The organism is Methylobacterium sp. WL19 (assembly GCF_008040005.1).
In the GTDB taxonomy this organism is placed as follows: domain Bacteria; phylum Pseudomonadota; class Alphaproteobacteria; order Rhizobiales; family Beijerinckiaceae; genus Methylobacterium; species Methylobacterium bullatum.
On the sequence record NZ_VRVC01000029.1, the window covers coordinates 1 to 43,067 of the forward strand.

At 67.8% G+C, this 43,067-nt stretch carries 46 protein-coding genes and 1 pseudogene; 31 read left to right on the plus strand and 16 right to left on the minus strand.

The genetic code is table 11. The annotated features are described in order from the left end of the window. The 4 genes from FV220_RS08100 to FV220_RS08115 form a co-directional block, all read left to right on the plus strand. The coding region (locus FV220_RS08100) for a phosphoketolase family protein (protein WP_147830621.1) at nucleotides 1–1,372 on the plus strand (1,372 nt) is incomplete at its 5' end. Between the two features lie 136 nt (nucleotides 1,373–1,508). Further along, complete coding sequence (locus FV220_RS08105) at nucleotides 1,509–1,808, plus strand: cytochrome c (protein ID WP_147830678.1); 300 nt, start codon at nucleotides 1,509–1,511, stop codon at nucleotides 1,806–1,808. A 265-nt stretch (nucleotides 1,809–2,073) separates the two neighbouring features. Next, complete coding sequence (locus FV220_RS08110) at nucleotides 2,074–2,286, plus strand: hypothetical protein (RefSeq protein ID WP_147830623.1); 213 nt, start codon at nucleotides 2,074–2,076, stop codon at nucleotides 2,284–2,286. 183 nt (nucleotides 2,287–2,469) lie between these two features. After that, nucleotides 2,470–2,694, plus strand: a complete 225-nt coding sequence (locus tag FV220_RS08115) for a hypothetical protein (RefSeq protein WP_147830625.1) — start codon at nucleotides 2,470–2,472, stop codon at nucleotides 2,692–2,694. 88 nt (nucleotides 2,695–2,782) lie between these two features. Here FV220_RS08115 and FV220_RS08120 read toward each other — a convergent pair whose 3' ends face one another. After that, entirely contained in the window at nucleotides 2,783–3,313 is a 531-nt protein-coding gene (locus FV220_RS08120) for a DUF1003 domain-containing protein (RefSeq protein ID WP_238253744.1), read from the minus strand. Between the two features lie 113 nt (nucleotides 3,314–3,426). After that, on the minus strand, nucleotides 3,427–4,245 hold the full coding sequence (locus FV220_RS08125) for a universal stress protein (protein WP_147830627.1): 819 nt from the start codon (nucleotides 4,243–4,245) through the stop codon (nucleotides 3,427–3,429). Between the two features lie 239 nt (nucleotides 4,246–4,484). Between FV220_RS08125 and FV220_RS08130 the strand changes: the two genes are divergently transcribed. Both FV220_RS08130 and FV220_RS08135 read left to right on the plus strand, forming a co-directional pair. After that, complete coding sequence (locus tag FV220_RS08130) at nucleotides 4,485–5,303, plus strand: universal stress protein (RefSeq protein ID WP_147830629.1); 819 nt, start codon at nucleotides 4,485–4,487, stop codon at nucleotides 5,301–5,303. A 161-nt stretch (nucleotides 5,304–5,464) separates the two neighbouring features. Beyond that, complete coding sequence (locus tag FV220_RS08135; RefSeq protein ID WP_147830631.1) at nucleotides 5,465–7,033, plus strand: bifunctional aminoglycoside phosphotransferase/ATP-binding protein; 1,569 nt, start codon at nucleotides 5,465–5,467, stop codon at nucleotides 7,031–7,033. Here the strand turns inward: FV220_RS08135 and cysQ are convergent. Further along, entirely contained in the window at nucleotides 6,986–7,804 is an 819-nt protein-coding gene (gene cysQ, locus FV220_RS08140) for a 3'(2'),5'-bisphosphate nucleotidase CysQ (RefSeq protein ID WP_147830633.1), read from the minus strand. The genes FV220_RS08135 and cysQ overlap by 48 nt on opposite strands. A 212-nt stretch (nucleotides 7,805–8,016) precedes the next feature. Beyond that, nucleotides 8,017–8,667: a BON domain-containing protein gene (locus FV220_RS08145; protein ID WP_147830635.1), complete on the minus strand. Its 651-nt coding sequence runs from the start codon at nucleotides 8,665–8,667 to the stop codon at nucleotides 8,017–8,019. Nucleotides 8,668–8,895: 228 nt separating this feature from the next. On the opposite strand from FV220_RS08145, the gene FV220_RS08150 reads away from it, so the two are divergent. Continuing rightward, on the plus strand, nucleotides 8,896–9,303 hold the full coding sequence (locus FV220_RS08150) for a hypothetical protein (RefSeq protein WP_147830637.1): 408 nt from the start codon (nucleotides 8,896–8,898) through the stop codon (nucleotides 9,301–9,303). A 45-nt stretch (nucleotides 9,304–9,348) separates the two neighbouring features. Here FV220_RS08150 and FV220_RS08155 read toward each other — a convergent pair whose 3' ends face one another. Then, on the minus strand, nucleotides 9,349–10,953 hold the full coding sequence (locus FV220_RS08155; protein ID WP_147830639.1) for an oleate hydratase: 1,605 nt from the start codon (nucleotides 10,951–10,953) through the stop codon (nucleotides 9,349–9,351). Between the two features lie 162 nt (nucleotides 10,954–11,115). On the opposite strand from FV220_RS08155, the gene FV220_RS08160 reads away from it, so the two are divergent. From FV220_RS08160 to FV220_RS08185, 6 genes are all read left to right on the plus strand, one after another. After that, a complete protein-coding gene (locus tag FV220_RS08160) occupies nucleotides 11,116–11,475 on the plus strand; it encodes a hypothetical protein (protein ID WP_147830641.1) in 360 nt (119 codons plus the stop codon). A gap of 52 nt (nucleotides 11,476–11,527) precedes the next feature. Next, nucleotides 11,528–11,734 (plus strand): hypothetical protein, encoded by a 207-nt coding sequence (locus tag FV220_RS08165; RefSeq protein WP_147830643.1) that lies wholly within the window; start codon nucleotides 11,528–11,530, stop codon nucleotides 11,732–11,734. Nucleotides 11,735–11,808: 74 nt separating this feature from the next. After that, nucleotides 11,809–13,695: a molecular chaperone DnaK gene (dnaK, locus tag FV220_RS08170; protein ID WP_147830645.1), complete on the plus strand. Its 1,887-nt coding sequence runs from the start codon at nucleotides 11,809–11,811 to the stop codon at nucleotides 13,693–13,695. A 29-nt stretch (nucleotides 13,696–13,724) separates the two neighbouring features. Further along, nucleotides 13,725–14,249 carry a nucleotide exchange factor GrpE gene (locus FV220_RS08175; RefSeq protein WP_238253740.1) on the plus strand — a complete coding sequence of 175 codons (525 nt, stop codon included), beginning with the start codon at nucleotides 13,725–13,727 and terminating at the stop codon, nucleotides 14,247–14,249. A 54-nt stretch (nucleotides 14,250–14,303) separates the two neighbouring features. Next, nucleotides 14,304–15,209, plus strand: coding sequence for a J domain-containing protein (locus FV220_RS08180; protein ID WP_147830649.1), 906 nt, complete (start codon nucleotides 14,304–14,306; stop codon nucleotides 15,207–15,209). A gap of 5 nt (nucleotides 15,210–15,214) precedes the next feature. Next, nucleotides 15,215–15,550: a chaperone modulator CbpM gene (locus FV220_RS08185; protein WP_187273357.1), complete on the plus strand. Its 336-nt coding sequence runs from the start codon at nucleotides 15,215–15,217 to the stop codon at nucleotides 15,548–15,550. 23 nt (nucleotides 15,551–15,573) lie between these two features. Here the strand turns inward: FV220_RS08185 and FV220_RS08190 are convergent, their stop codons facing one another. Further along, a complete protein-coding gene (locus tag FV220_RS08190; protein ID WP_147830652.1) occupies nucleotides 15,574–16,053 on the minus strand; it encodes a hypothetical protein in 480 nt (159 codons plus the stop codon). A 331-nt stretch (nucleotides 16,054–16,384) separates the two neighbouring features. On the opposite strand from FV220_RS08190, the gene FV220_RS08195 reads away from it, so the two are divergent. Genes FV220_RS08195 through FV220_RS08205 form a run of 3 tightly spaced genes read left to right on the plus strand, consistent with a single transcriptional unit; the run spans nucleotide 16,385 to nucleotide 19,210 of the window. After that, the gene (locus FV220_RS08195) at nucleotides 16,385–17,755 is read left to right on the plus strand and encodes an MFS transporter (RefSeq protein ID WP_147830654.1); all 1,371 of its coding nucleotides are present in this window, start codon (nucleotides 16,385–16,387) and stop codon (nucleotides 17,753–17,755) included. Nucleotides 17,756–17,810: 55 nt separating this feature from the next. Further along, nucleotides 17,811–18,797: a 2-hydroxyacid dehydrogenase gene (locus FV220_RS08200; protein WP_147830656.1), complete on the plus strand. Its 987-nt coding sequence runs from the start codon at nucleotides 17,811–17,813 to the stop codon at nucleotides 18,795–18,797. Nucleotides 18,798–18,835: 38 nt separating this feature from the next. Then, nucleotides 18,836–19,210, plus strand: coding sequence for a hypothetical protein (locus tag FV220_RS08205; RefSeq protein WP_147830658.1), 375 nt, complete (start codon nucleotides 18,836–18,838; stop codon nucleotides 19,208–19,210). A 96-nt stretch (nucleotides 19,211–19,306) separates the two neighbouring features. On the opposite strand, the gene FV220_RS08210 is transcribed toward FV220_RS08205, so the two are convergent. Next, complete coding sequence (locus tag FV220_RS08210; protein ID WP_147830659.1) at nucleotides 19,307–20,524, minus strand: MFS transporter; 1,218 nt, start codon at nucleotides 20,522–20,524, stop codon at nucleotides 19,307–19,309. A gap of 98 nt (nucleotides 20,525–20,622) precedes the next feature. Here FV220_RS08210 and FV220_RS08215 point away from each other — a divergent pair, with 98 nt between their 5' ends. Further along, a complete protein-coding gene (locus FV220_RS08215; RefSeq protein WP_147830661.1) occupies nucleotides 20,623–21,087 on the plus strand; it encodes a helix-turn-helix domain-containing protein in 465 nt (154 codons plus the stop codon). 159 nt (nucleotides 21,088–21,246) lie between these two features. On the opposite strand, the gene FV220_RS08220 is transcribed toward FV220_RS08215, so the two are convergent. The 4 genes from FV220_RS08220 to FV220_RS08235 form a co-directional block, all read right to left on the minus strand. Continuing rightward, entirely contained in the window at nucleotides 21,247–21,717 is a 471-nt protein-coding gene (locus FV220_RS08220) for a heme-binding protein (protein ID WP_147830663.1), read from the minus strand. Next, nucleotides 21,717–22,427: a hypothetical protein gene (locus FV220_RS08225; RefSeq protein WP_147830665.1), complete on the minus strand. Its 711-nt coding sequence runs from the start codon at nucleotides 22,425–22,427 to the stop codon at nucleotides 21,717–21,719. The genes FV220_RS08220 and FV220_RS08225 overlap by 1 nt, the downstream gene beginning before the upstream one ends. 73 nt (nucleotides 22,428–22,500) lie before the next feature. Then, the gene (locus FV220_RS08230; RefSeq protein WP_147830667.1) at nucleotides 22,501–23,148 is read right to left on the minus strand and encodes a BON domain-containing protein; all 648 of its coding nucleotides are present in this window, start codon (nucleotides 23,146–23,148) and stop codon (nucleotides 22,501–22,503) included. Nucleotides 23,149–23,192: 44 nt separating this feature from the next. Then, entirely contained in the window at nucleotides 23,193–23,477 is a 285-nt protein-coding gene (locus tag FV220_RS08235) for a hypothetical protein (RefSeq protein ID WP_147830669.1), read from the minus strand. A 436-nt stretch (nucleotides 23,478–23,913) separates the two neighbouring features. Here FV220_RS08235 and ileS point away from each other — a divergent pair, with 436 nt between their 5' ends. From ileS to FV220_RS08260, 5 genes are all read left to right on the plus strand, one after another. After that, nucleotides 23,914–26,898, plus strand: coding sequence for an isoleucine--tRNA ligase (gene ileS / locus FV220_RS08240; protein ID WP_147830670.1), 2,985 nt, complete (start codon nucleotides 23,914–23,916; stop codon nucleotides 26,896–26,898). Between the two features lie 62 nt (nucleotides 26,899–26,960). Next, on the plus strand, nucleotides 26,961–27,461 hold the full coding sequence (gene lspA, locus FV220_RS08245; RefSeq protein WP_056148673.1) for a signal peptidase II: 501 nt from the start codon (nucleotides 26,961–26,963) through the stop codon (nucleotides 27,459–27,461). A gap of 215 nt (nucleotides 27,462–27,676) precedes the next feature. After that, on the plus strand, nucleotides 27,677–28,306 hold the full coding sequence (locus tag FV220_RS08250; RefSeq protein ID WP_018045879.1) for a hypothetical protein: 630 nt from the start codon (nucleotides 27,677–27,679) through the stop codon (nucleotides 28,304–28,306). 216 nt (nucleotides 28,307–28,522) lie between these two features. Further along, nucleotides 28,523–29,908 (plus strand): pitrilysin family protein, encoded by a 1,386-nt coding sequence (locus FV220_RS08255; protein ID WP_018045880.1) that lies wholly within the window; start codon nucleotides 28,523–28,525, stop codon nucleotides 29,906–29,908. A gap of 64 nt (nucleotides 29,909–29,972) precedes the next feature. Then, nucleotides 29,973–31,274, plus strand: coding sequence for a pitrilysin family protein (locus tag FV220_RS08260; RefSeq protein WP_056148857.1), 1,302 nt, complete (start codon nucleotides 29,973–29,975; stop codon nucleotides 31,272–31,274). A gap of 36 nt (nucleotides 31,275–31,310) precedes the next feature. On the opposite strand, the gene FV220_RS08265 is transcribed toward FV220_RS08260, so the two are convergent. Then, a complete protein-coding gene (locus tag FV220_RS08265; protein WP_056148676.1) occupies nucleotides 31,311–31,736 on the minus strand; it encodes a MarR family winged helix-turn-helix transcriptional regulator in 426 nt (141 codons plus the stop codon). Between the two features lie 157 nt (nucleotides 31,737–31,893). Between FV220_RS08265 and FV220_RS08270 the strand changes: the two genes are divergently transcribed. Then, complete coding sequence (locus FV220_RS08270) at nucleotides 31,894–33,216, plus strand: MFS transporter (protein ID WP_147830672.1); 1,323 nt, start codon at nucleotides 31,894–31,896, stop codon at nucleotides 33,214–33,216. Nucleotides 33,217–33,227: 11 nt separating this feature from the next. Here FV220_RS08270 and FV220_RS08275 read toward each other — a convergent pair whose 3' ends face one another. Beyond that, the gene (locus FV220_RS08275) at nucleotides 33,228–33,764 is read right to left on the minus strand and encodes a L,D-transpeptidase family protein (protein WP_056148859.1); all 537 of its coding nucleotides are present in this window, start codon (nucleotides 33,762–33,764) and stop codon (nucleotides 33,228–33,230) included. A 271-nt stretch (nucleotides 33,765–34,035) separates the two neighbouring features. On the opposite strand from FV220_RS08275, the gene FV220_RS08280 reads away from it, so the two are divergent. Beyond that, entirely contained in the window at nucleotides 34,036–34,722 is a 687-nt protein-coding gene (locus tag FV220_RS08280) for a response regulator transcription factor (protein WP_018045885.1), read from the plus strand. A gap of 3 nt (nucleotides 34,723–34,725) precedes the next feature. Here FV220_RS08280 and FV220_RS08285 read toward each other — a convergent pair whose 3' ends face one another. Beyond that, complete coding sequence (locus FV220_RS08285; RefSeq protein ID WP_018045886.1) at nucleotides 34,726–34,947, minus strand: hypothetical protein; 222 nt, start codon at nucleotides 34,945–34,947, stop codon at nucleotides 34,726–34,728. A 176-nt stretch (nucleotides 34,948–35,123) separates the two neighbouring features. Between FV220_RS08285 and FV220_RS08290 the strand changes: the two genes are divergently transcribed. The 5 genes from FV220_RS08290 to FV220_RS08310 all read left to right on the plus strand — a co-directional run bounded on the left by FV220_RS08290 (nucleotide 35,124) and on the right by FV220_RS08310 (nucleotide 38,958). Further along, nucleotides 35,124–35,576, plus strand: a complete 453-nt coding sequence (locus FV220_RS08290) for a cyclic nucleotide-binding domain-containing protein (RefSeq protein WP_056148680.1) — start codon at nucleotides 35,124–35,126, stop codon at nucleotides 35,574–35,576. A 96-nt stretch (nucleotides 35,577–35,672) separates the two neighbouring features. Then, on the plus strand, nucleotides 35,673–35,936 hold the full coding sequence (locus tag FV220_RS08295) for a YARHG domain-containing protein (protein ID WP_018045888.1): 264 nt from the start codon (nucleotides 35,673–35,675) through the stop codon (nucleotides 35,934–35,936). A gap of 88 nt (nucleotides 35,937–36,024) precedes the next feature. Beyond that, nucleotides 36,025–36,867, plus strand: a complete 843-nt coding sequence (dapD, locus tag FV220_RS08300) for a 2,3,4,5-tetrahydropyridine-2,6-dicarboxylate N-succinyltransferase (RefSeq protein ID WP_018045889.1) — start codon at nucleotides 36,025–36,027, stop codon at nucleotides 36,865–36,867. A 173-nt stretch (nucleotides 36,868–37,040) separates the two neighbouring features. Continuing rightward, the gene (locus tag FV220_RS08305) at nucleotides 37,041–37,922 is read left to right on the plus strand and encodes an alpha/beta hydrolase (RefSeq protein ID WP_147830674.1); all 882 of its coding nucleotides are present in this window, start codon (nucleotides 37,041–37,043) and stop codon (nucleotides 37,920–37,922) included. A 145-nt stretch (nucleotides 37,923–38,067) separates the two neighbouring features. Beyond that, nucleotides 38,068–38,958: a phosphatase PAP2 family protein gene (locus FV220_RS08310; RefSeq protein ID WP_018045891.1), complete on the plus strand. Its 891-nt coding sequence runs from the start codon at nucleotides 38,068–38,070 to the stop codon at nucleotides 38,956–38,958. A gap of 175 nt (nucleotides 38,959–39,133) precedes the next feature. On the opposite strand, the gene FV220_RS08315 is transcribed toward FV220_RS08310, so the two are convergent. Next, the gene (locus FV220_RS08315) at nucleotides 39,134–39,877 is read right to left on the minus strand and encodes a TerC family protein (RefSeq protein ID WP_018045892.1); all 744 of its coding nucleotides are present in this window, start codon (nucleotides 39,875–39,877) and stop codon (nucleotides 39,134–39,136) included. Between the two features lie 45 nt (nucleotides 39,878–39,922). Continuing rightward, nucleotides 39,923–40,876 carry a lipid kinase gene (locus tag FV220_RS08320; RefSeq protein WP_246689409.1) on the minus strand — a complete coding sequence of 318 codons (954 nt, stop codon included), beginning with the start codon at nucleotides 40,874–40,876 and terminating at the stop codon, nucleotides 39,923–39,925. A gap of 608 nt (nucleotides 40,877–41,484) precedes the next feature. Here FV220_RS08320 and FV220_RS08325 point away from each other — a divergent pair. Further along, nucleotides 41,485–42,288: a hypothetical protein gene (locus FV220_RS08325; protein ID WP_246689410.1), complete on the plus strand. Its 804-nt coding sequence runs from the start codon at nucleotides 41,485–41,487 to the stop codon at nucleotides 42,286–42,288. A 15-nt stretch (nucleotides 42,289–42,303) separates the two neighbouring features. Next, nucleotides 42,304–43,067 (plus strand): annotated as a pseudogene (locus FV220_RS08330) (hypothetical protein); the annotation flags it as partial.

Below are 43,067 nucleotides of genomic sequence, written 5' to 3' on the forward strand. Positions count from 1 at the left end.
ACGCGATCCGAGGCCGCTGCGCCTGCCCGACCTCGCCGCCTACGCCGTCGCGATGCCGTCCCACGGCACGGCGGTCGCCGAGGCCACCCGCGTTCTCGGCCGCTACCTTCGCGACGTGCTCGCCCTCAACGCGGAGGCCCGCAACTTCCGGGTGATGGGGCCGGACGAGACCCTGTCCAATCGCCTCGACGCCGTGTTCGACGTCACCGACCGGGTCTGGCGCGATGCCATCCTGCCCACCGACGAGCACCTCGCGCGCCAGGGCCGGGTGATGGAGGTGCTGTCGGAGCACCTCTGCGAGGGCTGGCTCGAAGGCTACCTTCTCACCGGCCGCCACGGCGTCTTCGCCTGCTACGAGGCCTTCATCCACATCGTCGATTCGATGGTGAACCAGCATGCGAAGTGGCTGAAGGCCTCCCGGGCACTGGCCTGGCGCAAGCCCGTGCCCTCGCTCAACATCCTGCTGACCTCGCATGTCTGGCGCCAGGACCAGAACGGGTTCAGCCACCAGGATCCGGGCTTCATCGACTTCGTCGCCAACAAGAAGGGCGACACGGCGCGGGTGTACCTACCGCCGGACGCCAACTGCCTGCTCTGGGTGATGGACCATTGCCTGCGCACCCACGACCGCATCAACGTCGTCGTCGCCGGCAAGCAGCCGGCCCTCCAGTGGCTCGGCGCAGACGAGGCGGCCCGACATTGCACGGCCGGCATTGGGGTGTGGGAATGGGCCTCGAACGACGGCCCGGCCGAGCCGGACGTTGTTATGGCCTGCGCTGGCGACGTTCCGACGATGGAGACCCTGGCCGCCGTCGCTTGGCTCCGCACCCGCATTCCGGAGATCCGGATCAGGGTCGTCAACGTCGTCGACCTGATGACGCTGCCGTCGCCCGACATGCACCCGCACGGGCTCGACGACGCCACCTTCGACAGCCTGTTCACACGCGACCGACCGGTGGTGTTCGCCTACCACGGCTACCCGTGGCTGATCCATCGGCTGACCTACCGGCGCACCAACCACGGACACATCCACGTCCACGGCTTCGTCGAGGAGGGGACGACGACGACCCCCTTCGATATGGCGGTGCTGAACGGTCTCGACCGCTACCACCTCGCGCTCGCCGCTTTGAAGTGGTCGTCCGGGTTGGGGCCGGCCGTGCAGCATGCCGAGGAGGAACTGCGCGACCTGCTGGCCCTGCACCGCGAACACGTCTGCCGCACCGGCGAGGACCTGCCACAGGTGCGCGACTGGGTCTGGACGGACCATCCGTCCATGGCCGGCCCGGAAGGGACGACAATCGCCCAGGTCGACCTGCAGCTAACGAACGAGGTCGTGGAATACGAGACCGGCCCCGAGATCCAGATGTCCTAGGCATCGCAGACCCGGTTTCGGTGCTGCGGTGGGTCGGTGGCGCTTGCGTCCCGGCCCATCGTGCCGATGGCCCTCGCCGCATCCCACGATCCACCGAATCTGGAGCCGTCCCGTGTCCCTGCGCCTTGCCTTGTCGATGCTTTTCCTCCCCTGCCTCATGGGAAGCCTGGCGGCCGCCACGGAGGGGCAGGTCCAACGCGGCAAGACTTTCGTTGGGGCGAACTGCGCCAGCTGCCATGCCGTGGGACGGATCGGCGCGAGCCCGCTGGGCATCGCGCCGGCATTCCGGGACCTACATACGAGATACCCGGTCGAGGACCTTGGCGAGGCCCTGGCGGAGGGCATCACTACAGGTCACCCGACCATGCCGCAGTTCCAGCTTGAACCCGACCAGATTACGGATGTGCTGGCCTACCTGAAGTCCCTGGAGCGCTGACCTCGGCTGCAGGTCGAAATCGGCCCGTCGAGAAACCGAGGCGGGACATCGGTTATGAACGCTCAGGTCGAGAGGCTCTCCGATGCCCGTCTCGCATTCCCCATGGAACGGGCATCGTCGACGCTGGTCGCGGCGTCTGCGCAAATTCGGATAGCGGCTCCGCGAAATCACTCAGGCCCATGGCGGTGTCTGGGGGGGAGGGTTGCGGCAGCCAGACCCTACATCCCCGTCACGACGGCATCACGCCAACGGACGGAGACAAGACATGAGACATACCCCAATCACGGCTGCTTTCCTGGCCTGTACGATGCTGGTCGCGACCCCGGCGCTCGCGATCACCGTGACCAACCAGGACAAGGGCGAACACACCCTCATGGTGGACAAGGGCGAGGCCCAGGCGACCCAGAAACTGGCGGCGGGGGCCTCGGCCGAGATCGAGTGCAAGGAAGGCTGCGAGCTTCGCGTCACGGGTTCCTGATACGGCCGCTCAGTGGAAAAGGGCGACAAGCTCGTGATCGCCGGGGGAATGATCCGCTTCACCGACGAGGACATCGTCACCGGGTCCACCAAATCCGCGAAATGACGAGACGGGGCATCAGCTCACCCTCTGCGGGTCGAGGCACCACCGCCTCGACCCGTTGGCGATACCGGAGGATCGACCATGCCGTGCCACCCCTGCATCGACTCTCAGGACCAGTACGTCCGGCCGAAGTCCCTGGTCACGTTCGAGACGGCGGCCGACGGGGTCTGGCTGGTCTCGGCGCACGACGCCTCGGACAACGACATCCTCCCCGAGCTTGAGGACCTTCAGCGCCGAGCGCTCGCAAGCGAGATCCTTGAAGATTACCGGCATGCCCGCGGGTCCGGGCCGCCGACGGGCTCGTGACGACGCATCGGCATCCGCTGAGGATCGTCGGTCCGGTTCCTCTGTCCAACCCACGAGGCACGGCGCCTTCTCGTAGGGATGCGGCCCGTCAGTCCGGGACGGACTTCATCGAGTGGATGCCAACCGCCTTGGCGATGACCTCGATCCGCACCGATTGGGCCTCCAGCATGCCTTCGAGGCTTTCCATGCGGATGCGGTCGAGCTTCTCGTGCAGGGCCATGATCTCGACCTCGGCCTTGAGGTTGATCTCGTAGTCGAGGCCGGCCGCGAGCCGGTCCCGGGCCGCCTGGCGGTTCTGGGACATGAGGATCACCGGGGCCTGGAGCGCAGCGACCATCGACAGGATCAGGTTGAGGAAGATGTACGGATAGGGGTCGAAGCCGTCGGCCCGGCCGAGGATGACGGTGTTCACCACGACCCATGCGCCGAGCATTCCCGTGAAAACGAGGATGAAGCCCCAGGATCCGCCCAACTGGGCGACGCGATCCGCGAGACGCTCGCCGAAAGTCTGATGCTCGACGAGGACGCGGTTCACGTCCCGGGACACGTGGCACCGCTTGGCGATGTGGAGGATCACCCGCCGCTCACGCTCGGACAATCCTTCCAATCCGGCCTCCATCAATTGGCGGGCGAGGTGGGTGACCGCGCCGTCGACGGGTGGCTTCCCGGTGGCGACGGGCATTGCCGGGGCAGATGGGGGGATCGGGCCGGTCGCGGGGGCGCTGTCGCTCATCAGTGGCTCAGGAAGCTGCAGACGGGGGAGTACCGCAGGACATCCCGGGTGACGCCGCCGAGAATCATTTCCCGCACTCGGCCGTGCCCGTAGGCTCCCATGACGATCAGGTCCGACGCGTACTCGGATGCGAGGTCGAGCAGTGTCTCCGCGTCGCTCGCCCCCTCGGTCAGGTACTCAGAAGACGTTGCATCGATGTCGTGCGATGAGAGGTAGGCGGCCACGTCCGCAGCTCCGGTGGCCTGGTCCGTGGGCGTGACCGCCACGACGTCGACCCGGCCCGCCAGGCGCAGGATCGGCAAGGCGTCCATGACCGCGCGACGGGCCTCCCGCGTGTCCTTCCACGCCACCATCGGGCGTCGGAGTTCGAGGTGGTCGATGCCGGGCGGCACGACGAGCACTGGCCGTCCCGCGGCGAGGACGACGGAGGCAGGGTCGAGTGGGCGGATGCACCCGGTCGCCCCGTCCTCGTCTCCCCGTCCGACGACGATGAGGTCGGCCGCCCGGGCCTGGTCCGTCAGGAAGGCCAGGCCGGGCTCGACGGCGGAGCGCCACGAGACCCGGCTCCGGCTTCCGACCGCCACGCGGAACAGGTCCTGCGCTCGGGCGAGCCCTTCGAGGACGGCCCGTTCGGTCAGTCCCGGTAGGAACGCGGAGGCGCCCATCGGTCCGACCTGCGCCGTGACATGGTCCGGCATCTGCGCGGCGACGCCTATCGTGCGGCCATCGAGAGCGTCCGCGAGATGGACCGCGATGGATGTCCGGGCGCCTGCGTCACCGGCGAGGTCGATGGACACCATGATGCTTGCGAAGGTCATGTATGGCGTGCCTCGATTGGATACGGGACGCTTGGAATGCCCGTTCGGGGCGGAGACGTCTTTGACCCAGCGCAAACGCGGTGTCGCCGATCCACTCCCCCGCGAAACGGGAGACACGGTCCGCGTGCGACACCTCGGTGTCGCCGATTCTCGCTACGTTTGGGTACGTGTTTGCGCTGGATCAACGATGGCCCTTCGATGCCCGGGCATGGTCTCCCTTTCGTCGTCGGAGGCCTGCCATGTCGTACGCCAGCATCATCGTCGCCGTTGACCCAGGGGAGCAGGCGGCGCCACGCGTGACGCTCGCGGCGCATCTGGCGCGAAGGCTCGATGCACGTCTCATAGGCGTCGCGGCCTGGGGGCCGGATTACCCGCGGGGGTTCGGCGAGACCTCGGTACCGACCGGATACGGGGTCGAGGAGATCCGCCAAAAGGCCCTCGATGAGCTCAAGTCGGCGGAGGAGGCGTTCCGCCTCGCGGCCGAACCGGCCGAGCAGACCGAGTGGCGTTCCGAACTCATGGAGACCGTCACCTTCCTCGCGGAGCAATCGCGGGCGGCCGACATCGTCGTCGTCGGGCGTCAGGGGACGAACGACCGGCCGCACCTCGTGGCCGCGGTGAGCCCAGGCAACGCGCTGATGGCCGTGGGCAAGCCCGTGCTCGTGGTCCCGCGGGGCGTGGAACGGCTGTCGGCGTCCCGCGTGGTCGTGGCCTGGAAGAACACAATGCAGAGCCGCAGGGCGATCTCGGACGCGATGCCGTTCCTGAAGCTCGCCGAGGCGGTCCAGGTCGTTCAGGTCACGGACGACGGCGACCGGACCGAGTTGGACGACGTGGTGGCCTATCTCGGCTTACACGGAGTGAAGGCCGCGGGAATCCTCAAGGCGTCGAACGGGGGAGGCACGGCCGAAACCCTCCTCGATGCTACCGAGGGCTTCGGGGCGGACCTGATCGTCAGCGGGGCCTTCGGGTACAGCCGCCTACGCGAATGGTTCTTCGGCGGGGTCACGCGCAACCTCCTCGACCACAGCCCGATCTGTTGCCTGATGTCCCATTGACCCGAGCGAGGCCCAGGAATGACGAGGGAGCTTTCAATGGCCTGGATGAGCTGGTTGCGTGACCGCTTCATCGACACGACGGCGAGCAGCCGGTTGCGGACCCCGGTCCGGGGCTCTGGATCGGAGCCGCTCGTGACACCACCGACCGCGGTGGCGCGCCCATGACCGTGGAGGATCAGGCCGAGACCGTCGCTTTCCTGAAAGGCGAGGCCGCCCTCCTGGGGCTTCCGGTCGACACCATCACGACGCACATCTCGACCGTCCTCATGGCCGGCGACCGTGCATTCAAGCTCAAGCGACCCGTTCGCTTTCCCTATCTGGATTTCTCGACCGCCGAGCGCCGGTTGGCCTTCTGCGAGGCCGAACTCGTCCTGAACCGTCGCACCGCGCCCGAACTCTACCTCGGGGTCCGCCGGATCACGCGGGAGGCCGACGGGCGGCTGGCCTTCGACGGCACCGGCCCCCTCGTCGACGCGGTCGTGGAAATGCGCCGTTTCGCGCAGCACGACCTTCTCGACGACATGGCGCAGCGCGATGCGCTCACCCCGGCCCTGATCACCGACCTTGCGCATCGCATCGTGGAGTTCCATCGCGACGCGGCGGTCAGTCTCGATCATGGCGGGGCGGCCGGCATCGCCGCGGTCCTGGACATGAACGACCGCTCGCTACGCGCGGTGGCGCTGGTCTCGGAGGAGGCGGCGGACGCCCTTCGCGCCGCCTTCCGAAGCGCCTTCGAACGGCATGCTCCCATGCTGGAGAATCGGCGTCTGACCGGTAAGGTGCGCCACTGTCACGGCGATCTCATCCTGCGCAACATCTGTCTCGTCGACGACGTACCGACCCTGTTCGACTGCATCGAGTTCGACGACGCCATCGCGACCATCGACGTCCTCTACGACCTCGCCTTCCTGCTTATGGATCTCTGGCACCGCGACAAGGGCGACCTCGCCAATCTTCTGTTCAATCGCTACCTCGACGAGACGGACGAGGCTTCCAGCATCGGAGCGTTGCCCTTCCTCATGGCAATCCGCGCCGCGATCCGTGCCCATGTCACGGCGGCCCAGGCGGGTGGTCAACCTCCAGGCAAAGCCGCGAGAACGCTCGTCGAGGCGCGCGCGTATCACGACTTCGCCCTGTCGCTGCTGGCGGGTTCGGACGCGACGCTGCTCGCGGTCGGGGGCCTCAGCGGATCAGGCAAGTCGACCGTTGCGGCCTGCGTTGCGTCCCATCTCGGTTCGCCGCCCGGCGCCCGTGTCCTCAACAGCGACCGCATCCGCAAGGATGCCTTCGGCGTTTCGGCCGAGACGCGCTTACCTCCGTCCGCCTATCTGCCGGAGGTGTCCGCAACGGTCTACGCCTCCCTCCGGGACGAGGCATGCCAAGCCTTGTCCTCCGGGTGTGCGGTCGTTGCCGATGCTGTGTTCGACCGGCCTTCCGAGCGCGCGTCCATCGAGGCGACGGCCGCGAAATCCGGTGTCGCGTTCCAGGGCGTCTGGCTTGAGGCGCCCACCACCGGACTGCTGGCATCCCGGATCGCCGACAGGCGGGACGACCCGTCGGACGCGACCGCCGAGGTGCTCATGGATCAGGTCCGGCGCGATTGCGGGGACATCGATTGGCAGCATCTCGCCGCGGAGGCAAAACCGACGATGACTAGGGACGCGATCCTGGCGTCCTCTCCCTCACGCGGCAACGGCAGGATCGGAAGCCGGGAGGTTGAACCCGCCTGAGGCGAGGAACCCGGGCAGCCGATAGTCCTTGGTCTGGTCGCCGTAGCGCAGTGGCGCCCCGTCCGGCGCCGTCATGGTCCCGCCGGCCGCCTGCAGGATGGCATGCCCCGCCGCGATGTCCCATTCCCGGATGCCGCCCAACCCGGGATATACGTCCGCCATGCCCTCGGCGATGCGGCAAAACTTGAGGGAAGACCCCATCGGACGGCTCTCAGCCAGCGGCAGGCGCGACAGGTAGGCCTCGGTCATGGGATCCGCGTGCGAGCGGCTTACCAGTGCGACGAGGCCCGCGTCGGGCGGCGCGCGAACCCCGATGCGACGGGCGCCGGTCAGGTCGGCGGCCTCCGAACCGGGCGGGGCCGGGACCGTGTAACTCGATGTCCCGCCGAACCATGCCTGCCCGAGCAGGGGGGCGTAGATGGCACCGGCGATGGGCCTGCCATCCTCGATCATGGCGACGTTGACCGTGAACTCGTTGCGCTGCGCGATGAACTCACGGGTCCCGTCCAGGGGGTCGACGAGGAGGAAGCGCGGGCCGAGCTCGGATCTGTGCCCGGCCGCGACGCTCTCTTCCGCGACCACCGGGATTCCCGGGAACGCCGCGGCGAGCCTTTGCAGGATCAGGCGTTCGGCCGCGAGATCGGCCTCGGTGACAGGGGACCCGTCCGCCTTCCACCACGTGGGGCATCCCTGGGAATAAACGGAGGCCACGGGTCCGCCCGCGGCAATCGCGATATGGACCAGTGATCGGGCCAGCGTGTCGAGCGGCATCGGACCCATCCCCTCGGATACCGGGGTCAGCAACGGAAATCGTATCGGGACCCGCTCCTCACGAAGTGCCCATCGGGGCGCATCGGTTCCCGGGTGCTTCGGCGCCGGTGGAATGGCCGTGCTCGCGATGGCTCTTGGTCACGGTCGGTTTGCCTCTGGTCTTCGGAAAGCCCGGGCCGGGCCTGGAGTGCCAGGCCCGAACGTCGCTTCGTTCACACGACGCCGATGCTGTTCACGACCGCCGTGGTGCCGGGAGACGCCCAGGCCGCGCCCAACGCCTCGCGGCGCTCCTGCATGCTGCGCACGGTCCCTCCAAGATAGACGGTCCCCCCATCGGCGGTGACGGTCACGGTCTTCGGGTCGAACAGCCACGAGCGATCTAGCGCCTCGCTGATCCTGTCGCTGACGGCCGCCACGTCGACCTGGGACCGCACGGTGATGAGGTTATTGACCGCCACCACGCCGCAGAGATGACGCAACTCCCGCTCGGCGGCCTCGAACTGGAAATGGTGGTCGACCTCGCCCGTCAGGGTGATGACACCCTTTGAGACCTTCACGGAGACGCAGTCCGGCGGCACGGCCACGTTCCAGGCGAGGCGCGCGACGGCGGTCGTCGCGATGTCCACGTCGGATCGCTTGAAGGAGAGTGGCACGTCGACCTCGATCTCCATGACGATGGCCTTGACGCCGTAGACGCGACGGGCGGCGGCCTCGGCAGCCATCTTCTCGTCATACGTCTCGACCTGCCCGGACAGGGAAACGATGCCGTCCTTGGCTGTTACACCGATCTCCGAGGAGGTCACCGCCGGGTCCCAGATGAGTTCGGCCGTGACGCGGTGCTGCAGGCTGGTGTCGCTGGACATGGGGATCTCCGTAACGATGCGATGAACCGCTCGGCACCCATGCCCCCGGGGTGGCGATGATCGCCGTCCATGTCCAAGGGGATGTCCCGGCATCCGGCCAACCTAGGGAGCGGCACCGATGTGGTCCTTGATCCAGCGCAAGGATCGTACCGGGCCGGCATCTACGGTGACCGACACGCCTGCACGGTCGACGCCCCGCGTTCGGCCAAAGGCGAAAAGGAACACGAGATGACCTGTCCCCGCGCCGTCGAGGCCCTGATGAAGCAGCAAGACCGTCTCGCCGGTCTGCTCCGCCTGATCGATGACGGGCGCTGGTGGACGGGGGACGGCGCCTGCCTGATCGACGAGGACGAGGTCTGCATGCAAGCCGACAGGATCGGGAGCGCCCTCGACGTGGTCGAGCGTCTCGCTAACGAGATGGCCGCCGAGAACGGCACCGGCACGGGGTCGCAGCTTGCGGTGATGGCCACGCATGGCGTTCCGGTCCTTCGCGCTTCCGAGGACCTCGTGATCCCGGATGACCTCGGCCCGTTCTCCCCCGGTCCGGTCGATCCCCATCCGCCGGAGATCCATGAATCGGGCGGATACGAGCAACGGGCCTGGGGTTTGTCCGACGGCACCTCGAAGCTGGCCTGACGGTTTGGGCGCCCCCGACGGGAGCGCCCAACTTGCCTTCGGACGTCATGCATCCTGCAGGTCGTGCAGCGCCCGGTAAGCCTTGAACAGGACGCGGGGATCGAACTTGCCCTGGTAGACGGCGGGCGGCTCGCGTTCGAGGCCGAGCAGTCCGTAGACGGCGGCCTGGGCGGAGCGGATCGAGTATTCGACCGTGAACACCACGTCGTCGGGCAACTCGCAGAACTGGCCCATGAGGCCGAGGTTCGTCGTGCCCTTCGGGATCACCTGCGGCCGGTCGCCGGGCTCGCGCGGCAGGAACTGGCTCGTGATGAACGGCATCATGCAGGGGATGCAGATGGCCTTGTCGAGGATGCCGGCCGCCTCCGTCTCGATGCGCAGGTGGCCGAGGATCTCGGTCATGATCTCCCGCCCGGTGCAGGCCGACATCGGCTTCCTCACGAAGTTGCCGGGCTCGTCGACGGCGAGGCCATAGCCCCAGAACACCCCGACGTCCTTCGGCTGTCCGATAAAGTGCGGCTGGAACGGGATGACGATGGAGGCCAGCCAGTTCGAGTGCGGGAAGGTGACGAGGCCGCCCTCGCCGGGAACGTTGCCGGTGTAGTCGCGGACCATGCGCAGGAACGTTGGGTCATGCAGGGTGGTGGTGAAGGAGACCCACTTGGACTGGTCGATGTGGTCGGTGAAGACCTCGGGGCGTCCGAACGCGGGGCGGTCCCTTGCGAGGTTCTCCCAGAGCGTCCAGGCACCGCCGTCCGTCTTTCCCTTGAGGGCGGGGACGCTGTCCATGCCGCCCAGCGTCGAGCCCTCGGTCATCGAGCCCAAGGTCACCAATACAATGTCGCCCTCACGGACCCGGATCTCGCCCGCTTTCCCGAAGTGGTCTGTCAGGATGCGCGAGACGCTCTTCCCGCCCTCCTGTCCGACGAGCCCCAGGTCGGTCACCCGGGTGTCGAACGTGAAGACGACGCCGCGCTCGTCGAGCCACTTGCGCAGCGGCAGCACCATGGAATCGTACTGGTTGTACACCGTCCGCATGATGCCGTGCAGGCGGTTGAAGCCCGAGACCATGTGGGCGAACCGGACGAGGTAGCGCCTGAACTCGACCGCCCCGTGCCAAGGCTGGAAAGCGAAGGTCGTGCACCACATGAACCAGAAGTTCGTCTCGAAGAACGACGGGTCGAACTGCTCGGCGATGGTGGATTTCCCAAGCACGGATTCCGGAAGGATGGCGAGGCGCTCGATGGTGAGGATGTGTCCCTCGCTCAAGCCGAACCGAGGCGCCGTCAGCCGTTCCCCGTCGCTGACGAGGCGCGCCTTCGACGAGGTCTTCAGCGTCTCGTTCCAAGCGAAGGTCTCCTGGGTCACCGTCTGGGTACCATCGAGCGTCGGGATCGAGCCGAACAGGTCGAAGGTGCAGAGGTATTTGCTCTCCAGCATACGCCCTCCGCGCAGGACGTAGCCGTCCGTCGGATCGCCCGACCCGTCGAGGCTGCCGCCGAGGACGCCAGTCTCCTCGATCAAGGTGATGTTGCACCCGGGCACGTCGCCGTCGCGGATGAGAAAAGCCGCCGCGGCCAGGGAAGCGATGCCGCCCCCGATGAGGAAGGCTTTCCGGTCAGGGCGGGCGATGGGGTCTGCATGGTCCATGCGGTGTCTTGCCTGTGGGCGTCTACGAAGGGTCCGCCGAGCCTATTCCAAGGGACCATCGCGTCTTTGATCCAAGACAAAGCCACCGCTCGGGATGGGGCGCATAGACGTTCGGCGATGTATTCGAGCCCTGGGCACGACATCGGGCGAAGGAAATCTCCGATGCATCTTTCCGTTCTGCTCCTTTCCGCCGTGTTCGCCTTGGCCATGACCGATGCCGGCTACGCCCAGGCCACCCTCCCGAACGACGACGTGAACATCGCGAACAATCCCGGCACGGTGAAGGACGCCCCGTCGGCCCGGGTCGAGGCCCTGGACTGCACCTGCCGCAATACGGCGCCGGATGCGGCCGATGCGGCAGATCCAAAAGGCGGCGCCGCGCCCGGCGACCTGATCGTCGATTGCAGTTGTCGCCAGACCGTTCCGGACACGACAGGGACCGTGGCCATCCCTGCCGGCCCCGAGGCGACGGCGCCCGGGTCGCCCAAGTCGCCCGGCGGCGGTTCGGCTCCGCCGCGCTGACCGCTGTCGCGGCGGAGCCGAACCGCCCCGCACCATCCCGGAAAGGTCGGTCATGAACCCGAAGCCCGCGCCCACGACGGCCATCGACGAGCTCCAACGCGAGACCTGGGACGACGATGGCGGGGCGGGCCTGACGGGACCCCGCACGACGAGCCGGGTCCCGAAGGCTCCGGCATCCCTGAACGCCCGCCGCGTCCCGCCGGATGGGACGCCTCGACAGCCCGGCCCGGGCTTTCCGTCGACCACCCCTCGAAGCTGACTCATCGCGACCTTCGACGCCGGCGATGCACGCCGACAGCCACGATCCTCACCAACCACATCTCGGAGACCATCATGTCCAAGGCCATCGGCATCGACCTCGGCACCACGAACTCCTGCGTCGCCGTCCTCGACGGGGCGAAGGCGCAGGTCATCGAGAACGCGGAAGGCGCGCGGACCACGCCGTCCATCGTCGCCTTCACGGAGAACGGCGAGGTCCTCGTCGGGCAGCCGGCCAAGCGCCAGAGCATCACCAACCCCGAGAACACCATTTCGGCGATCAAGCGCCTGATCGGCCGTCGCTACGACGATCCGCTGACCGAGAAGGACAAGGCCATGGTCGGCTACAACATCGTGCCCGGCCCCAACGGCGACGCCTGGGTCGAGGTGAAGGGCAAGACCTACAGCCCGAGCCAGATCAGCGCCTACATCCTGACGAAGATGAAGGAGACCGCGGAGGCCTTCCTCGGCGAGAAGGTGACCAAGGCCGTCATCACCGTGCCGGCCTACTTCAACGACGCGCAGCGCCAGGCCACCAAGGACGCCGGCCGCATCGCCGGCCTGGAGGTGCTCCGGATGATCAACGAGCCCACGGCCGCGGCGCTGGCCTGCGGTCTCGACAAGAAGGGCAACGGCAAGGTCGGCGTCTACGACCTCGGCGGCGGCACCTTCGACGTCTCGTTCCTTGAAATCGGCGACGGCGTGTTCGAGGTGAAGTCCACCAACGGCGACACCTTCCTCGGCGGAGAGGACTTCGACAACCGCATCGTCGACTACCTCGTGGAGGAGTTCCGCAAGGAGAGCGGCATCGACCTGCGCAAGGACCGGCTCGCCCTGCAGCGCCTCAAGGACGCTGCCGAGAAGGCCAAGATCGAGCTGTCCTCGGCCTCCCAGACCGAGGTGAACCTGCCCTTCGTCACGGCCGACCAGAACGGGCCGAAGCACCTCGCGATCAAGCTCAGCCGCGCGAAGCTCGAAGCCCTCGTCGCCGACTTGGTCGAGCGGACGACGGCGCCCTGCAAGGCGGCGTTCAAGGACGCGAACCTCGACGTGTCGCAGATCGACGAGGTCGTCCTCGTCGGCGGCCAGACCCGGATGCCGAAGGTGCAGCAGACCGTGCAGGCCCTGTTCGGACGTGAGCCGCACAAGGGCGTGAACCCGGACGAGGTCGTGGCCATCGGTGCCGCGATCCAGGCCGGCGTGCTCCAGGGCGACGTCAGCGACGTGCTGCTCCTCGACGTCACCCCGCTCTCGCTCGGCATCGAGACCCTGGGCGGGGTGCTGACCCGGCTGATCGAGCGCAACACCACGATCCCGACTAAGCGCAGCCAGACCTTCTCCACCGCAGCCGATAGCCAGCCGGCAGTGACGATCCGGGTGTTCCAGGGCGAGCGCGAGATGGCCGCCGACAACAAGATGCTCGGCCAGTTCGACCTCGTCGGCATCCCGCCGGCGCCACGGGGCCAGCCGCAGATCGAGGTGACCTTCGACATCGACGCCAACGGCATCGTCAACGTCTCGGCCAAGGACAAGGCCAGCGGGAAGGAGCAGACAATCCGGATCGAGGCCTCGGGCGGTCTCGACGAAGCGGCGATCCAGCGCCTCGTTCGCGAGGCCGAGACCCATGCGGGCGCCGACAAGGTGCGCAAGGAGCTGGTCGAGGCCGGCAACCATGCAGACGTCGCGATCTACACGACCGAGAAGAGCCTCAAGGAGGCGGGGGGCAACGTTCCCGCCGACGTGAAGGCCGAAGTCGAAACGAGCCTTACAGCGGCGAGGGAGGCGATTCAGGCCGGTGACCTCGCGCGTATCAGGACGGCGACCGAACGCCTGACCCTGGCGGCCTCGCGCCTGGGCGAGACCGGACTGGCTGCCAAGGGCCCGTCCGCCGATCCGGAGATCGTCGATGCCGAGTTCCAGGACGCCCCGGGCGACGACACCCGCCACAGGCCGGCGGCATGAGTGGTCCATTGTCGGGGGAGGACTGTTTGATGACCGAAAGCATGAACGACACCATGCCCCCTGACGGGGAGGTCGCGGATCTCGCCGCCCTCCAGGCCGAGAACGCCTCCCTTCAGGACCGCCTGATGCGGGCGCTCGCCGAAACCGAGAACGTTCGGCGACGCGGCGAGCGCGGCATCGAGGACGCCAGGAAGTTCGCCGTCCAGGATCTGGCGCGCGAGCTCCTGCCCGTCGCCGATAACCTGCACAGGGCCATCGCGGCGGCCACGGGCGCAGGTGCCGGGCCTGCGGCCCATGCGTCCTTGCTCGAAGGCGTCGGGGCGACCGAACGGATGCTGACCTCCGCCCTCGAACGCTTCGGCGTCCGCCGGATACCCGCCCTTGGCACGCGCTTCGATCCGAAGGCGCACGAGGCGATGCAGGAGGTCGAGGATGCCACCCAGGCGCCGGGGACCGTGATCGACGTCATGGAGGAAGGCTTCACCCTCCACGACCGCCTGTTGCGACCGGCGCGCGTGGTTGTCGCCAGGGTACGATCTCGTGTCGGCGCGTAGCGCCGACACCGTCCTTATCGGCCCCGCGACCATCCCGACCCGGAGGAATCCGCATTGAGCGAAGATCCGTACAAGGTTCTCGGCGTGACGCGGGACGTCTCCGAGGCGGACCTGCGCACGGCCTACCGGAAGCTCGCCAAGAAGCTGCATCCCGACCTGAACCCCGGCAACAAAAAGGCCGAGGAAGGCTTCAAGGCGGTGGCGACTGCCTACGACCTGCTGAACGACCCCGCCAAGCGCGCCCAGTTCGACCGTGGCGAGATCGACGCGTCCGGAAGCGAGCGCCCGCGGCAGCCGTACTATCGCGAGCAGGCAGAACGGGACGCGGGTCATCCTTATGGTGGCGAACAAGGGTTCGGGGATTTCGGCGGCGAGGACATCTTCGCGCAGATGTTCGGTCGCGCCGGGCGTGCCGATCCCAACCGGGCCGGTGCGGATGCCCGCTACCGGCTGGAGCTCGACTTCCTGGAGGCGTTCAACGGCGGCAAGCGCACGCTCACCCTCCCGGACAGCCAAGCCCTTGACGTCACGATCCCGCCCGGAACGCGGACGGGGCAAACGCTGCGCCTGCGCGGCAAGGGCGGCTCCGGCATCGGGAAAGGGCTGCCAGGCGACGCCCTGATCGAGGTCGAGGTCCGTCCTCATTCGCTCTTCAAGCTCAAGGGGGACGACATCCACATCGACCTGCCCTTGTCGCTTCGCGATGCAGTCCTCGGCGGCAGGGTCAGCGTTCCGACCCCGTCCGGCCCGGTTTCCATGACCGTTCCGAAGTGGAGCAACGCCGGCGCTGTGCTCCGTCTGAAGGGCAAGGGCATGGTCCGTGGCGGTGCCTCCGGCGACGAGTACGTCACCCTGCGACTGACCCTGCCGTCCGAGCCGGATGCGGAGTTGCAGGACTTCGTATCCCGGTGGGGGACCACGAAGCCTCATGAGACCCGGCAAGCCGAGGAGACGCTATGATGGAGATGCGTGAGTTTCAGGTCCGCGCCAGCGTGGAGACCGATGTCCTGCACGCGTGGATCGACACCGGCTGGGTCATCCCGAACGAGACCGAGGGGCGCATGACCTTTCGCGAGATCGACCTCGGTCGAGCGCAACTCATACAGGATCTCGAAAGGGACTTCGGCGTGAACGAGGAAGGCATCGTCCTCATCCTCGATCTCGTCGACCGGATGAGCGGCATGCGCCGGACGCTCGGTCATCTCGCCGTGGCGATCCGCCGGGAGCCGGACCACGTCCAGGACCGGATCGCCGATGGGGTCCGTGAGGCCTCTCGGAAGATCACCGAGCTTGCTTCCTGAAACGGACGAGGTGTCCGACGGCTCTAATCGCCGCCGATTGGGGAAAAGCGGTCTTGGGTCGGTGCTTCTCGCTGCGCCACTAGGCGGAACGGCGTCACGGAGGCGGTATCCGGGACGACGGGATCGCTTCGATCCTGGGAATTCGTGAGTTGAGATTCTACGACCGTTCGCATGATGTCGAGCCCGGCGGTCACCACAATGGCAAGACCGAGGACGACCAGCATCGAGACGGCCGGCTCTGCCAGCGGCGAGGCGATGACGGCGTCCGGTGGCACAAGGGCGCGTTGCAGGAACCAGGGTGAGACCGCCACCCATGCGCCCAGTATGCCCGATCCCCACCGCGTCCCCGGCGCCGGCTCGGGCCCGTCGAGGAAGGCCAGGCCCATGACGGCGAGACCGCATCCGGTCGCGCTCAGCATGGCGGGGAAGTTCCCCGTGTGGATGAAGAGGAAGGGCGTCAGGACGACGAGCGCCCCCAGTACGGCCGAGATGCCGTCGAGCATGCCCCCGACGTCGTTCCCGGCCCCTGAAGACCTTCGTTGACTCCCGCCCATGTCACCCGCTCCACGTGGGCCGATCACGGTCGCGAGCGAGGTCCGCCCATCGAGGTGCCGGCAAGGAACGAGCTTAGGGTGGGCAGGCGGGCGGTATCCTTGATCCAGCGCAAAGCGTCGTCCCAAGCCCCGATCTAGGGTCTTCCCGTCCCCCCGGTCCCTCGCGGGACGCGTCCCCTCGTCGGGGGCTCCCGGTGTCGCGGATGGACACCGATGACCCTTCGTTCCGTGCGGGCATCACGAAACCGCGGGCCGACCTCGAACGCTGGAAGATCTTGAGATGGTGGATGCGGCAATCGCCACGGGCGATCCAAAAGGCCCACTGGCGGCTCCACCTGCGAGTGGACGATCCGATCCATCGCCGCCGGCAGAGCTCAAGCTCCTGTTCCTCCTTTCCTGGCTGCTGTGCGCGGTCTTCTACTTCTTCCAGTATGCGGTGCGTTCGGCGCCTGGGGTGATGCAGGCGGAACTGACCTCGGCCTGGGGCGCCAACCACATCGGCACGATGATCTCGGCCTACTACGTCGCCTACGCGGTGATGGCCCTGGTCGCGGGTGTCCTGCTGGACCGGTACGGTGCCCACCGAACCATTCCGTACGGGATCGCCGTGGTCGGCCTCGGCTGCCTCGTCTTCGCGCAGGGCAGCGAGGCGGCCGGCATGGCCGGCTTCGTCCTACAGGCGACCGGGGCGATCTTCGCCTTCGTCGGTTCGTCCTACGTTGCGGCCCGCTACCTGCCGACACGCATGCTGGCGCTGTTCATCGGCCTCACGCAATGCCTGGGCATGGCCGGCGCAGCGTTCGGATCCAAGCCCGTCCACATGGCCATCGACCCGGCCGGCGGCTTCAACGTCCCCTGGCAGCACGTGTGGGTCGCCTTCGCCGCGATGGGCTTCGCGCTCGCTCTCGCAACCTGGTTCGTGATGCCCCGCGAGACCGGCGACAGCCCGAGCCACCACGCGGAGCTCTCGCTCTCCGGCCTGCTCCATCCGTTCAAGGTTATCTTCGGTAATCCGCAGAGCTGGCTCGCCGGCATCGTCGGGGGACTTCTGTTCCTGCCCACCACCATCGGCGCCCTGGTATGGGCCACCTCGTTCCTCCACGCCGGCGAGAACCTCTCGATGGCGGACGCCGCGTCGGACGCGGCCATGGTGCCCATCGGCTGGGTCATCGGCTGCCCGCTCCTCGGATACGTGTCTGACAGGCTCGGCCGCCGCAAGCCGGTGCTGCTGGGCGGCGCCCTGCTGATGCTCGCGGCCGGCCTGACTGCCATCTACGTGCCTGTCGGAACGCTGCCGCGCTACTCGGTGGCCCTGGTCCTCGGCATCGCGTCAGGCGCGGCCATGATTCCCTTCTCGATGATGAAGGAGACCAACCCGTCCCAGGTGAAGGGTACGGCGGCCGGGGTGATGAACTTCCTCGTCTTCGTGACGACGGGGATCATGTCGCCCTTCATCTCGCACCTGATGCTGCCACGGCAGAGCGTTCCGTTGACCCTGTCCGACTTCCAGACCGCCTTCCTGCCCCTGGTGGGCGGCGTCGTCCTGGCCCTGATCCTCGCACTGTTCCTTCGGGAGACCGGCACGGCGGAGCAAGGCCCCCTCGCGCAGGACGGCACGAAGCCTTTCGTCCCGACCCTGGCGCCTGCCTGAGCGGCCCGACGCAGGTGCCCTTTCCCGGAACGCCCTCAAGCCCAAGGATGACCCCATGGATGTCGCGGTCTTCAGCACCAAGCCGTACGACCGGCGCTTCCTCGACGCGGCCGTCGCGGGGCGTCACGCCCTGACCTACATCGATGCGCGGCTCGATCCGACCACGGCGATCCTTGCCGGCAAGGCCCAGGTGGTCTGTGCGTTCGTCAACGACGCGGTCGATACCGCCGCCCTCGATGTGTTCGCGCAACTCGGTGTGCGCCTCGTCGTCCTGCGGTCGGCGGGCTTCAACAACGTGGACCTCGCCGCCGCCAAGCGCCAGGGCATCCTCGTTGCCCGGGTTCCGGCCTATTCGCCCGAGGCCGTCTCGGAACACGCGGTGGCGCTGATGCTGTCGCTCGACCGGCACATCCACCGCGCCTACGCCCGGGTGCGAGACGGCAATTTCGCCCTCGACGGTCTGCTCGGGTTCAACCTGCACGGCAGGACGGTGGGAATCGTCGGGACCGGCCGGATCGGCCTCGGCGTCGCCAGGATCATGCTGGGCTTCGGCTGCAAGGTCCTGGGATACGACGTCGAGCCAAGCCCGGCCTGCGAGGCCATGGGCGTTGTCTATCGCCCGCTGCAGGACCTGCTCGCCACCTCGGATATCATATCCCTGCACTGCCCGCTGACGCGCGAGACGCGGCACCTCATCGATGCGGCCGCGATAGGCGTCATGAAGCGCGGCGTGATGCTGATCAACACGAGCCGCGGCGCCATCATCGACACCAAGGCCGTCGCCGCCGGGCTGAAGGAAGGTCGGATCGGGCACCTCGGCCTCGACGTCTACGAGGAGGAGGAAGAGCTTTTCTTCGAGGACAAGTCCGACGCGGTGATCCGCGACGACGTCTTTGAGCGCCTGCTGATGTTCTCAAACGTGCTCGTCACCGGGCACCAGGGCTTTTTCACGGTCGAGGCGATGACGGCCATCGCCGAGACCACCGCGTCCAACATCGACGCGTTCGAACGGACGGGACGACCGGTCCACGAGGTCCTCTGACCCCACGAGGGCGCGTACCCTCGCCAATGGAGAACGCCATGCTTCCCCACGTCACCCTGACCCTCGCCCGCGGCCCGGATTTTCCCGATGGAAGCGTCGACCGCGGCTACGAGATCGACGCACCCCTCGACGCCGACGGACAGCTCGATCCCGCCCTTTGGCTTGAGCAGCGAGTCCATTGTCGCGTCCGACGCTTCTGGCTCGGGGAGCCGAACCGCGACGGGCGCCTGGTCCACCGGCAAGGTGGTTTTGGCGGTGGCACCTGGCTGATCGACTACGACGACAGGACGACCGACGACGACGAGCCGGGCTACCGGCTGGGCAGCCACCGTTTCATCAAGGGCGAGTACGTCTCGATCCGCGACGACGACACCATGCGGACCTTCAGGGTGTCCCACGTTCGTCGGTCGTGACGTACACGGGTCGAACGCCCGTTATGGGTGGGAAACGGACCGGCAGGTCTCCGATTGAGATGCAGAATGCGCTGCCGTTCCGGTTGGGTTACCGACCTAAGTGCGGCACGTCTGCACCGATCTCAGAGTGCACACCCAAACCAGTAGGGCAGCGGCGCTAAACATCGCTCCAAGCACCGAGACGCTGAACCAACCGGCCTGGGCATAGATCGAAGTCGCAGCAAAAGCACCGATGGCGCTGCCCACCGAGTAGAACACCATGTAGCCGCCGATGAGGCGGCTGCTGGCTTCGGGACGCAGGGCAATGATGAGGCTCTGATTGGTGACGTGTACGGCCTGCACGGCGAGATCGAGCAGAAGGACGCCAAGAAGCAAAGCCGGGATTGAGATTGGGAGCAGCGCGATCAGCGCCCATGACCCGAGCAGGAGCATGAGAGACGCTCCCGTCGCCCATTGACCATGGCCCCGGTCCGCCAGTCGGCCAGCCCCCGTCGCAGCCATCGCTCCCGCTAAGCCGACAAGGCCGAACAGTCCTATCCAAGTGTGGGAGTAGGAGAAGGGCGGGACGCTGAGCGGCAGCACCATCGCGGTCCAGAATGTACTGAACGACGCGAATATCAGAAGCGCGAGAACACCGCGAACCAGCAATACCGGTTCGCTGAGGAACAGGATGGGGACGGATCGGAGTGCGGCGGCATAGCCACCCGTGCTGACCGAGATCCGCTGCCGCGGCAGGACGCGCACGAGTAGGCCGAGGAGGGCGAGCGACAAACCGGCGGAGACCAGATAGACCGCTCGCCAACCACCGAGATCGGCCAATATCCCAGCCGCGAAACGCGCCGCGAGGATGCCGATCACGATACCGCTCGTAACCGTACCCACCACCCGACCTCGTTCGGTCGGTGTCGCGAGCGTAGCGGCGAATGCGACCAGGACCTGAACCACCACAGCGAGCAGCCCAACCGCTGCCATGCCTGCGAACAGGATCGCTCCGGTGCTGGCCGTGGCCACCGCTACCAGCGCAAGCACCGACAGAAGCCCCTGGCAAAGGATGAGGCGACGGCGGTCGACGAGATCGCCGAGCGGTACGATGAAGATCAAACCCAGCCCATAGCCGACCTGGGTGAGGGTCACCACGAGCCCAATCGCGGCAGGCGAAATTCCGAACTCCTGCGCCATCGCATCGAGTAGGGGCTGGGCATAGTAGATGTTCGCGACGCTCAAGCCGGCAGCGACGGCGAAAATCAGGATCGTCGTCTTGGGCAATCGTCCCTCCCGTTCGAGGAAGGTCCGTTCTCCTTTTTCAAGCGGCATGGCGCTTCCTTTATAAGATCCGATCTGGTTCCATCTTGAGACCACTTGCGGTTGGCGAATTCTAGTTCTAAATCGAGACCAGGTTGAAGCGGGAATGCATGGTCGTGGCGAAAAGGGTCAGCCTCTGGGACGCCGGATGCCCGGTTGCACGCGCCCTCGATGTCATCGGCGACTGGTGGTCGCTCCTGATCATTCGTGATGCCTTTGACGGCGTGAGGCGTTTTAGTGAGTTCCAAAGTGGTCTGGGGATCGCCAAGGGTATGCTGGCGACCCGCCTTCGCGACCTGACCGAGCGAGGCATTCTGGAGACCGCGCCCGCCTCAGACGGGAGCGCCTACCGGGAATATGTCCTGACGGAGAAGGGGCGTGGCCTCTTCCTCGTCATCGTCGCCCTCCGGCAGTGGGGCGAGGCTCACCTGTATCGGTCGAACGAGCACCGATCTCGCTTGGTGGATCGTGACGTAGGGGCTCCAGTCGCTCAGCTCGCCTTGCGATCCGCCGATGAGCGTCGTCTCGATTGGTGTGACACGCAGGTGCAGAAGTCGGACGTCAACCGACCCTAAGGCGACACGGCGACGTCTAAAGCCGATAATTCAGAACGCAACGCAGCTTTTTCCACTACCGACCAATGTCCGCTCTCAGGGATGGAGGCGCGCTTTCGGCACGGCAACGTTGGGTCGCGAGCAGACCCAGTGGCATCGCTACCGACATCAGAGTTTCCGTCACGCAAAAGCTAAACCCGGTCGCGTACCCGATCCCCGCGCCCCTCTCCATGCGGTGGCTCCGGCGGTCGCGCAGGCGAGGTCCTGTACCAGGGTCGCCTCGCCGTAGACGCCGACTGCGCCGATCAGGATACCATCCCGCCTCAGGGGTATGCCGCCGCGCTCGTGGAACGCCGCGGTACCCTCGCCCTCGACGACGGAACAGTAGAGGTCGTCCCCGGGCGGGGGCATAATCTCGCTCGGCTCGCCCGAGATCGCCGAGGCCACGGCCTTTCCGATGGCCCCGCGCGCGGTCATGCAGCCGGCACCGTCCATCTTCGAGAAGGCAACGAGGCGACCCTGGGGGCCGCACACCGCCACGCTGACGACGACCCCGAGGCGACGGGCCTCCTCGATGGCGTGGCCGACCATCGCGGTCGCCTCGGCCAGGGTCAAGTCGCCATCGGGTAGGGCGGATACGGGAGCGGCCATCACCGGCCGTCCAGGGCCAGCATCTCGCGACCAAGCGCGAGCAACTGACCGTCGGTGGCGGCCGACAGGTCGACGGTCGCGGTAGCAACGACGCGGATCTCGGTTCCCGGATGACGCTCGTGCAGTCGTTCCGAGAGGACGGCCATCGCGCTGGACTTGCCGGTCCCGTGGCCGACGATGGCCACGCGCGGCGCTCGTGCGACGGCCTCGGCGATGCGGTCGTAGTAGCCGAGGTCCTCGGACGCGCGCTGCCCGCGATAGTTGCCGTCCTCCTTGTGGGAGAGATGATGGATGTAGCCCTTGGGGTCGTAGGGGCGCAGAGTGGTCTCGGTCTCGCCGCCAACCGTCTCGGGATCGAGGCGATAGATCCGCGCCTCGTGGTGGTCGACGACGATGAGGGCATCGCTATCGGCCGGGACCGGCGAGGCCTCAAGAATTTCGGTCGAGTAGGGCGACAGCCCGGCATCCTGCATCAGGTGGCGCAGGCGCTCGACCTCGCGCGGGTCCATGTCCTTGTCCCGCGGACGGAGGAAGGTGGCCGTCCGGCCGGCCAGCGTGAAGCCCCACTTGTCGTCGCCCTTCTCCTCGGCGCTCCCGATCCGGCCGACGAAGGCGACCACCTCGCGCCATTCCAGATTGTTGCTGGTCGGGTGATGGAAGATCCGGCCGAGGAGCGTCCGGTCGTGGCCGTGGATCCGGGCATTGATCATCGCAAGGGGTTCCTGACGGACTCCGCACCGGGCGGTCTGCCCGGTGCGGTGGCGTGGGAGGTTCGCAGGTCGCTCAGACGACGCGGATGTCGTTGTCGACCGTCGTCGCGCCGGGGGCGCCCCAGGCCGTCCATCCGGCCATCTGGCGGTCGTACCAGGTGTGAACCGTGCCGCTAAGGTGGACGACGCCGCCGACCGCGCTGACCTCGATGGTCTTCGGGTCGTACCAGCTCCGATGCAGGGCATGCGTGATGTCGGCGCCGATGTCGGTCGCGTTGGGGCGCGGCTTGATGGTGACGTTGTTGGCAATGCCGACGACGCCGAGCATCCCGCGGATGTCATGCTCCGCCGCGGCCTTCTGGAACTGCCACTCGACCTCGCCGGTGAGGGTGACCCAGCCCTTCTCGACCGTCACCTTAACGGTCTCGTCCGGAACCGAGACATTCCAGTCCAGGCGCTGGACCACGGCCGCGGCGATCTCGTCGTCGTTGCGCTTGGCATGGTGGGGCAGCCGGACCTCGATCTCCTCGGCCACGGCCCGAACGCCCTTGACGCGTCCGGCGGCCTTCTCGGCGGCATGCTTTTCCATGTAGTTCTGGACGTGACCGGTCAGGGTCACGACGCCGTCCTTGGCGGTCACGCCGATATGGGCGGCGGTCACGCTCGGCTCCCAGCCGAGCTCGGCGATGACGTTGGTCTGCAAGGTCTTGTCGACGGTCATGATGGTCTCCGGGATCTCAGGGTCGAAGTAAGCGACGCGCACCGTCACCGATGGCGACGGTCGTGGCGGTGCTGGTGATGGCGGTGGTGGTGCCGCGAGCGCAGGCCACTGCGGTAGCCGCGACGGCCCGGGTCGATGCCGAGCGCGCCGTTGACGGTGCCGACGGCGCCACCGACCGCACCGCCGACGATGCCCCCAATGGGGCCGCCGACGCGGTCACCCTCGGCCGCGCCGCGGCGGACGCCACCGGGCAGGCCCTGGGCTTCTGCCGCGCCCGACAGGGCGAAAGCGGACAGGACGAGGGTGGCGGCAAGCAATGCCTTCTTCATGACGGGATTTCCTCTTCGTCTTTTCGAATCCCGGCCGCGGTCTTGCGGCCGGATCGACCTTCAGCGTCCGGATCTGCACCGCTCCCGACCAGGATGGCGCGCCGTCACGCATAGGCTGATAACGGCCGAGCTTCCAAAAGGTGGCATCGAATCCCGATCGGCCCTGGCCGACACGTGACCGGCTGGACGATGCGGGAGGATGATCGCCTCGCGGCTGCTGGTTTCTGCCGTCCGGCACTGCTAGAAGCCGGAAATGCGCGTTCTCGACGTCCCGCGCGGCCTGAGCCGCCTTCGAATTACGAGCCCGGCCTCCGCCTGACGGCCGCTGCGGCGGCCCGAGCGGGAGCCGGGAGGGCGGCCGCGCCGCCACCGTTCGCCGACATCGGCCAGACGCCGACCGTCCTGAAGATCAGCGCACCGTTTCGCAGAAGACCCCATGACCGATTCGACAGCCCCCGACGCCGGCCTGCCCACCCGCGACTATTCGCAGACCCTGTTCCTGCCCAAGACCGAGTTCCCCATGCGGGCCGGCCTGCCGGTGCGCGAGCCCCTCCTCCTGGAGCGCTGGGCCGCCATCGACCTCTACGGCCGTATCAGGATAAAGGCCGCCGGACGCCCGAAATTCGTGCTCCACGATGGTCCGCCCTACGCCAACGGCAACATCCATATCGGCACGGCGCTCAACAAGATCCTGAAGGACGTCATCGTCCGCTCGCAGGGCGCGCTCGGCTACGACGCCAATTACGTGCCGGGCTGGGACTGCCACGGCCTGCCGATCGAGTGGAAGATCGAGGAGCAGTACCGCGCCAAGGGCCGCAACAAGGACGACGTACCGGTCCTCGAATTCCGCCAGGAGTGCAGGGCCTTCGCCGGTCAGTGGCTCGATACGCAGCGGACCGAGTTCAAGCGCCTCGGCGTCACCGGCGACTGGGACCACCCCTACGCGACCATGACCTTCCCGGCGGAGGCCACGATCGCGCGCGAACTCATGACCTTCTCCATGACCGGCCAGCTCTACCGCGGCTCGAAGCCGGTGATGTGGTCGGTGGTGGAGAAGACGGCGCTGGCGGAAGCCGAGGTCGAGTACGAGGACCATGTCAGCGATACGATTTTCGTAGCGTTCCGGGTTGCCGACGGGGCACCGGACGATCTTGCCGCGGCACGTGTCGTGATCTGGACGACCACGCCCTGGACCATGCCCGGCAACCGCGCCGTCGCCTATTCGAAGCGGGTGGCCTACGGCCTGTACCGTGTCACCGCGGCGGCCGAGGATAATTGGGCCAAGACCGGCGACACCTACCTCCTCGCCGACACCCTGGCCGCCGGGGTCTTCGCCTCGGCCCGCGTGGAGGCGTTCGAGCGCGTCCGCGACGTGTCGGCTGCAGAGCTTGCCGGCCTCACCCTCTCGCATCCGCTCGCTGGCCACACCGCCGGCTACGACTTCCAGGTTCCACTTCTCGAAGGCGACCACGTCACCGACGAGGCCGGCACCGGCTTCGTCCATACGGCGCCGGGCCATGGCCGCGAAGACTTCGAGGTGTGGATGGCCAATGGCCGCGCGCTCACCCAGCGCGGCATCGACACCCGCATCCCCTACACCGTCGATGCCGATGGGGCGCTCACCGAGGAGGCCCCCGGTTTCACGGGAAAACTCGTCCTGACGCCGAAGGGCGACAAGGGCGACGCCAACAAGGCGGTGATCGCCGCCCTGACGGAGGCCGGCACCCTGGTGGCGCGCGGCACGCTCAAGCACAGCTACCCGCACTCCTGGCGCTCGAAGAAGCCGGTGATCTTCCGCAACACGCCGCAATGGTTCATCGCGCTGGACAAGCCGGTGGAGTCCCTCGGTGAGAGGACGCTGCGCGAGGTGGCGCTCACATCCATCGACGAGACGCGGTGGGTACCATCACAGGGCAAGAACCGCATCAACGGTATGGTCGCCAATCGGCCCGACTGGGTGGTGTCGCGCCAGCGCGCCTGGGGCGTGCCGATCACCGTCTTCGTGAAGAAGGGCACCAGCGAGATCCTGCGCGACGAGGCCGTGAATGCCCGCATCGCCGAAGCCTTCCTGGCCGAAGGCGCCGACGCCTGGTTCACCGATCGGGACGGCGCCCGCTTCCTCGCGCCGGATCACGACCCGGCGGAGTATGAGAAAGTGACGGACGTCCTCGACGTCTGGTTCGATTCGGGCTCGACCCACGCTTTCGTTCTCGACGACCCGGACCAGTTCCCCGGCCTCTCCGGCGTGGTGCGTAAACGCGACGGCGGCCGGGACACGGTGATGTATCTCGAAGGCTCCGACCAGCATCGCGGCTGGTTCCAGTCGTCGCTTCTGGAATCCGCCGGCACACGGGGACGCGCGCCCTACGACATCGTCCTCACCCACGGGTTCGTCCTCGACCCCAAGGGTCTGAAGATGTCGAAGTCGAAGGGCAACGTCGTCGCGCCGCAGAGCGTCATCAAGGATTCGGGCGCCGACATCCTGCGCCTCTGGGTGGCGGCCTCCGATTACGCCGACGACCTGCGCATCGGCCCGGAGATCATCAAGACCTTCGCCGAGACCTACCGTAAGCTGCGCAATTCGCTGCGCTGGATGCTCGGCTCGCTGGCGCATTTCGAGGCGGGCGAACCCGTGCATCATGCCGACTTGCCCGAGCTGGAGCGGCTGATCCTGCATCGCCTCTGCGAACTCGACGGCGAGATCCGCGAGGCATACGCCACTTTCGACACCAAGCGGGTGGTGGCGCTCCTCAACGGCTTCATGACCGGCGACCTCTCGGCTTTCTATTTCGACGTGAGGAAGGACGCGCTCTACTGCGACCCGATCTCGTCGCAGGTCCGCCGCGCCGCGCTGCAGGTCATCGACGAAACCTTCCGCCGGGTGACGATCTGGCTCGCCCCCGTCCTCGCCTTCACGGCGGAGGAAGCCTGGCTCGACCGTTACCCGTCGGATGTCGACTCCGTCCATCTCGAGACGCTGCCCGAGACTCCCGCCTCCTGGCGGAATGCCGCCCTCACGGAGCGCTGGCAGAAGATCCGCCGGGTGCGCCGCGTGGTCACCGGCGCCCTTGAGATCGAGCGCGCGGCCAAGCGCATCGGCGCCAGCCTCGAGGCGGCACCGACCGTCTTCGTCTCCGATTCCGATCTGCTCTCCGCCCTCGACGGGATCGATTTCTCGGAAGTCTGCATCACCTCCGGCATCACGATCGTCGACGGGGAGGGGCCGGAAGAGGCCTTCCGAATCGATGAGGTGCGCGGCGTGGCCGTGGTCTCCGGACCGGCCAAGGGCCGCAAATGTGCCCGGTCGTGGCGCGTCTCCGAGACGGTCGGCTCCGATCCCGATTACCCGGACGTGACACCCCGCGACGCCCAGGCGCTGCGGGAATGGGACGCGCTGCACGCCGCGTCGGGCGTGGCGTGAACGCTTCGCGATCCGACACGGGCCTTCCCTCCCCCCACTTGGGGGGAGGGGAAGGCGCCGGCATGCCCCCCTTCCGCCTCGGCCTCCTTATCCTTCTCGCCACCCTCGTCCTCGATCAGGCCTCCAAGCTCTGGCTCTATTTCGGCACCGATCTGGTGCTGACGCAGCCCTGGCATCTGACCGGCTTCGCGGATGTCGTCGTCGTCTGGAATCGGGGCATCTCCTACGGCCTGTTCCAGCAGGAGGGCGGCCTAGGCCGCTGGATCCTGGTGGCAGTCTCCGTGGCGGCCTCGATCGGGATGATCGCCTGGATGCGCCGTGCCTCGTCGGCGCTCCTGGCCGCCGCCCTCGGGCTCATCGCGGGCGGGGCGATCGGCAACGCCATCGACCGGGCAGCCTACGGTGCGGTGTTCGACTTCGTCCACCTCCATGCGGGCGCATGGTCCTGGTACGTGTTCAACATCGCCGACGCGGCCATCGTCGCCGGTGTCGTCGGCCTCCTCATCGACAGCCTGATCCCGGTCCGGCACCCTCGGGACGAAGCCCCTCCGGGCGGCCCCTGAAGATTCGTGCGGCTGTGATCCGTAAACCACATTGCGGATCGTTGTGGCCGGGAGGCTGGTGCGCTGCGGTCAAGGCGCCATACGTTCGCCTGAAACCGCCGTCAGGCCACGAGGGCAAGACCGGCATCGACCGACACCGACACGCGCCAGCACGTTCCGGGCAGGCACGCATTCGAGCTGGCGCACTCTGCGGGCCGGCGCAATTTGGGGGCAGCATGATCGGGCATCGCGGGTTCATTCTCGGCTTTACCGGACTTCTCGCGGCGAGCGGCGCCCAGGCGCAGCAGGGCGTGTTCATGCGCGACACCCTGAGCAGCATCGGCCTGATCGAGCCCGAGAAGCCGGCCATCACCTATCGTGAGCGGGCGCCCCTGGTGATGCCGCCCAAGCTCGACGGCAAGGCGCTGCCGCCGCCGCGTGCCGCCACTGCCACGCCGCAATGGCCCAAGGATCCCGAGATCGTCCAGCGCGACCGTGAACTCGCCGACGCGAAGAAGCCGATCTCCCGCGGAGCGCAGGGGCGGATGAACGACAACAACATGACGCTTTCGCTCGACGAGATGCGCGGCGGCCGACGCGCCGATGCCAGCGTGCGCACCGAGCCGGGCCGTCCCGAGAGCGACGGCGCCTCGTCGTCGATCTGGAGCCCCTTCGACATCTTCGGCAAGCGCGAGGACAAGGCCCAGCCCATTCTCGCTGAGCCCGATCGCGATACCCTCACCGACCCGCCGAACGGGTACCGCAAGGCCCCGAAGGCGGTCGCCCGCAACAACAGCGACCCCATCAATAATCCCTCGCGCGAGCGTGAGGAAGCCGATCCGGGTGCCTACATCCGGGGTCGCTAGCCGAGTTCCGCGAGGAGCCCGCGGACGGTCCCATCGCTCGTAGAGGAGATGGCCCCGTCCCGCTGGATCCCGCACCCACCCCCGGCGCCCGAAGGGTATCGGTACGGGATTTGCCCTGACCTCGGCCTGCGGATTCGTGGCATCCGAGGCGTGCGCTAAGGGGCATTGCGTTCATGACGGGCGGTCACGCATGGCCGACGTATCAAGGAAAAGACGATGCATCTGTTGCGGAAGGATACGCCCGGGTTCTCGCTCAACCGCCGCTACGGCCATGCCGGCCGGGCCGAGGCCGCGCCGTTCGGGCGGTCCGAGGCCGGTGGCCCCGAAGTCTCCGCCTTTGCCCTCGATAACGGCCTCGATGTCGTCGTGGTGCCCGATCACCGCGCGCCGGTGGTGACGCACATGGTGTGGTACCGCAACGGTTCGGCCGACGATCCGATCGGGCAGTCCGGCATCGCGCACTTTCTCGAACACCTGATGTTCAAGGGCACGGAGAAGCATCCGGTCGGCGCCTTCTCGCAGGCCGTGTCCGGCCTCGGCGGCCAGGAGAACGCCTTCACCTCCTACGATTACACCGCCTATTTCCAGCGCGTCGCCCGCGACCATCTCAAGACCATGATGGAGTTCGAGGCCGACCGCATGACCGGTCTCGTCCTCGAGGATGCCGTGGTGGCGCCGGAGCGCGACGTGGTGCTGGAAGAGCGCCGCATGCGGGTGGAGACCGACCCGTCGGCCCAGCTCTCCGAGGCCATGGCCGCCTCGCTGTTCGTGCATCACCCCTACGGCACGCCGATCATCGGCTGGATGCACGAAATCGAGGATCTCAACCGCACCCACGCCCTCGACTATTACAACCGCTTCTACACCCCTGAGAACGCCATCCTGGTCGTGGCCGGTGACGTGACGCCCGACGAGGTCCGGCGGCTCGCCGACGACACCTACGGGCTCGTGACGCCGCGCGGCGCCCGGCCGGTGCGGGTGCGCGCCAAGGAGCCCGAGCCCCGCGCGCTCCGCCGGCTCAGCGTCGTCGATCCGAAGGTGGAACAGCCGACCCTGCAGCGGCTCTATCTCACCCCCTCCTGCATGACCGCCCGCGACGGCGAGTGCCACGCCCTGGAACTGCTGGCCGAGGTGATGGGCGGCGGCTCCACGTCCTTCCTCTACCGCAAACTGGTGATGGAGCTCGGCGTCGCCGTGAATGCCGGCGCCTGGTACATGGGCTCGGCCATCGACGACACGCGCTTCTCGGTCTACGCCATCCCCGCCGAGGGCGTGAGCCTGGAGCGCCTGGAGGACGAGGTCGACCGCGTCCTGCGCCGCGTCCCCTCCGAGGCCCTGGGTCCGGAGGCCATCGAACGGGCCAAGACCAGGCTCGTCGCCGAAACGGTCTATTCCTCCGACAGCCAGTCGTCGCTGGCCCGTATCTACGGCTCGGCGCTCGCCATCGGCGAGAGCATCGAGGAGGTCCGCCGCTGGCCCTCCGACATCGAGGGCGTGACGCGGGATCGCCTCGCCGCCGTGGCCGAGCGCTACCTGATCCCCGCCCGCTCCGTCACCGGATACCTGACCAAGACGCGCGATCCCGACGCCGCCGTTGCGTGAGGCGACCCTCACGCACGATCCCGCTGATCCCGGCCCGGGCGCCCAGAAGAAGAATGAGGTTCTCATGAACTCGGTCGAAGCCAATCTGGTCGATACCACCGCCCGCAGCGCGAACGCCCCCACGCTGGCGCTTCCGGTGGCCGCCGCCGCCGGCATCGAGGCCTGGCACGTGGAATCGCCCGTGGTGCCGATGATCGCCCTCGCCTTCACCTTCGAGGGGGGGGCGGCTCAGGATCCCGAAGGCAAGGGCGGCGTGGCGCAGATGCTGGCGCGCCTCCTCGACGAGGGCGCCGGCGACCTCTCCTCCGACGCCTTCCAGGAGCGTCTGGCCGCGCGGGCCATCGAATTGTCGTTCCATGCCGGCGCCGACGCGGTGGGCGGCTCCCTCAAGATGCTGGTCAAGCACGCCGACGAGGCCATCGACCTCCTCGCCCTGGCGCTCGCCAAGCCGCGCTTCGATCCCGACGCCATCGAGCGCGTGCGCGCCCAGACGCTGGCCGGCCTGCGCTACCAGCAGAACGATCCGGGCGTGATGGCCTCACGCCGCTTCTTCGCCGAAGCCTATGCCGGCCATCCCTATGCCCGTCCCTCGTCCGGCACGCCGGAGAGCATCGCGGCCATCACCCGCGACGACCTCGTGGCGATGCACCGGCGGATCATCGGCCGCGGCGGTCTGAAAGTGGCGGCCGTCGGCGCCATCGATGCCGACCGTCTGGCCGATGCCCTCAACCGCGCCTTCGGTGTCCTCGACGAGGCCGGACCGCTGAACGCCGTGCCGCAGACCCAGGTCGGCCAGCTTGGGCGCCGCGTCGTCGTCGATATCGACGTGCCGCAATCGGTCCTGCGCTTCGGCATGGGCGGCGTGCCGTGGAAGGACCCGGATTTCATCCCCGCCTATGTGCTCAACCACATCCTCGGCGGCGGCTCCTTCACCTCGCGCCTGTTCCAGGAAGTGCGCGAGAAGCGTGGGCTGGCCTATTCGGTCGGCACCTCCCTCGTCAGCCACCGCGCCAGCGCCATGACCTGGGGCTACACCGCCACCAAGAACGAGCGCGTCGGCGAAGCCCTGTCGGTGATCGGCGACGAGATCGGCCGGCTCATCAGCGACGGCCCATCCGACGAGGAGCTTCAGAAGGCCAAGGATTACCTCACCGGCTCCTATGCGCTCGGCTTCGACACCTCGACCAAGATCGCGCACCAGCTCGTGCAGATCTCCTTCGAGGGGCTGGGGATGGACTACTTCGCCCGCCGCAACGAGATGGTGACGAACGTGACCCAGGCGGACATCCGCCGCGCCGGTGCCCGCACCTTCGCCGACGGCAAGATGCTGGTGGTGGCCGCGGGGCGCCCCACGGATTTCCTGTAGGATTCGGACGCTCCACGGGGTCCCAGCGACACCCAATCAGACCGATAGGGCGAGCCGCTCGGCCGCCCGGCGCAGGTCGTCCGCCGGCACCGCTCCGTAGCGTTCCTCGAACGTCCGTTGCGCCCGCTCCCAGAAAGGCCGCGCCTCCTCGACACGTTTTTGGCCGGCCTCCGTGAGGGTGAGTGAGCGCGTGCGGCCGTCCCGTCCCGGACCGGCGGCGATGAGACCGTCCCGGGTGAGCGGATGCAGGGCGCGGCCCATCGTAGTGCGGTCCATCACCATGATGTCGGCAAAGCCGTTGATGGAGATCGGCCCGACACGGCCGAGACCGCGCAACAGACCGTACTGGCTGGTGCGCAGGCCGGTCGGCGCGAGATGCTGGTCGTAATGCTGAGTCAGCCGGCGCGACGCCTGGCGAAGGGCGAGGCAGTGGCACGGTGACACCGGTGCCGGACGGTCCATCGCGAAAAGTCCTCGAGGAATGGGTCACGGGGTCTGCGGACGACGCGCTTGTGTAAAGCGTGCATATGCGCCTAAGCAAGGGTCGACCGCGTCGCGGTGCCGGGCATGCCCGCCCGGTGATCCCACCGAACCAGCATGCGGAACCCGAAGAGGCCGTATGACCATCACCGCTCCCTTCGGGTCGTTGTCGAACGCCGTTGCCGTGCCGCTTGCCCGCCGCAACGTCCATTACGGCTGGGTCGTCGCCGGCGTCACCTTCCTCACCATGCTGGTGACGGCCGGCGCCGTTGGCGCACCGGGCGTGCTGATCCTGCCCTTGCAGAAGGAGTTCGGCTGGGACACGGCGACGATCTCCTCGGCGCTGGCCGTGCGCTTCGTCCTGTTCGGATTGATGGGGCCTTTCGCGGCCCAGCTGATGAACCGCTACGGCCCGCGCCGCATCGTGCTCCTGGCGCTTCTGCTCATCGTCGGGGGGCTCCTCACCTCCCTGTTCATGAGCGAGGTCTGGCAGCTGGTCATGCTCTGGGGCGTCGTCGTCGGCATCGGCACGGGGCTCACCGCCCTGGTACTCGGCGCCACCATCGCGACCCGCTGGTTCTCGCGCTCGCGCGGCCTCGTGGTCGGTCTCCTCACCGCCAGTTCGGCCACCGGCCAGCTCATCGTGCTGCCGCTCCTCGCCGCCCTCACCGAACATCTCGGCTGGCGCGCCGCACTCCTGGTGATCTGCGGGCTGCTGCTCACGGCGGGGCTCGCCGTCACGGCGCTGTTGCGGGACCGGCCGGAGGACATGGATCTGGCCCCCTATGGCGAGACCGCAGTTACCGGTACCGCTCCGCCGCCGGTCGTGAGCGGCTCCGCCCTCGGAGCCCTGGCGGAGGCGTCGCGCACGGGTGTGTTCTGGGTGCTCTTCGCCACGTTCTTCATCTGCGGGGCCAGCACCAACGGGCTGATCCAGACCCACTTCATCCCCCTCTGCGCCGATTACGGCATCGGCCCGGTCCAGGGGGCGAGCGTGCTGGCGGCGATGGGCGTGTTCGACTTCATCGGCACGGTGGCGTCGGGCTGGCTCTCCGACCGCTACGACAACCGCTGGCTCCTGTTCTGGTATTACGGCCTGCGCGGCCTCTCGCTGATGTTCCTGCCGTTCTCCGACTTCTCCTTCGTCGGCCTGTCTGTCTTCGCCGCTTTCTATGGGCTCGACTGGATCGCCACGGTGCCGCCCACCGTGCGGCTCACCGCCGCCCGGTTCGGGCGCGAGAAGGCGAACCTCGTCTTCGGCTGGGTGTTCGCGGGTCACCAGCTCGGGGCCGCCACCATCGCCTACGGCGCCGGCCTGTCACGCACCGCCCTGTCGAGCTACCTGCCGGCCTTCTTCGCCGCCGGTGCCCTGTGCATCCTCGCCGCCATCCTCGTCCTGACCCTGTCCCGTCCGGGAGACCGGCCGGACGCATCGCCCGCCGCCCTGCCGGTCCGGGGGTAGGGATGCACGGGTCACAGGATCTGCAGCCGGGTGTGCGGCCCGAGGCGCCGCAGTAGCCGGACGAGGTCGCCTCGCTTCACCGCGACGCAGCCCTCCGTCGGCAGGTATCCCGCCCGTGCCACATGGAGGAAGATCGCCGAGCCGCGCCCCGGCCGGATCGGCTGGCGGTTGTAGTCGAGATCGACGACGAGGTCGTAGAGACCGTCCTCCCGCCACATCCGCTCCGCGCTGACGCCGGGGGCGGGCAGGACGATCGGCCGGTTGTAGCGCCGGTCGCGCGGGTCGTCGCACCAGCCGTCGTTCTGTCGCGTCCGGCGCAGAGCCAGCGCGGTGCGGGGGCGGGCCCCGAAATGGTCCGGGCGATAGGCCCCGGCCCGCAGGCGGAAGACGCCCCGCGGGGACAGGCCGTCTCCTTCGCGCTTGACCTGACCGATGCCGGAGCGGCCGAGCGCGCAGGGAATGACCGCGTTGGCGGCGAGAATCTGCCCGCGAGTGGGATCACTCACCAGCCGGCGGACGCGGATGCGAGAGAGGGTCAAACGGATCATGTCGGCCTTATCGACCGGACAGACCGGCCCGAGCCAGCCCATTCCTGAGGCGGCGATGCGCGACGACGGCACCCATGCGAAACTTTTTCGGGGGTCGAACCGTCACGGACGTGCATACTCCGCCTCCGGCGCGACCTCGTTCAAGGTTCTGACATAAACCCGCCATCACTCTGCTGTGTAGGCTCGCGGCCGACGAAGCGGTCGTCTCTCAAGTTTTCGGGATCGGCCCGTTCGGGCACATCCCTGTTGCGTGTGAAAGTATCCCCGGCCGATGTCGACCACCCATCGCCTTCTCGTCTGCGACGACGACGAGTCCCTGCGCGAAACCTTGATCGAACAACTCGACCTGTACGAGGAGTTCGTCACCGTCAGCGCGGAGGACGGGAAATCCGCCCTCGCCCGCGTGGCCGAGGACCGGATCGATCTCGCGATCATGGATGTCGGCCTGCCGGACATGGACGGGCGCGAAGCGGTGCGGACCATGCGCCGCAACGGTTATCGCGGCCCGGTCATCATGCTGAGCGCGCAGGATTCGGAAGAAGACACGGTGGAGGGCCTGGAAGCGGGCGCCAACGATTATGTCGCCAAGCCGTTCAAGTTCGCGGTGCTCCTCGCGCGCATCCGCGCGCATCTGCGCAGCCACGAGGCCAGCGAGGACGCCGTCTTCCAGATTGGCCCCTACACCTTCCGCCCCGGCGCCAAGCTCCTCATCTGTGAGCGTGGCTCGAAGCTGAAGCTCACCGAGAAGGAGACGGCGATCCTGCGCTTCCTCTACCGCGCCGGCCGCGAGGTGGTGGGCCGCGACACGTTGCTGGCCGAAGTCTGGGGCTACAACGCGCAGGTCACCACGCATACGCTGGAGACCCACATCTACCGCCTGCGCCAGAAGATCGAGCCGAACCCGGCCGTCACCGCCATCCTCGTGACGGAAGGCGGTGGCTACAAGTTGCTGCCCTGAGGATCAGGCGGCCGCATTCGGCGCATCACCGCCGGATGTGTGGAAGGCGGCGATTTCCCGAATCAGGTCGCGTTGCTGCTCGATGACGAGATCGGACAAGATTTCGTCGTCGTTCCCATCGATGACCGACAGCAGGCGGATATCCGGATATCGGCCCTCGAAGAAGACGAGGACCTCGGATTGCGCATAGGGATCGTTCGGATCCAGGCAGAAGTGATTGGACACCGGAATTTCCGTCTTCGTCGCCCTCGGGAGACGCGTCTATCCACCGGTTTCATGACATCCGTTTGATCGACGCTCCGTCCCTGCGCGGGCGCGGCGCCGGATTTCCCCCCTCGCCCGCCTTCGGCTAAGGCTAGCTCCTCCGGAGGGACGCCTCCGTCTTGAGGGAGCGGACGGCATTGGGGCTCGACGACGACATCGCGATCCTGGCGGCCGCGCCCCTGTTCAGCTTCATGGCGCGGGACGCCCTGAGGCTGCTCTCCTTTGCCGCTGAGCGTCGCAGCCTGACGCCGGGGGACGTGCTGTTCGCCCGCAACGAGCGCAGCGATGGCGGATACGTCGTCATGTCCGGAACGGTCGAACTGGCGCCGCGTGGCGCCGGTGCCGAGCCCGTCAGGGTCGGCCGCTCCGCCCTGATCGGGCAGATGGCGCTGTTCCTGCGCGGCGAGCGCCCCACCGATGCCCATGCCGTCACGGCGGCGGAGGTCGTCCGCATCACGCCCACGCTGATGCGCCGGGTGCTCGAGGAATTTCCCGATGCGGCCGAGGCGATCCATGCCGCCCTTCATGACGACCTCGGTACGTTGATCGAGGATCTCGACGGCGTGCGCGCCAGGATCGACGCCATCTGACATCGTATCGTCCTCTCGCCGGACGCACGATCTGGCAAAACCTGCCGGGACGGGCCAAAAGTCTTCCGTCCCTCAACACTCTTCCGGGAAGTGCTCATGCGCGCCGCCGTGGTTCTCTGCCTCGCTCTCCTGCCCGCCGCCCCCGCCCTGGCGGCATCCCCCTGCGAGGAACTCTGGGGCGAGCGCAACGCGGTCTATGCGGAGGCCGGCTACTGCTTCAAGACGCAGCGGGCGATCTCGGCCTTCGGCAACGTCAATTGCCGCTTCTCCGACATCCGCGACGTCCCGCTCTCCGCCCGCGACCGGGCGAAGGTCGGCGAGATCGTGCGGGAAGAAAGCCGTAACGGCTGCCGCGAGTGAGCCCACGCCTCGCCTGACGCGCCGAGGTGACAGGCCGGGCCGCCTTTTGTAAGCACGGCCCTTCCCCCTAACCGACCGGAACGCCACCATGTCCCACGCCGATCTCTCCACCACCATCGAGACCGCCTGGGAGGAGCGTGCCGGCATCGACGTCTCGACCAAGGGTGCCGTGCGCGACGCCGTAGACGAGGCCCTCGATCTCCTCGACTCCGGCAAGGCCCGCGTGGCCGAGAAAGTCGGCGAGGAATGGCAGGTCAACCAGTGGCTCAAGAAGGCGGTGCTGCTGTCCTTCCGCCTCAACGACATGGAGATCATCCATGGCGGACCCGATGGCGCCAATTGGTGGGACAAGGTGCCCTCGAAGTTCGAGGGCTGGAAGAAGAAGCATTTTCGCGAGGCCGGCTTCCGGGCCGTGCCCGGCTGCTTCGTGCGGCGCGGCTCCTACATCGCGCCCGGCGCCGTGCTGATGCCCTCCTTCATCAATCTCGGCGCCCATGTGGGTGAGGGCACGATGGTGGATACCTGGGTGACGATCGGCTCCTGCGCGCAGGTGGGGAAGAACTGCCACATCTCCGGCGGTGCCGGCATCGCCGGAGTGCTCGAGCCGCTTCAGGCCAACCCGGTCATCATCGAGGACAATTGCTTCATCGGCGCCCGCGCCGAGGTGGCCGAGGGCGTGATCGTCGGTGAGGGCAGCGTACTGTCCATGGGCGTCTATATCGGCGCCTCCACGAAGATCATCGACCGGTCCACGGGCGAGGTCATGTACGGCCGCGTGCCGCCCTATTCGGTGGTGGTCTCGGGCACGACGCCCGGCAAGGACCTGCCCGACGGTACGCCCGGCCCCGGCCTCTACTGCGCCGTCATCGTCAAGCGCGTCGATGCCGGCACCCGCTCCAAGACCGCCATCAACGAGCTGCTTCGGACCTGAGACGCGCTCGCATGCGATTCGGATCGGCACTCTCCTCTTTCCCGTCGCGGAAAGAGGAGGGGCGGGCGCTCCTCATCGGCCCTGGCGCGACACAGGGCCGACCTGTGCGGCAGCGACCGGCGCGTTAGATCTTCCGTCCGATACAGACCGTCCCGGATGAGGCGTTGCCAGCGATGATCGAGCCTGCCCACTCCACCCGTGGTTTTCAGCTCGACGTGCTGGAGCGCAAGGTCCCGACTCCCTGCGACATCGTCGGGAGCGGCCCGGCGGCCCTGCTCCTGCCGGCCCTGTCGTCGATCTCGGCCCGCGCGGAGATGCGGCCCCTCGCCAAGATTCTGGGCCACGACTATCGTTGCCTGATTCCCGACTGGCCCGGCTTCGGCAACCATCCGCGGTCCCGCATCGCCATGGAGCCGGAGACCTTCCACGCCTTCATGGATTCCCTGCTCGCGGCATTGCCCGGCCCCTACGCCATCGGCATCGCGGCGGGTCATGCGGGACCCTATCTCGTGGCGGCCGCACGGCGGCATCCAGGTGTGTTCGACCGGCTCGTCCTCATTGCACCCACCTGGCGTGGGCCGCTGCCCACCGCTCTGGGCGACTCGCGCCGCGGCTGGCTCTCGGGCATCCGCAAGGCCATCGAACTTCCGCTGCTGGGCGAGGCGCTCTACCGCATCAACATCAGTCCTCCGATCATCGGCCGGATGATGCGCGCGCATGTCTATGCCGATCCGGACCACGTCACACCCGGCATCATCGCCGACAAACACGCCGTGACACTCCAGCCGGGGGGCCGTTTCGGCACGGCGGCCTTCGTCACCGGAGGGCTCGATCCGTTCAAGGTCCGCAAGGACTTTCTCGCCCTGATCGAGGCGGCCGGACTTCCGCCGATCCTGGTTTTACGTCCGGAGCGTGCGCCCCGCCGGTCCGGCGCCGAGATGGACGCTCTCATCGCCGCCGGCCATGTGGCCAAGGCTTCGGTTCCGGGGGCCTTGAGTCCGCATGAGGAATATCCGGGAGAGGTCGCCGCCGCGATCCTCGCCGGCATCCGATAGGGGTCTCGTGCGCGGACCTGCGGGCAAACCTGTTACGGATCGGCGAAATGTCATGCGCTCAGGGTGCCATACGAGTGTCGTTCAGGAACCCTATGGCTCCCCTATCGCTTGCCATTCCCGACGCATTTCACCCTGAGCCGCCGCCATGTATTCTTTGTTTCCCGCTCTCGCGTCGCTCGCCTTCACGTCCTGCGCCCTGATGGCGGCTCCTGCCTCGGCGCAGGCACCCGCGCCGAACACGGCCGACAGCAAAGCCACGAGCGGAAAGCCTCGTTCGGCGCCGGCCGTCGCCACGACGCCGTTGACGCCGGAGATGCCGGCACGCGCGCCCTATCTGTCCGACGCCACCGCGCCCGATACGGTCGCGATCCTGCCCCCGCCGCCGCGGGGACAATCGGCGGCGGAGACGGCGGACAAGACCATCTTCGCAGGGACCCGCGCCCTGAAGGGCAGCGCGCGCTGGGAACTCGCCACGGCGGATGTGGCGGACGGCCCCTCGGCCATCCTCGATGATTTCGCCTGCGTGCTCGGCCGCAAGATCGATCAGTCCCGCTCCCCGGCACTGATGACCCTGCTCGAACGCACCCGCCTTGATATTGGCCGGGCCACCCGTCCGCTCAAGGAGCATTACCGTCGCCTGCGGCCCTTCGTCGGCAACGAGGCCGAGATCTGCGTGGCGCGCACCCGCGAGCTCGGCGACGCCTTCAGCTTCCCGTCCAGCCACGCGACTCAAGGGTGGGCCTACGCGTCCATCCTCGCCGCACTGGTGCCGGAGAAAGCGACGCAGTTCTTCGTCCGCGGCAAGGCCTACGGCGAGAACCGCATCGTCTGCGGCGTGCATTGGGCCAGCGACGTGGAAGCCGGCCGCACGACGGCCAGCGTCGTCGTCAGCGCGCTCCAGGGTGATCCGGGCTTCCGCGCGGATCTCGAAAAGGCACGGGCGGAGATCGGCAAGAACCTCTCGCAGGAAGGCTCGCCGCCGGACGCGGCGATCTGTGCCCGCGAGACCTCGGCCCTGCGCGAACCCATCCTGTAGACGGCTACGGGGGCGCGGCGGCGGCCGAGGCCCTGAGCGCGGGTCACGCCGGGCGCGCCCCGACACACCCACCAAGCCCCTTCGATCTTGCCAAAACGAAGAAAGGCCCGACCGTTGATCCCGGTCGGGCCTTTCTTCGTTTTCCCGTGAAACGGAAGGGAAGGGGCTTACGCCCTTACCCCGCCGTCGTCTTGTTCCGTCTCCGGCGTCGGGCGAGGAGATTGAGTGCCTCGACGCCGGCCGAGAAGGCCATGGCGGTGTAGATGTAGCCCTTCGGCACGTGGGCGCCGAAACCTTCCGCGATCAGCGTCATGCCGATCATGATGAGGAAGCCGAGCGCCAGCATCACCACGGTGGGGTTGGCATCGATGAAGCGCGCCAGCGGGTCGGCCGCCAGCAGCATGACGGTGACGGCGGTGATGACGGCGATCACCATGATCGGCACGTGATCGGTCATGCCCACCGCCGTGATGATGCTGTCGATGGAAAAGACGAGGTCGAGGACGAGAATCTGCCCGACGGCGGCGGCGAAGCTCAGCACCACCGGGGACGACGCATCCTCGTGGCCGTCATCGGGATCGACGGTCTCGTGGATCTCCTTCGTCGCCTTCCACAAGAGGAACAGGCCGCCGCCGATGAGGATCATGTCCCGCCAGGAGAAGGCCTTGCCGAAGATCTCGAAGACCGGCTGCGTCAGGTGGACGATGTAGGCGACGGTGCCGAGCAGGCCGAGACGCAGGACCAGCGCGAGGCCGATGCCGATGCGGCGGGCCTTGGTCTGCTGATGGGCCGGCAGCTTGTTGGTGAGGATCGAGATGAAGATCAGATTGTCGATGCCGAGCACCACCTCCATCACGATGAGGGTGGCGAGCGCCACCCAGGCGGTCGGGTCTGCGGCGAGTTGAAGAAGGGAATCCACGGGGAGAGAACCTCGAACGTCGTCAGGTCGGAAAGCGGCGGAAGATCAGGACGCGGCGGGGATGATGCCGGGGCGCTCGGCGGGTTCCGGCGCATAGATCCGGATGGCCTTCGGCACGACCTTGAAATGGGCCGGCGTGTAGGTGGAGAGTTCCCCGTCGGTGTTCACCGGCCGAGGCTTCTTCGTCTTCACCACGATCTCGGTGGTGTTGAAGGCGCGCACGTCGGCGGCCTTGCCCTGGGTGCCCCGCCTGAGGGCCGGGAGCAGCGCGATGAGCCGCCACCAATGCGTGACCTCCAGGCTGTAGAAATCGAGCTTGCCGTCATCGACCGTGGCGGTCTCCTCCACGGTCATCCCGCCGCCGTAATGGCGGCCGTTGCCCACCGAGACCTGGATCGTGGTGATGGTCTCGGTCAGCCCGTCATGTTCGAGATAGACCGTGAAAGGACGCACCCGCCGCAGGACGCGCAGGGCGGCGATGGCATAACCGAGCGTGCCCCACTTCTTCTTCGATTCCGCGGTGAGATCACCGGCGAGGTCGGCCGAAAATCCGATGCTCGCCACGTTGAAATAGTAGCGGCCGTTGACCCAGCCGAGGTCCACCGCCTGGGGCTTGGCCGTGCCGATGAGCTCGGCTGCCTCCACCGGGTCGGTGGGCAGGCCGAGGGAACGGGCGAGGTCGTTGGCGGTGCCGAGCGGCAGGATGCCCAGCGGCAGGCCGGTCTCCACCAGGGCCGGCGCGGCCGAGTTCATGGTGCCGTCGCCGCCGCCGAGGATGACGAGATCGCACTCCTTCGCATGGCGCTTGATCACCGCCGTGCAATCGGGATCGCCCGGCGGCTCGAACGGCTCGATGCCGGCGGCACGTAAGGCATCCCGCACGGCGTCGAGGGAGAACGAGCCGTTCCGGGCGTTCGGGTTGACGAGAAGAAGAGCCCGGCGGGCGGAGGCGGCGCTCACGAGGCGGCCTCCGGGAAGGGGCATCTCGAGATGCCGCATGAGATCATCGCAACAACCACGTGTTTCAGAACCCCCCGGTGCGTTCGCGCCGCGTCAGCGCAAAGGCAGAGAAGGAGTCCGACATCGCGGCCGACGCCTCGGCCGCCAGAGGGGCCCGGACCCGTCAAGCTCTCCAGAGGTGGGCGCTTCCAGGCCGATGGCAAGAGGCAATATTCTGGAGGCAGGCCGGTTGCGGTAAGATGGCCACGCGCAACCTCGGCGGACGCCGATCGCAGATGGCTGGGAACAGCGGGCATAGCGCGGGGAACGGTGCCCGATCGAAACCGCCTGACAATGCCGTATGCTAAGCAGGTCTAGCAAAAGTGGTCATCGGTTTTGCGTCCCAGAACCTGCAACACTCCAAAGGCCTAGGCAAGGTGAAGCGTTGGTGTTCCAACGCGAACCCGCACAGGTCTCGTGCGTCGACGCGACCCCGTCGCGAACGGCCCGCCTCGACGCGGGCAACCGAACGCCCGACCTTGACGTTTCCTTCCGGCCGGACGCTGTCATGCGGTCGTGCCCACCCTCCACGTCGCTCGCGACAGCGGTGAGATGCCATGCGCTACGGATTGTTCTCAACTTGCTCGGCGGCCCTCCTCGGGGCTCTGATGTCCACTGGTAGCGCCGGGGCACAGGGCCGTCCGGCCTGGGTCGATCCTCCTGCCAAGGCCGATACGAAGCCCGAACCGAAGGGCGACGCGAAGCCCGCCTCCCCCCAGGCCGTGCAGGAGGCACCCCAGGCGAGCCCGGCCCAGGCGGCGAAACCCGAGACCACGCCGAGTGCCGCCTCCGTCGCGGAGAGGAGCGCGGAGGTACCGCGGCGCTCCCGTCGCGGCAGCCGCCACGCCGAGGCCGGGATCAGGCATTCCCCCCGCCGCCTCTCGCAGGTTCCGCCGAGCGCCCTCCCCCTCACCGTCTCCCCGGGCGCACCGTCCCCGAGCATGGCGATGGCCTCCGAGGACCGCTTTCCCGAATGGGCGCGCAAGGCCCAGAGGCTGAACGAGGAGTATCTCGACGCGATCTCCCAGCCCGGCGACGGCATGGTCGCCGCCGCACCGCGTTTCTATGCCGAGTCCGTGCGCTTCCACGGTCGCACCCTGTCGCTGGCCGCGGTGATGGCGGAGAAGCGCCGCTTCGTCCGACGCTGGCCGGACCGCCGCTACGTGCTGCAGGACGGGTCCCCGCGCACGGCCTGCAGCGTCGGCACGAGCAGTTGCATCGTGCGCTCCACCTTCGATTTCCGGGCGGCGAATCCGAGGAACGGTGCCCGCTCGCAGGGCGTGGCGGAACTGACCTTGGAAATCTCTTTCGCCGGACCGCGCCCGGTGATCGTATCCGAGTCGAGCCGTGTCCTGCGCCGCTTCGCACCGGGACCGCTGAGCGCCGCCGCATCGACACGGCCCGGTGCCTGAGACACAGTCGAACCGATGATCGCGACCGCAGCCAAGACACGCGCGACGAACACGTCACGCGCATCCGACAAGACATCCCCGACGACGGTGTCCGACGAGGCCGAAGCTTCGACCATCGTCGCCGCGCGTGCGGCACGGGAATCGGTCCGGTCGATGATCGAAGCGGAGATCCGCCGCCAGGACGCGTTTCCGGTGGCTCGCCGGACGCTGCAGCTCCTGGCCGAGGCCGTGGTCGAGCCCGCCGCCGAGCCGCCCTTCTACAGGGTCGTCGATCGCACCGGGGCACCGCGAGAGGGTGAGACCGGCCCACTGACCCTGGAGGACCTGTTCGCCGAGTTGCGGGAGCGCCATGGCGCTCTCTTCGTGCCGGTGCCGCCGAAACCCGTGGTGGAGGCGCCGCTCGAGCCCACGGCGTCGGACGACATCAAGGCGGCGACGGCGCGGTTCGTGGAATCGCAGTCGGAACGAGCCCGCTCGGTGATGGCCCGCTCGGTCGCCAGGGGAAGGTCGGCCGCGGCCACCGTCTCGGCGAGTCTGGCGGGCACGCTGAGCACCATCCGTCACTCCCTGGCGGATCGCCCCACCGGCGGGCAGGGCTCGAGCCCGCAACCGAGTTTGCGCGAACGCGGCATGCGCATCGGTGCCTCGTTCGGCGACAGGGCCCGCGAGACGGTCGCCATCGCCCGTGAGCGTCTCTCGGGCCTCGCCGCCGGGGATGGCGCGGCCTCTCCCTCGGCAACGCCGGTCCAGGGAGGGCAACCGGCCCGCTGGCCCGGGCT

Excerpts from the sequence above, each read along its gene's own strand:
- FV220_RS08210 (WP_147830659.1), bottom strand. The coding sequence starts at position 20,524 with ATGCCGCTTGAAAAAGGAGAACGGACCTTCCTCGAACGGGAGGGACGA.
- FV220_RS08150 (WP_147830637.1), top strand. The coding sequence starts at position 8,896 with ATGACCTGTCCCCGCGCCGTCGAGGCCCTGATGAAGCAGCAAGACCGT.
- FV220_RS08320 (WP_246689409.1), bottom strand. The coding sequence starts at position 40,876 with ATGCGGCATCTCGAGATGCCCCTTCCCGGAGGCCGCCTCGTGAGCGCC.
- dapD (WP_018045889.1), top strand. The coding sequence starts at position 36,025 with ATGTCCCACGCCGATCTCTCCACCACCATCGAGACCGCCTGGGAGGAG.
- FV220_RS08165 (WP_147830643.1), top strand. The coding sequence starts at position 11,528 with ATGAACCCGAAGCCCGCGCCCACGACGGCCATCGACGAGCTCCAACGC.
- FV220_RS08275 (WP_056148859.1), bottom strand. The coding sequence starts at position 33,764 with ATGATCCGTTTGACCCTCTCTCGCATCCGCGTCCGCCGGCTGGTGAGT.
- FV220_RS08190 (WP_147830652.1), bottom strand. The coding sequence starts at position 16,053 with ATGCTCGACGGCATCTCGGCCGTACTGGGGGCGCTCGTCGTCCTGACG.
- FV220_RS08215 (WP_147830661.1), top strand. The coding sequence starts at position 20,623 with ATGGTCGTGGCGAAAAGGGTCAGCCTCTGGGACGCCGGATGCCCGGTT.
- cysQ (WP_147830633.1), bottom strand. The coding sequence starts at position 7,804 with ATGCCGCTCGACACGCTGGCCCGATCACTGGTCCATATCGCGATTGCC.
- ileS (WP_147830670.1), top strand. The coding sequence starts at position 23,914 with ATGACCGATTCGACAGCCCCCGACGCCGGCCTGCCCACCCGCGACTAT.
- FV220_RS08270 (WP_147830672.1), top strand. The coding sequence starts at position 31,894 with ATGACCATCACCGCTCCCTTCGGGTCGTTGTCGAACGCCGTTGCCGTG.
- FV220_RS08305 (WP_147830674.1), top strand. The coding sequence starts at position 37,041 with ATGATCGAGCCTGCCCACTCCACCCGTGGTTTTCAGCTCGACGTGCTG.
- FV220_RS08205 (WP_147830658.1), top strand. The coding sequence starts at position 18,836 with ATGCTTCCCCACGTCACCCTGACCCTCGCCCGCGGCCCGGATTTTCCC.
- FV220_RS08155 (WP_147830639.1), bottom strand. The coding sequence starts at position 10,953 with ATGGACCATGCAGACCCCATCGCCCGCCCTGACCGGAAAGCCTTCCTC.
- FV220_RS08195 (WP_147830654.1), top strand. The coding sequence starts at position 16,385 with ATGGTGGATGCGGCAATCGCCACGGGCGATCCAAAAGGCCCACTGGCG.
- FV220_RS08225 (WP_147830665.1), bottom strand. The coding sequence starts at position 22,427 with ATGATCAATGCCCGGATCCACGGCCACGACCGGACGCTCCTCGGCCGG.
- FV220_RS08325 (WP_246689410.1), top strand. The coding sequence starts at position 41,485 with ATGTCCACTGGTAGCGCCGGGGCACAGGGCCGTCCGGCCTGGGTCGAT.
- lspA (WP_056148673.1), top strand. The coding sequence starts at position 26,961 with ATGCCCCCCTTCCGCCTCGGCCTCCTTATCCTTCTCGCCACCCTCGTC.
- FV220_RS08260 (WP_056148857.1), top strand. The coding sequence starts at position 29,973 with ATGAACTCGGTCGAAGCCAATCTGGTCGATACCACCGCCCGCAGCGCG.
- FV220_RS08200 (WP_147830656.1), top strand. The coding sequence starts at position 17,811 with ATGGATGTCGCGGTCTTCAGCACCAAGCCGTACGACCGGCGCTTCCTC.
- FV220_RS08250 (WP_018045879.1), top strand. The coding sequence starts at position 27,677 with ATGATCGGGCATCGCGGGTTCATTCTCGGCTTTACCGGACTTCTCGCG.
- FV220_RS08235 (WP_147830669.1), bottom strand. The coding sequence starts at position 23,477 with ATGAAGAAGGCATTGCTTGCCGCCACCCTCGTCCTGTCCGCTTTCGCC.
- FV220_RS08265 (WP_056148676.1), bottom strand. The coding sequence starts at position 31,736 with ATGGACCGTCCGGCACCGGTGTCACCGTGCCACTGCCTCGCCCTTCGC.
- FV220_RS08115 (WP_147830625.1), top strand. The coding sequence starts at position 2,470 with ATGCCGTGCCACCCCTGCATCGACTCTCAGGACCAGTACGTCCGGCCG.
- FV220_RS08105 (WP_147830678.1), top strand. The coding sequence starts at position 1,509 with ATGCTTTTCCTCCCCTGCCTCATGGGAAGCCTGGCGGCCGCCACGGAG.
- FV220_RS08175 (WP_238253740.1), top strand. The coding sequence starts at position 13,725 with ATGACCGAAAGCATGAACGACACCATGCCCCCTGACGGGGAGGTCGCG.
- FV220_RS08280 (WP_018045885.1), top strand. The coding sequence starts at position 34,036 with ATGTCGACCACCCATCGCCTTCTCGTCTGCGACGACGACGAGTCCCTG.
- FV220_RS08110 (WP_147830623.1), top strand. The coding sequence starts at position 2,074 with ATGAGACATACCCCAATCACGGCTGCTTTCCTGGCCTGTACGATGCTG.
- FV220_RS08255 (WP_018045880.1), top strand. The coding sequence starts at position 28,523 with ATGCATCTGTTGCGGAAGGATACGCCCGGGTTCTCGCTCAACCGCCGC.
- FV220_RS08310 (WP_018045891.1), top strand. The coding sequence starts at position 38,068 with ATGTATTCTTTGTTTCCCGCTCTCGCGTCGCTCGCCTTCACGTCCTGC.
- FV220_RS08295 (WP_018045888.1), top strand. The coding sequence starts at position 35,673 with ATGCGCGCCGCCGTGGTTCTCTGCCTCGCTCTCCTGCCCGCCGCCCCC.
- FV220_RS08125 (WP_147830627.1), bottom strand. The coding sequence starts at position 4,245 with ATGACCTTCGCAAGCATCATGGTGTCCATCGACCTCGCCGGTGACGCA.
- FV220_RS08220 (WP_147830663.1), bottom strand. The coding sequence starts at position 21,717 with ATGGCCGCTCCCGTATCCGCCCTACCCGATGGCGACTTGACCCTGGCC.
- dnaK (WP_147830645.1), top strand. The coding sequence starts at position 11,809 with ATGTCCAAGGCCATCGGCATCGACCTCGGCACCACGAACTCCTGCGTC.
- FV220_RS08185 (WP_187273357.1), top strand. The coding sequence starts at position 15,215 with ATGCGTGAGTTTCAGGTCCGCGCCAGCGTGGAGACCGATGTCCTGCAC.
- FV220_RS08160 (WP_147830641.1), top strand. The coding sequence starts at position 11,116 with ATGCATCTTTCCGTTCTGCTCCTTTCCGCCGTGTTCGCCTTGGCCATG.
- FV220_RS08130 (WP_147830629.1), top strand. The coding sequence starts at position 4,485 with ATGTCGTACGCCAGCATCATCGTCGCCGTTGACCCAGGGGAGCAGGCG.
- FV220_RS08135 (WP_147830631.1), top strand. The coding sequence starts at position 5,465 with ATGACCGTGGAGGATCAGGCCGAGACCGTCGCTTTCCTGAAAGGCGAG.
- FV220_RS08145 (WP_147830635.1), bottom strand. The coding sequence starts at position 8,667 with ATGTCCAGCGACACCAGCCTGCAGCACCGCGTCACGGCCGAACTCATC.
- FV220_RS08120 (WP_238253744.1), bottom strand. The coding sequence starts at position 3,313 with ATGGAGGCCGGATTGGAAGGATTGTCCGAGCGTGAGCGGCGGGTGATC.
- FV220_RS08230 (WP_147830667.1), bottom strand. The coding sequence starts at position 23,148 with ATGACCGTCGACAAGACCTTGCAGACCAACGTCATCGCCGAGCTCGGC.